The organism is Allobosea sp. P4_E12 (assembly GCF_056401655.1).
In genome coordinates, this window is record NZ_JBFUIY010000031.1 from 1 (window position 1) to 57,315 (window position 57,315).

The window sequence follows — 57,315 nt, forward strand, 5'->3', positions numbered from 1 at the left end:
GACCAACGCCGATCCGAAGCCCTTCTCCTGGACCGCTGACCCCGACAAAATCATCGCCGCCGTCAGGCGTGGGCACCAAGCGTTAGATTCCATCCACTAGGAGAAAAGGCAGGGTCCTCGCTTGGACGCGAACGCGGGGCCTTCTCAAAATCCCTCATGTCATACTCTGCGATTGCATCCGTGAGGACAGTGAGCTCTCGCTCTCCGTCGCTGCCAGGCTCATAGCGAAGCAGCGCCGCGGCCCGCTTTACTGCAAGGCTGCGATCCTCGTCATTCGTGATCTCGAAACCATTCTCACCTTGCAAAGCTGCCCCTCCTGCAAGAACTCGTGATCTGAAACCTAGACCAACTTGCGAATCAGCCTTCACGATCACCATGGATTGCGGTGGCTTTCGGGCAGCGCGATTTACGCGACCGGCCGGCAACTCGTCGTCATACGAACCAAGCCATCATCCAACGGAACTGAGCCTGAAAGGCTTTATTCCTAACCCGAACGGCGGACGACCTTCTCACGCGGGTGCGGTGTGAGACCGCCGCCTAGAAACTCCAGAGGCAGACAGACAGGCAAAACGGGCTCCAGCCTACCCAAGTCGGCGCTGCGTGATACTCAGCTTGTTGGTGTCCGAGTTCGCGAACCCGTGCGGTCGCTCTCCATCCTATCGTGCAGATCGAGCTTGAGAATTTGGCCCTCGCATCCACACATGAGAAAGTTATGGCGCAGCGCCACATGAGGACGGCGGGCACCCGAGTGCTCCAGAGCTACGACCTCGGTCCGATCTGGCTATAGTTTGCCGCAAACGATTGGCGCCGAATAGCAAGACGCCTGCGGCAGCCTCGGGCATCCTGCTGTGATGCGCAACTCGCCCAGGCCCCACGACCTCAACGTCCTCTTTCTGCCGCGATATCGCTGGCGGCCAATTCCGGTCGTGACTGTAATTCCGATGATCGTCATCTGGCTTATGGTCTTGTACTGGACCGTACCGTTATAGTCTTGCTCGAAAGCTGAGGGCCAGAATTCTGGCTTCGCGAGACCTCCACAAACGCATCAGGCTCGCAGGTACAGCTCCACAGGGCTCGCCCGGCCTTGTTTATACACAATGGATTTCGAACAGATTGGCTTTGCTAGAACACTCGCGACAGGACCAATCTTCATCAACAAGCTGGAAGCGCTTCAGTTCTTGGAAACGATTGTTACGAACCATTTATTATTGCGGCTGGGGACGCCCGTCCGGAGCGGAGTAGCCCTTACTTCGCCCGTCGCAGATCCATAGTTTGATCTCATTGCCAAGATCGTCGCCTTCCTTTTCACGACCAGCAGCATACTCCAAGCGCTGTTCCCTCTCCAGCTTCTCTAGGTGCTTCAACCATTCGGGGTAACTGGCTTTCGTCATCTCGTTTCCCCTTCGCGCCCAACAATCGAGACTGCAAACTTCTGATGAGGCCGATATGATTTGGTCCTTCGAGGTTCCCGAACTTCGGTCTTTGCCAAAAATTCACGTTGGTCAGACCGACGAATTCCTCGGCCCAATTCTGGTTATACCGTTGCCAGGCCGCCCCCTACTCTGCCGCACTCAGGAAAGCTGTTGCTCCGGTATGGAACTGCAGTTTGGCCACGCGCGCATACACGCCGCCGTTAGCCACAAGGCTCCGATGAGTGCCTTCCTCAACGATCCGCCCCTCGTGCATGACTAGAATCCGGTCGGCTTTGAGCACGGTCGCCAGGCGGTGGGCGATGACGATGGTCGTGCGGCCTCTTATCGAGCGTTCGACCGCAGTCTGCACTAGCATTTCGCTTTCCGCATCGAGCGCGGAGGTGGCCTCGTCGAGCAACAGGATGGGGGCGTCGTGCAGGATGGCCCGGGCGATCGCGATGCGCTGACGCTGGCCACCGGACAGCATGACGCCGCGCTCGCCTACCTGGGCCTCGAGGCCCGTCTCCAATCTGGCGACGAATTCGTCGGCGACCGCTTCGCGAGCCGCTTGTTCGATCTCTGGGCCAGATGCCTCGGGCCTGCCAAAGGCGATATTCTCCCGCGCCGAGGCCGCGAAGATCGTTATGTCCTGCGGGACCAGGGCGAGGCGGCTACGGACATCCTGCGGACTGGCCTCGCGAATATCGACGCCGTCGATCAGAATTGAGCCTGCCTGGGGATCGTAGAACCGCATCAGTAGGGAGAACACCGTACTCTTGCCTGCGCCGGAGGCACCGACGATTGCAACCGTCTCGCCGCACCCAATGGAAAAGCTCAACCTGTGCACAGCCGGCAGCTCCGGGTGTGCAGGGTAGGAAAACGACACCTCACGAAACTCGACGAGCCCCTGGGCCGGTGCCGGCAGAGGCTTCGGATTGGCAGGTGCCGTAATTGCTGGCTCCTCAGCAAGGATTTCGGTCAGCCGCTCGGCTGCACCGGCCGCCTGGCTGAGTTCACCCCAGACCTCGGAAAGAGCGCCGAGCGCGCCGGCAGCGAATACCGAATAGAGCAGGAACTGGCCAAGGGTGCCAGGCGAGAGCGCTCCCGCAAGTACGTCGCGCGAGCCGAACCAGAGCACGGCGACAACAGAGGAGAAGATGGTAAAGATCGCAAAGAAGGTCAGGAAAGAGCGAGCAAATACCGATGACCGTGCGCCCCTGAACGCGGTTTCGACGGCGCCCGAAAAGCGCTCCGTCACCAAGCTTTCGTTGGTGAATGCCTGCAAAGTCCTGATCGAACCGATTTGCTCGCCGGCATAGGCCATGGCGTTGGCCAGCATGGCCTGAGCCGTCCGCGACTTCCGCCGCACCGATCGCCCGAAGCCGACGAGGGGAACGACGATCAGCGGAATCGCGACGATGACCAGACCCGACAGTTTCGGACTTGTAACGACCATCATCGCGATGGCGCCGATTAGGAGAATAACGTTGCGAAGTGCCACCGATGCCGTTGCGCCGATCGCCGATTTCACTTGCGTGGTGTCGGCGGTAAGTCTGGTAACGATGTCGCCCGATCGAGTCGCGTCGAAATAGGAAGGCGAAAGCCGCGTGACATGGGCGAAGACATCCCGGCGGATGTCGGCGACGACGCGTTCGCCAAGCGTGACAACGAAGTAATAGCGGCACGCCGATGCCAGCGCCAACACTGCGGCGATGGCGCCCAGCACCATGAAATAATTGGCGACCAGGGAGGAATCAAATGCTGAGAAGCCTCGGTCGATCATCCGGCCTACCGCCGGCGGCAATGCCAGCGTCATCGCAGCCGCCAGCATCAGGGAAACAACAGCGCCGGCAACCATCGCGCGATAGCGGGTGACATAGGGCAGTAGATCCCGCAGGGGCTTCAGCGAACGCCCCCGCGCCCCTTTGGCGGTACTACTGGTCGCTCCCATACCGTCCCCCCACCCTGGCATCCCTAGATGTGCCTCGTTATTCTACGAACCGAAGCGCTGTGTTCATCCGACCTATGTCTGAAAGAGTGTGGGACCTTTGTGTCCCGATAGCGCGGCTTCGTCTCGTCACGCCATTCGCCTTGAAGAAATCCGGCGCGGTTTCACGCAGGCCGTGGGGACGATCACTACAGCCTTTCGTCCCTTGCAGCCTGCCTTGCGCAGGCGGAGACTTCCGCGCGAACTCCTCAGCGCCTGAAAGTGGCCCGCCATAGTGGCGCTCGGGCATCTATCCCAATGACAGATCGATCGACGAACTCTTCGTCCGCCTCCGTGCCAAGCGCCGATTTCTCCTGAAGACTTCGGTCAGACGGTTTTTCGGCTTCGGCGGCCTATTCGCCCCAGCGCAAGGAACGCCTTATTCCATCGCCTCGCGCTGTTTCAGCAGCTGGTTCAGCAGCTCTTGTTGATGGTTGATCCTGTTCGCGATTGCTTCTTCCGCAGCAGATCCAGTGGTTGCGGTGGCTCGTTCCATCAGATCGGCTATATTTCTTCGGGCGACCGCAATCTGGTTATCAAGATTCTGCTTGGACACATTATCAGGCATTGGCTCATTCCTCAGTGGGATCTAGCGTCGATTACCAGAGGTGATGCAGCAAAAACGTTTCGGGCTATACTCAACAAATCATTCGGGGAACTTGCCCGAATTAGCGGAAACAATCTGATATAGAATGCGATATCGCGCCAAATATTTGCTGATTTCTGCCAACGGAATTGAACGTCCTGCATCCGGGCAGCAAGCAACCTATGCGATCATCGTGCGAATGATGCCAGCTACCGGCGCCCGTGACTTGCCTAAGCAAGGTCTCGCCGCGGAAGCAGCTGAGCAAGCGGTCGAAGCATAGGAAAACCATAGCCGCTATGCTGCGGATCGCCAGGATCTCTACCTAGAGTGCGCAGATAACGCGGACGGCAGGCCCCCGGGGCGGCGTACGTGCAGTGGGCCGCGACCAGCGACGCCGCGATGCTGCATGGTGATTGAACCTAGACTGCGCCAGCCGCTCGCCTACCAGTGCAAGCACGGGTTCTGTAGATGGCACGGGCGCTCAGTCGTCGGCGTCGTGCCCGTGTTCGTGACGGTGGGCGTAGCGCTCGGCCGGGTCTTCCTCGTCCTCGTCCGGGATGTCGTCTTTGTTCAATAGCCGCTCAAGCCAGAGCAGCGCGGCGGCCTTGGCCTCCTCGACGCTGTCCTCGGCGCAGACCGCCCGACGGTTTTCCTGATCGGTGCCGATAAAGCTCCCCTCGGAAAACCGGCTCGGCCTGATTACAAACCAAGCCTTGTCCGGCTGGTCATTCGGGTCGGTGTGCCAAAGGCTGACGCCATCGACGCTGGTCTCGTACCAGGCCACCTTCTTCGGAGTCTCCGGCATATTCCCGTTCCAATGGGCCATGGTCGGATGTCCTCAAGTCGAGAGGTAGATGACAATGCCGGATTCCTTCGGAATTGCCCCACTGGTCATGCCATCGCCCAGCGACCCATGGCGATTGGCGGTTCAAGGCGCGACGCTAGTCAACGACAATAGTCGTCGTCGTCTTCCTCGTCGTCATCCAACTTGTGGTCGCCGTCCCGTGCAGTGAAGTCAGCCTCAAGTGCCGCTTCCGCGCATGCTGTTTATCGGCACAGCGCAGTAAACAACTCCTCGCACATATCGGGCGTCACGACCATTAACAGAAGCAGCATCGTGAGTGCGCCGACAGGCCGTTCCGGGTTGTGTCGACGATCAGCAGAGTCGGATGCCGCCCCACATCATCAGGATGAGCGCAGGCGCCAATTCGCCTTCGCGCGAGAAAGCCCGCTTGCGCGATCTCGCGCTGCTCACCCTGACTGTCGTCGCGATCAGGCCCCATGGAAGCTAGTGGGCCAAGGTGCCGAGGCGTGACGCGATGCGTCGCGTGCAACAAGCTGCGATACCTCAGCGAACAGGTCCATCGGCGCTCTCAGCGCCAAATCCGACAGGGAGAGGATACCGATCATCCGTTTCTCTCTGTTCATCACCGGAACATGATGGATCTGCTCCTCCGCCATGCGGCGCGTCGCATCCCTGACGTCATCGTCCTCGAAGCACCAGGTGATGCCCGCCGTCATGACCTTTCTCGCCTTTGTAGTGTTGGGATCGGCCCCTTCGGCGCAGCCACGGCAGGCAAGGTCTCTGTCCGTGATCATTCCGATAAGGCGATCATTTTCTCCCACCGGAAGGCACCCGATTTTCGCGTCGCGCATCTTGCGCGCGACCTCGGTCAGCGAGATGTCCGGAGAGATCCATTCTGCATGTGCGGTCATAGCGTCACGAACGAGCATGATAACCTCCTGCTCTGCGCGGCTTCGAGTCTGAGGCATGTCGCTCTCTGGAAGGGATTGCCTGGTGGTCTCCACGCTGCGCCGGAATGCGCTGCGCCAGCCGAGCGCGCTATTCAGAAAACTGCCTTGGGCGCCGAAAGCGTGGTCCGGGAAAGGACTCTGGCGAAGGCCTGCCCCAGGGAGTGGCATGCTCGTGGATGATAACGGATCATCACGGGGCGAGCCAGCATAGTGTGCGGTGACCAGGCAATTCGGCGCAGCCAGGGCCGACAGCAGGGCCAGCGGACCAGTCCTTACTCGGGGCCGCCGATCCAGTCGACCAGCAGAGCTGCGAGGCCGAATACAGCGCYGGCGGAGCAGACAGCTGGCCAACCATTCCAGGCCCAAGCGATGCCGGCCAGCATCGATCCGGTGGCGCCACCGATGAAGAAAATGCCCACGAACAGCCCATTTAAGCGTCCGCGCGCCTTGGGCTGTAGTAGGTTGATGGCGCGGCGGCCGAGCGTTTGGTCGCCGGTTACGCCGATGTCGAGCAGCACGGCGCTGACGACCATTAGTCCCAACGGAACCCATCCGGTTGCGGTCGCGGCTGCGGCGGAGCCTGCCCACGCCGACAGCGCCATCGCGCCGATCAGCACGAGGTGGCAGGCGAGAGTGGCGGAGCGCGTCAAACCACGATCTCCAGCGCGGCCGAACAGCGGCGTGACTGCAGCACCTCCGACGCCCGCCAACGCAAACAGCGCAATGCCGCGCTGGCCGAGGTCGAAGGGCGACTGTGCAAGGCGCAATGCCACCGCCGTCCAGAACAAGCTGAACGCCGCCATTACCAGCGCCGCTGTCAGGGCGCGCCGTCGAAGCATCGGTTCGTCGCGCAAAAGGCCGAGCAGCGAGGCGATCAGCGCGCCATAGGATGTTCTCGCTACCGGGAGCCGTCGCGGCAAGCTGAAAGCGAGGACGCAGGCGAGCAGAATCAGAGAAGCAGCGCTGAGGCCATAGAAGGCTCGCCAGCCCCAAGCATCGGCGACCAGGCTGGCCAGCGGACGCGCCAGCAGAATGCCGACCATCAACCCGCTCATGACGTCGCCGATAACGCGACCATCCTGTCCAGGTGGGGCCATGGATGCGGCGATCGGCACAAGGATCTGAATCGCGGAACAGGCGGCGCCCAGGACGAACAGCACTATCAGCAGCGCGCTTGCCGTAGGCGCCAGTGTGGCAATACCAGCGGCCATTGCTGCCGCGATTAACATACGCAGGATTAGGGCGCGATTCTCGGCGAGATCGGCGAGCGGCACGAGGAAGAATAGGCCGGCGGCATAGCCAAGCAGGGTGGCCATGGCGACGAGGCCGAAGTCTGCGGCATCGGCGCCGAACGATGGCCCGATTAGGCCAACTAATGTCTGCGGCGCGAACAGATTGGTGACGATGATGCCGACAGCGGTGGCAAATAGCACAGTCTGCGGGCCGGTAATTGTGGCGGCCGGCAAATGCGTTGACATTTGTCCGTCTTTCGTTCCTCGCATGGTCGATCCTCAACATTCCGCATATCGTTTTTTGCTTTTATGCGAAACCGTCACCATGCTACAATTCAATAAATTCGATAATGATTATGCGGGTCTATTATGAACATTCATGACCTCGAAGCCTTTATCGCCGTGGTGGAAACCGGTTCGATCGTCGGTGCGTCAGCGAGACTTAACCTTACCCAGCCGGGTGTAACCCGCCGCATCCAGAACCTTGAGGACGCGCTGGCAACGGCGTTGCTCGACCGCCAGTCGAAGCCGCTGAAGCCGACAGCCTCCGGCCGTGAAGCCTATGAACATGGCCGGCGCGTGCTACGTTCGCTTGAGGATTTGAAGGCCGGCGTGTCGCCAGAGGGCGAGATCAGGGGCGAGTTCCGGCTGGGCATTATGCCCTATCTCTCCGATGCCGCGCTGGCGATGCCGCTCGATGGCCTGCGCGCCGCGTTCCCGCAACTGACTTTACGCATCACCTCCGGCTGGTCGCCAAGGCTGGTCGAGCAGGTGGCGCGCAGCGAGCTCGACGCAGTGGCGGTGTGTCTCGCGGAGGGTTTGGCGCCGCCGCAGGAACTGATTTGCGACGATCTCGGCGCGCAAACAGTGCTGCTGGTTGCGTCATCCGACCTTGGTGTACCGCGGGAAGCCGACCTTGCCACGCTGTCGCAATTTCCCTGGGTGATGAACGAAAATGGCTGTGGCTTTCGTGCCTATATCCGCCAGAGCTTCGAGGCGGCGCGGCTGCCTTTCCAAGTTGGGGTGGAGGCTCTCAGTGTCGATCTCAGAATGTCGCTGGTGGCGCGCGGCCACGGCATCGGCATAGTCACCCCGGCCGCCTTCGCCGACGGCCGCTGGCGCGAGGGAGTTGAGGTCATCGACTGCCCAAACTTCAAGCCGCAAGTGCGCGCTTGGTTGCTGCACCGCCCCCCGGCAGGCAGGCTCGCGCGGCCGATTGAAGTGTTCCGCAATGCCTTGATCGAAGGGCTTCAGCTTCCGATGCCGCTGTTATCGTAACACGGTGCTCAGAGCAGTGCTTCACGAGGCCTTATCAGTCCCCGATTCGCGCCTTGTGATCGAAGCCGTATAAGTATACTTGCCGGCTCCAAACTTCAGTTTATTTTCCATCGCGGCTCTATCGATGCGGTCATTTCCGCTTGGCAGTGGGTTTGACTCGCGAGATCATTGCTCCGCGGCTTATGTTGCTTTGGGTCTGGGGAAATGAGCGTCATCGCCATGCTTTATGCCCTTATCGGGCTTACGGCCCTGTTTGTCGTGGCTGTCTTCGCACACGCGGGGGACAAGAGCCCGCTTCAACGCCGGCTTTACGATCAGCGGCACCGCAGCACCGAGCAGGCGTTTAGACGGAGGAGCCGTATTTGACATAATTAGTGCCAGTTGTCGGCTCGCGCTGGTGGACGTCCTAGGCAACGATAGGCGGCTGTTCCTTCGGCCAAAGCCGCCAGATATTCGTAAGATGAGTTGACGATCTTCGTCTCAAACGCGCGAACCCTCGACTCGGGGATCTCAGAGCGGACGGATCATGGTCCCCGATAGCGATCCAGGATGGACACTGAACCTTCGACCGATTGTCACCCAAACAATTGGTGCCCGTATCATCGGTTCCGATCACGCCGCGGCATCAGTAGTTCACCTAGCCTCGCTCCCCCGCCAAAAATTCTTGGGAGGCGAGCGATGTCGGAAAGGCTCTCCACCTTGCCTCAAATGAACGGTTTCACGGGCGAACTGGTCGAGCCATTGACCAGCAAGGCGGTGTTCCAGTCTAGCTTGGCACACCGATATGCACGGCGCGCTCGAACCAAGAAGATCCTGCGCTCGCTGAGCGATGAGCAACTCCGGGACGATGCGCCGCTGCCCCGGCGGGACGGTCCGGGACATGTGAGCACCGTGTTGTGGCCGGAGCTGACGGGTAGTCGAACTGGAACGCCAAGAGACTACAAGTGCAAGCGCGCTGTCGACGGATAATGATCGCCCACTTAAAGCGCGGGCCAGCCCAATCTAGCAACTGGGGCTCCAGCACGTTCCCCATTAGTTGCCTCCCCCTCAAGCACCGAGCCTCTCCCGAGGTGAAGCTGCCAGGCGAGAGATCGCCCTCAGCGGAAGTCAGTGCTGATTAGAATGAAGAATCTGGCCGAGAAATTGTCGCGTGCGTTCATTTCGAGGTGTTGAGAAAAATTCTGCAGGCGGCGCGACCTCGACGATCTCGCCTGCATCCATGAAGATTATCCGGTCAGCAACCTTGCGGGCGAAACCCATCTCATGAGTGACGCAGATCATGGTCATGCCGCTTTCGGCGAGTTCTACCATGACGTCGAGGACCTCGCTGACCATCTCCGGATCGAGCGCCGAAGTAGGCTCGTCGAACAACATGATCCTCGGGTTCATGCATAACGACCGCGCGATTGCAACGCGTTGTTGCTGGCCACCCGAGAGCTGGATCGGGTATTTCGCGGCCTGCTCGGGGATATGGACGCGCTCCAAGATGATGCGAGCGTTCGCCTCGGCCTCCGGCCTCCTGATCCCGCGCACCTTCATTGGCGCTAGCGTGCAATTTTCCAACACCGTCAGATGCCCGAACAGGTTGAAGCTCTGGAACACCATGCCGATCTCGCGGCGGATGTTCTCGATGCCGCGCAGATGCGCGTGTACGCTCGTGCCATCAATGATAATCTCGCCGCTCTGGTGTTCCTCGAGCTGGTTGAGACAGCGGATCAGGGTCGACTTGCCAGAGCCCGAGGGTCCACAAATGACGATGCGCTCGCCGCGGTTGACCGTCAGGTCGATGTTCCGCAGAACCTGGAAGTCGCCATAGAATTTGTCGACCTTGCGCATCTCGATCATAACGTCGCCCGGGGTGCGGGACGCGCCGGTCTTCTCTGTTGCGGGCATCGTCATGAGCTTCATCTCGTTTTGACCAGAGAATTTGGCGCGCCCGACCCGAGACCGGACGCGCCATGTCACGCGTTTGGGCAGGTTCTCAGAAGGTCGGCATCGGCGGAAGCTTGTTCAACGGAATGCCGAACCAGCGCTGGTTGATGGCGCTGAGTTCGCCGTTCTTCTCGATATCGGCGATGAATTTGTTGGCGAACTCGGCGAGCGCAGTGTCGGCCTTGCGAAAGGCCATGCCATTGGCCTGCTCGCGCAGGGTCAGCTTCGGCTCCATGTTGAGCTGTGGATAGTCCTTGTTGAGTTGCGCGAGGATGGTGTTACTCGCGCCCATGGCCTGGACCTGACCCGAGATCAGGGCCTGCAGCGCCGTGGCATCGTCGTCGAAGCGCTTGAGTGGCGTGCCCTGCGGCGCGATCGCGCTGATGGCCGTGTCCTGCGTCGAGGCGCGCGCGACACTGATCGTCACCGGCTTCAGGTCCTCCGGAGTCTTGATGTTCAGGCTCTTGGGACCCAGCACGTAAATGGTGAGCGTGCTGTAGGGATTGGAGAATAGCACCTGCTTTGAGCGCTCGGCGGTGATGCCGAACGTGGCAATCAGCACGTCAATTTTGTTGGTCAGCAGATAGGGTATGCGGTTTGGCCCGGTGACCGGGACGAGTTCGAGCTGCACGCCAAGCGCCTTGGCCATCAGCTTGGCGACGTCGGCGTCGTATCCGGCCGGCTGCTGCTGGGCGTCGGTGCCGCCGAAAGGCGGATAGTCGGTCAGTACGCCAACCAGCAGCTTGCCGCGCGCCTTGATCTCCTCGGGCGTGGCTGCGCTCGCCGGGGCGGCGCCGAGAGTTGCGGCGGCGACGCCGGCGAGAAGCAGCGCGCCGAGGCTGCGGCGCAGGATGGACTTGAACAGTGACATGGGACGTTTCTCCTCGGGTGGACTTGGTAGGCCTTGCGTCGCCGCGCTTAGCGCGCGGCGACCAGGAGCTTTTGCTCCATTCGCTTGCTGTAGGCCGATAGCGGCCGGCAGATCAGGTAGTAGATCAACGCGACGAGCGCGAAGATGGTAAAGGGCCGGAAGGTGGCGTTGTTAATCACCTGCGCCGCCCGCGTCAGTTCGACGAAGCCGATGATCGAGGCGAGCGAAGTGCCCTTAATCAGCTGAACGAGGAAGCCGATCGTTGGCGGAATGGAGATTCTGACCGCTTGTGGCACGACGACCAGCGCCATCTTCGGCCAGTAGCGCAGACCGAGTGAGGTCGCCGCCTCCCATTGCCCGCGCGGCACGACCTCAATAGCGCCGCGCCAAATCTCGCCCAGGAAGGCGCTGGCATGCAGCGACAAGCCGATCGCGGCTGCGGTCCAGGGATCGACTGACCAGCCAAACAGACCGGGCACGAAGAACGCGAGGAAGAGCTGCATCAACAGCGGCGTGCCCTGGAAGACCTTGATATAGCCGTTCGCGACCAGCCTGAGCCATTTGAACTCACTAGTTCGAGCGAGCGCGACAAGGGCGCCGCCAATCGCGCCGCCGACAAAGGCAACGACCGAGAGCAGCAGCGTCCAGCGCACCGCGGCGATGATGTAGAGGATCTCGTTAGGTCCGAGTGTGCGCATCGTCTGAAACCTACCGGGTTGGCTTGCGCAGGAGGGTGCGCTCGATTCCGGCGAAGGCGCTCCAGAAGAACAGCGACAGGCCGAAATAGATGCAGGTCACAACGAAATAGACCTCGAAGCTGCGGAAGGTGCGCGACTGGATATCGCCCGCGACCGCCGTGAGCTCGCTCGCCGCGATCGCGGAGCAGACGCTCGAATTTAGCATCAGCAGGATGAACTGGCTGGTCAGCGAGGGATAGACCGCCTGGATCGCCGGCTTGAGGACGATGTAGCGAAAGATTTGCAGCGGCCGCATGCCGAGCGACTTGCCGGCCTCGACCTGGCCCTTGTGAATGCTCTCGATGCCAGCGCGGATAATCTCGATGCCGTAGGCGCCGACATTGACGACGAGCGCGATGAGCGCCGCCTCGTTCGATGAGAGTTTGATGCCGAGCGTAGGCAGACCGAAATAGATCATGAAGATCTGAATCAGGAACGGCGTATTCCGGATCAGCTCGATATATTCGTCGATGAGCCAGCGTAGCCATCGCGGACCCGAAGTCTTGCCGAGCGCCCCCGCGACCGAAACGACCATGCCGATCGCCATTGCAAGTGCCGAGAGCACGAGCGTGTTGATCAGTCCCTGCAGTAACTCTGGCCACGCCGCGAAGACGTCGGCGAAATCGAATTCATAGCTCATGCAAAACACCCGATGCGGCGGGTGACCAAGCGTCCAGCCATCCGTCTCCTCCTATGCCCTCACCGGCCGGTTCGATATCGGCTCTTTGTCTTACAACCATTGCGCCAATTACAGACGCGGGATCATCAATCCACCATCAGCATTGATCACTGTGCCCGTCGCGTAGGCGAAATTGCCGCTCGCCAGACCGACCACGCAACGCGCCACGTCCTCGCCCTCGCCCCAGCGCCCGGCTGGTATCATGCCGTCCGCGATACGGGCATCGTATTTGGCCGCGACCTTCGCGGTCATGTCGGTGCGGATCACGCCCGGTCGGACCTCGAAGACCGGGATGCCTTCGGGCGCGAGCCTGACCGCGAGCGCCTTCGCCCACATCGAGAGACCGAGCTTCGAGACGCAATATTGCGCCCGGTCGATCGAAACCAGCTCCGTGCTGGCCGACGTGATGAAGACGATCACCGGCCGCTCTGCCTTGTCCGCGAGCATCGCCTTGGCGACTTCCTGGCTCAAGAAGGCGGCGCCGCGCAGGTTGACATCCATGACGACGTCGAAGCTTTCCGGCGTAATCTCCAGCATGTCACCGCGAACCGGCGCGCCGATCCCGGCATTCGAGACAAAGAGATCGAGCCGGCCGAAAGCCCGCTTCACATCCGCGTTTAGGGCAGCATGGCTTTCGACTGCGGCGACGTCATGCTTGAAGAACCGCGCCGCGGCGCCGGCCTCCTCGAAGAGCTTCAGCGCCACGGCGACCGCCTCGTCCTCGACAACGTCGGTGAAGGCGATGTCATGGCCTACCCTGGCGAGCGCGACACCGATCGCGCAGCCGATGCCGCGCCTTGCGCCGGTAATTAGTGCGACGGGGCGGGTCATCTTATTCCCCTCGGTAGAGCGGTGTGCGCTTTTCCTGGAAGGCGGCGACACCTTCCTTGACGTCATCAGTATAGGAGACGAGCGAGCTCGCCAGCGTCTCCATGATCGCTGCCCGGTCCTCGTCTTCCGCGGCGTTGATCAACTGCTTGACGATGATGTTCGCGACCGGACCACGGGCGGCGACGCGCTCGGCCATCGCTGTCGCGGCCGCGAGCGCCCCACCCTTCTCCACGACCTGATCGACGATGCCGAGAGCAAGCGCTGTCTCGGCGGTGACGACCTCGCCCGTCAGGGCAAGGCGACGCGCGACACGCCCGCCCAGGCGCTTGACCAGGCGTTGGGTGCCTGACCAGCCCGGAATCATACCGAGGCCGCTCTCGGGCAGGCCAATCTTGGCCTGAGCTTCACAGATGCGGATATCAGCGGTAACGGCGAGCTCCAGCCCGCCGCCGAGCGCGTGGCCGTTCATGGCGGCGATAACCGGCGGTTTCATCCGCGCGAGCTTGTCGAAGACACGGTGGCCAGAACGCACCCAGCCCTGCCCCATCTCCAGTGCCGAAAGCTCGCCCCAGGCGACAATGTCGCCGCCGGCGCAGAAGGCCTTGCCTTCACCCGTAAGGATCACCGCGCGCACCGTTCGATTGGCATCGATCCTATCGGCGAAGCTGCCGAGCAGCCCAACCATGACGTCGTCGAGCGCATTGAGCTTTTCTGGCCTGGCGAGCGTGATCGTCGCGATGCCGGAGGCGATGTCGAGGCGGACGGAGTCGCTCATGCTGCCCTCATTGGAACTTCAAGGCCGATCAACGCCTCGTCGAACAAGGCCGCATCCATCAGCTTTGGCGGCCGCGGCACCAGAAGCGGAAACTCGCTCTGGGCGAGGATGTCACGCTCCAGATCCACGCCGGGCGCGATCTCCGTGATGACGATCCCCTCCGGAGTCAGCCTCATCACACAGCGTTCCGTGATGTAGGTCACCTCCTGCCCCTGTGCGACTGCGCGCGGCCCTGAGAAGGAGATGTGTTCGACGGCCTCGACGAGCTTCTTCACCCTCCCCTCCTTCTCGATAACCAGCTTGCCATCGGCGATCGCGAGCTTGGCCGCGGCGCTAAAATAGCCGGAGAAGACGATGCGCTTGGCCCGGGCGGTAATGTCGATGAAGCCGCCTGCGCCGGCCGTGACATGCGGCCTGACCCCGAGCTTGGAGACGTTGACACAGCCCTGCCGGTCGATCTGCAGGAAGGAGAGCAGCGACATGTCGAAGCCCGCCCCCTGGAAGTAGGTGAACTGGTAGGGCGACGGCACGATCGCCTCCGCATTGGAAGCGCAGCCAAACTGGAACTCGAGCAACGGCACGCCGCCGACGGCGCCCTGCTCGATCACCCAAGTCACCGCGCCGTGCTGCCCCTCCTCGATCAGGATGCGCGGGACGTTTGCTGAGATGCCGAAGCCGATATTGACCGCATCGCCATGGCGCAGTTCCTGCGCCACGCGCCGCGCGATGACCTTGGCGACGTCGAAGGCCGGCGTCTCGAAGCTCGACAGGGGCCGCGACACCTCGCCCGAGATCGCCGGATCATAGGCCGTCTGCGTCGTCTGCATCTGCTCGGGCGCGACAACGATTGCGTCGACCAAAATGCCGGGCACGAAGACGGCTTGCGTCTTAAGGCTGCCGGCGGCGACCACGCGCTTCACTTGTGCAATGACAATGCCGCCATTGTTGCGAACCGCCAGCGCTTGATCGAGCGGGCCGAGCAGGCCTCCCTCATGCTCGTAGGAGAGGTTGCCGCGTTCGTCGGCGGTCGTGGCGCGGATGATCGCGACCTGAGGTACGATGCTCCGGAAATAAAGCCAGTCGTCGCCATCGAAATCGACGCGGCTGACGATCGGCTCAGCCGCGGCGCGCGCATTCATGGCACAGCCCTGATGCCTGGGATCGACGAAAGTGTCCATGCCGATCTTGGTCAGCACGCCCGGCCGCTTGGCGGCGGCCTCGCGATGCATGTCGAACAGTATGCCGCTCGGGATGTTGTAGGCCGGTATCTGGTCGCCTGTGACCATCTTCCAGATTTCCGGTGGCTCGGCCGAGGACGGGCCGGACGGATAGGAGCCACCCATAATCCGCGCCAGTAGGCCCGACTTCGCCAGATGGTCGATGCCCTTGATGCCCCACATGTCGCCGGCTGCGATCGGATGCAGGGTCGTGAGATTGCGCGGATGGCCGCAGGCGTCGAAGCGTCGGCCGATTGCCGCCAGCACGGCGTCGGGACAACCCAGACCGGACGACGAGGAGACAGTGACAATCGCCTCGTCCGGGATTAGGGCCGCGGCTTCGTCAGCGGAGAGAATGCGAGGAAAGGCCATGGTTTTGTCTCTGGATGTGAATTGTCAGCCGGCGGCGGCCAGTGCGCGCTGATAGGCGCCACAGGATTCTCGGATGACGAGGTTGGCGGGGCCTATGTAGCTCTCCGATTCCGCGGCTGAATCGGCGATCTGCTTCAGCAGCAGCGCGGCGGCGCGCTCGCCGAGCCCGACGGGATCAACAGCGACGGTGGTCAGTGCTGGCGAGACATGACGCGCCTCGCTGGTGTCGTCGAAACCGACGATCGCGATGTCGCGCCCGACAACGAGACCGTGCCGCGCCGCGGCGAGCATCGCGCCGATTGCGACGACATCGTTGTAGCAGACCACCGCTGTAGGCCGATCATTTAGCGATAGTACAGCGCTCATTGCACCGAAGCCCCCGTCGCGTGTCGGCATACTTTCAAGGTTGAGGGTTGGATCAACTTTGCGGCCGGCCGCCTCCATAGCCGCGAGAAAGCCGCCGTGCCGCTCCTGTCGGACGACCATCGAATGCATGCCGCCGAGATAGGCGATGCGCTCATGGTCAAGATTGATGAGATGGCGGGTGATCCGGCTGGCCCCGGCGACGTTTTCCGGCACGACGTGGCTTACCTCGGCGCCCGGAAGGCGCCGGATCGCCACCACGAGCGCAGTATCGGCTGCTTTGACCCAATCGAGATGCTCAGACCGCGTGTCCAGCGCCGGACAAAGGATGATGCCGCCAGCACCATGCTCGCGCATCATCCGCATCACCTGGTCCTGACGCACCACGCTTTCGGCTGTATTGGCCATGAAGGCGACATAACCTGCCATCTGCAGGACCTTTTCGACGCCAATCGCAAATTCGGCGAAGAATGGGTTCGAGAGGTCGTTGAGGACCAGGCCCACGATGCGGGATTGCGCATTTCGGAGGTTGGCAGCGCCGCGGTTGTAGACATAGCCCAGCTGGTCCATCGTCTGCAGAACCTGCTGCCGAGTCTCGCGCTTGACGGTGCCGCGCCCGGTCAGGACGAGCGAGACCGTCGATTTCGAGACGCCGGCGGCGTCCGCGATCTCGATGATCGTCACCTTTCGCTTGCCGCTTTTCGACTTCGGCATCGTTTCATCCCTGAACCGTCTGCGTCACTTCTTATTATGGAACGTTCCATTATCATACTTGCGCGAGTGAGGCAATCACCCTCTTTCAAATGATTTTATGCATCTATATAAGGTTATTGATGCGTTCATGAAATGGAACGTTCCACTACACCACACTCCCGGAGGAAGCGATGGCTGAAATTTCCCTGCCCCGTGCGGACGGCAGCAGCGAGCGCTACCCGTTGGCGGCACCCTCCCCTTATCCCCACACCGCTTCCGCAAACGGGGTTCGCACCGTCTATGCGGCAGCCCATGTCGTGGCCGACCCGCTGAAGCTGCAGGAGCCCTGGCGCGTCGCGGCGGTGGACTGGGACGCCACTCTGGCTTTCCGCCACCATCTTTGGGGCCTCGGCTTCAAAGTTGCGGAGGCGATGGACACATCCCAGCGCGGCATGGGGCTGGATTGGCCAAATGCGGCTGAGCTGATCACCTGCGTTCTCGCTGAAGCCAAGGCGACGCCCGGCGCCGATCTCGCCTGCGGCGCCGGCACCGACCAACTGGATCCGCACGCGGCGCGCAGCCTCGACGACGTGTTACGCGCCTATGAGGAACAGATCGCCCATGTCGAGAAGCACGGTGGCAAGATTATCCTGATGGCGAGCCGCGCGCTCTGCCGCGTCGCGAAAAGCCCAGACGATTACCTCGCGGTCTACAGCCGTCTGATCGGCCAGTGCCGCGGCAAGGTGATCCTGCACTGGCTCGGCGAGATGTTCGACCCCGCGCTCGAAGGCTACTGGGGCAGCCGCGACTTCCGGCAATCCATGGAGACGGTGCTAACCTTGATCCGCGAGCACGCGGCCAAGATCGACGGCATCAAGGTCTCGCTGCTCGACGCCGGCAAGGAGATCGAGATGCGGCGCCTCCTGCCCGAAGGCGTCGTCATGTATACCGGCGACGACTTCAATTATGCCGAGCTGATCGCCGGCGATGAGCAGGGCTTCTCGCACGGGCTGCTTGGCATCTTCGATCCGATTGCGCCGGCTGCGGCAGCCGCCTTCGCCAGGTTGGAAGCTGGTGACAGAGCCGGCTTCCACGCTATCCTCGACCCGACAGTCGCGCTCTCTCGCCGGCTCTTCGAGGCCCCGACACAGCATTACAAATGCGGGGTGGTTTTCCTCGCCTGGCTGAATGGCTTCCAGAAACATTTTCGGATGGTCGGCGGCGCCGAATCCGCCCGCGGCATCCTGCACTATGCGGATCTCTTCCGCCTCGCCGACCAGTCCGGGCTCTTCGTCGAGCCGGAGCTTGCCGCACGCCGCATGGAGCATCTGTGCGCCCTTAACGGCGTCGCCTGAGGAAAGGGCCGTACCATGCACGCTCCATTGCTTGACACCGAGATCTACGAACAAATTCGCGAAACCGCCCGGCGCTTCGCGGAAGATGTCGTCAGGCCCGCCGCTGCCGATCTTGACCGTGACGAAACCTTTCCGGCCGAGATCTACCGCCTGATGGGCGAGATCGGCCTGTTCGGTATCACCGTGTCGGAAGAGCATGGCGGCTCCGGCCTCGACACGTTCGCCTATGCAATAGTGATGGAGGAGTTGTCGCGCGGTTATGCCTCGATCGCTGACCAGTGCGGCGTCGTCGAGCTGATCGGCACTCTGCTCACCCGCTACGGCACGCCCGAGCAGGTGAAGCTCCTGCCGGACATCATTTCCGCGAAGACCCGCATCGCTTACTGCCTGACCGAGGCGGAGGCCGGCTCCGACCTCTCTAATGTCCGCACCACCGCACGCGAGACCGCCGCCGGCTACGTCATCGATGGCAACAAGCTATGGATCCACAACGCGCCGGTCGCAGATCTCGGCTTCGTCCTAGCCTCGACCGACCCTGCCGCGGGCCATCGCGGCATGAGCATCTTCTTAGTCGATCTCCATGCATCGGGTGTCTCGCGCGGGCCGAAGGAGCACAAGATGGGCCAGCGCGCCAGCCAGGTCGGCGCACTCAACTTCGACGGCGTCGTGGTGCCGCGCGAGGCGCTGCTCGGCCCGACGGGGCGCGGCTTCCACATCATGATGAGTGTACTGGAGAAGGGCCGCGTCGGCATCGCTGCGCTCGCGACCGGCATTGCGCAGGCCGGGCTGGAAGCGGCTCTGGGCTACGCGCGAGACCGCCGTCAGTTCGGCAAGCCGATCCTCGACAATCAGGGACTGCAATGGATGCTGGCGGACATGGCCAAAGACATAGCAGCCGCCCGTGCCCTGACAGAGAGAGCCGCATTGCTGATAGACCACGCCAGACCCGCGACCGCTGCCGCGTCAATCGCGAAGTGCTTTGCAAGCGATATGGCAGTGGCGCAGACGGCCAATGCCGTCCAGATTTTCGGGGGCGCCGGGTATATCCGCGGGTTTGAAGTTGAGCGGCTCTATCGCGACGCCAAAATTACCCAGATATACGAAGGTACTAACCAGATTCAACGAACTATTATCGCCAAGGAACTCATTAAGAACGGGGCCGCGGCTTAACTCCTTGCCAACGACTTGCCGAGCTCACTTGGCATGATTGGCTGCAAATCGGCGGCCCCGAACAGAAATAGCATCTCAAGCCGGCGGCCGGCTGCTCCGCTCCTGACCGCGGGAGCCGGGTAGCTGACCTTCGGCGACGCAATTACGGTCGGCGGACGACCCCAGGTCGCAGTGCTCTGGGTTAGGCCGCAAGCAGCAAGCAGAACGGCGGCCTGGTGGCGCGGAGGAAGGGCGCGCCACCGTCCTCCCTGCCTATTTCGTCCGTTTGGCGCCGATTTCCTCGTCCCAACGCCGAAACGCGAGGACCATCTTGTCCGGCGTCAGCGGCACCTCGATCGGGTTGTTGGCGATCAGGTCGGCGTATTCGGGGCGCCCGAATTCCTCGATCGCCTTCTGGCTCTCTGGCGGCGCCATCGAGAGCGGCACATCCTTCACGGCCGGCCCCGGATAGAAGTAGCCTTCATCATAGGTGAACGCCTGCTGCTGCGGCGTCAGTGCGAAGCTGATCAGGTCGAGCAAGACGGCGAGCTTCTCGCTCGAGACGCCTTTCGGGATGTACATATACTGGGCATCCGAGACCCAATGGAAGCCCTTCAGCGCCTGGATCTTCGCTTCCTTCGGCACGATACCGAGGACGCGCGGGTTGATGTCCCATCCGGTGGTGGAGATGATAATGTCGCGCGAGCCGTCGCCGAACTCTTTCATGGTCGCGGCAGTGCCCGTCGGATAGTACTCAATGCCGTTGCCGAGCTCCTTCAGATAGGCCCAGGTCTTGTCCCAGCCATTGGCCGGATCCTTCGGGTCCTTGTCGCCGAGCAGATAGGGCAGGCCCATGATAAAGGTGCGGCCCGGGCCGGAATTGGCCGGTCGAGCATAGAGAAAACGGTTCGGGTTCTGCTTGGTGTAGGCAAGCAGTTCGTCCGCCGTGGTCGGCACGGCCTTGACGCGTGCCGGCATGTACTCAAGCAGCGGACCGGAGGGATAGTAGACCATGCACATGCCCTGGCCGGAACCGAGGTTGTGCATGTCGAGCGCCGGCTTCATCAGAACTTTGGCTGGGTCGGGGAGTGAGGCGGCATGCTCGGGCAGCAACGTCACCCAGAGTTTCTGCTCAATACCCGCGGCGAGTGCGTCGAGGCCGCCGATGACAAGGTCGATATCGACGCGATTGGCCTCCTGCATCGCCTTGATCTTGCCGGGCAGTTCCGGCGCCGGTGCTTTGACGAAGGTCATGCGCGAGACGAGGTTGGGCTTGGCCGCGCGATAGTTCTCCAGCGGCTTCTGTAGCAGGGCGAGGGCGCCGCCGACATCGATGATGTTCAGCGCCACCGGCGACTTCGGCAGCGGCAGGCCCTGCGCCAACGCGCCCGTGGCACCGGTAGCGCCGAGCGTCAGCGAAGCCACGCTACCCTCGACAAATTGTCGGCGCGATGGGCCGGTTTTGTTGGTCTGGTCTGTCATTGGTTCCCCTCCCTGGGATTGCCACAACTTCACTCGATCAACTCGAGTGTAGGTTCCCGCACCACGAGACCGGGCACGAAGATTAGATTCCTTGGACCGGGGCTTAAGCCCTCACTTCTGGCAACAATACCTGCTGAAGCGGTGGGCCGCATCAGGTCGATGATGTCGGATTGGCCTGTCTTGAACTGGCGCGACAACGGAGCTGCGAATAGGGAAGTCTCTGATCGCTTGCTCCCCCTGTGTTGCGTCGCTAAGGCCATCAAAGGCGCTGGTAGAACGTTACACCATACCGGTTGGCAGACAATCTGGATTTAAAGGTGGGGCAAACATATGGTCGGGGTATCGGCAGAAGAGCTTTCGGCTTGGCTTACTGGGAGCCTACTGCCGGCTTGGCTCGCGCGGGCCTATGATCCGAAGCGCCGAGGCTATGCCGAATGGGTTCAGCCTAATGGAAGTATCATTGAAAGTGAGCGGCGCACGACGCTGGTTACGGCGCGAACGCTATACGTCTTCAGCCATGCCCATCTTCTCGGCGTACCCGGGGCGCTCGAAGCGGCGCGCCATGGCCTGTCCTTCCTTCTTAGTGCCTGCCGGGACAGCGATGGCCGGTTCATACATGCCTGCACGACCCAAGGTGAGATCATTGACGGCAAATCCGATTTGTACGATCTCGCCTTCGTCATCTTCGCGCTCGCATGGTGCGCTCGTGCAATCGGAGAATCCGAACCGCTCGACCAAGGGGAAGCGGTGATGCGATTTATCGAGACGGCCCTCGTCTCACCTTCCGGCGGCTTTCGCGAGGATACGCTCGGGACCCTCCCGCGCCGCCAAAACCCGCATATGCACCTGCTCGAAGCCTGCCACGCCATGGCGCAATCGTCCGGCGAAAAGCGCTGGCTTGAGCGCGCCGAGAGGATCGTGTGCCTGATGCAACGGCGCTTCGCCGCGGACGGAACGCTCGGCGAGTTCTTCGACAACGAGTGGAAGCCCTTTGCCGGCGAGCAGGGTCGGATTCGCGAGCCCGGTCATCATTTCGAATGGACCTGGCTGCTCTATCACCACGAGCGCCTGACCGGTTCGGGCACTGCCCGGATGAGCGCACGGCAACTCTTCGCCTTCGGTGAGATGTTCGGCGCTGAAGCCGCCGGCAAGCCGGTGATCAACGAGGTCGATCAAAAAGGCGCGGTGCTCAACGGCGGGGCCCTGCTCTGGCCGCAGACTGAGTATCTCAAGGCGCTGGCGGCACGGCTCGAATTCGAGGACGACAACGAGGCGACAAATCGGCTCAACAGCCATTTGCGCCTGATGTTCGAACGCTTCGTCGACGCGGATACCGGACTGTGGAGCAACCAGATCGATCGCCAAGGCTGGAGGGTGGCCGAGCCGATCCCGGTACGGGTACTCTACCATTTGGTGCTCGCAGTTGCAGATGTCTGCAGGGTGAAGCAGTCGCACAGTGCGAAATCGTGACCACGCGCACTATGTGTCCACCGATGAGAGCCAGCCGGCCCGGGACCGGCACTAAGCCGAGTTTAAGAGTGTTGTATTCGCCGACGGCCCGCAAGCCGAAGAGTAGGCCAAATACATATGAGCGACTTCCACCAGCCGAGAACGCTCGGGCGCAGCCGAGGTGAACGCCAAATATGACGGCGACTTGCCGCTCTCATTTTACAGATTCGTCCTCGAAACCTCGACGGATATCACTTAAGCGCCGGGAACGTGATCAACTTTGCTCTGGCTCGCTGCCTGAGCCGATCCCCCCTTGGGTGGCAACCAGAAGGGGCGCACCTGGCGTCCGCGAGTTTCGGCCGGAAAATCGCATCCATCAGGGCAAAAATGCGAGAACCTGCGGACTGGTGCCGGCTATTCACCGCCATGGCGGGTACCGGCCAGGTCATCGTCGCGACCCATCACCGTCACCTGATTGATATCGCCCGCCGGACGTGTTCCGAGGTCACCGTGCATGAGCTCCCGGGCCAAACTTCGGGCTCCTCACCGCTTACTTAACGAAGTCTCTTCGGATCTCGCCGCCCGTCGCGGGATCAATCACCAGGCGATAGCCGCTCAGGCTAAGCGCCAGAATTCCGGCCTCACTTAGGCTGGTCTCGACAAACGTATCAGGCATGCTCGGTAAAGCTGCCCGCCACAACGCTCGGCCGGTTTTACCTATACAGAGCAAGTTCTCGAAGAGTTTCGTCTTGCTGGAACCGGGCTTTATCAAAATGACGCATGGCGCCCGCCGCGGTTAAGAAGCGGTAAATCGGCATGGGGCGGTAAGGGTGGACGGCGCGGGGATCGGCGCTCCCCGCCTCCCGTAGAGCTCCTGCCTGATCGCTATGGTCGGATGATCTCTGCAATAACCCGCGTGGGCAGTGGGGTTGGACGCGCGATCGCGATGGGCGCACGACGATCCGGCCGCCGCGGGTGCATCATAAGCCTGGTGGACGCGCTCAACCGTCGCCCTGCCATCGTATGCGCCGATGTCGCCGGCCGTTCCGGCCTGATGAGCGCCGACTAGGAGAGGACCTTTACTCGCGTACCGACGCTCATCAGCAAGGTGGTTCAGCCGAAGCTCAGCGGAAACAAGGCGCATCGTCAAGACCATGCGCGACGGGTTCCTGACGGAATTTACCAGCGTCATCAAGGCGGCGGAGTGCGCGGCGGAAGTCCAACAAAAATGCGCTGCGGCTGACCGGGACACGCGTTTCCGGAGGGATCCATGTGGCGACGTCATCGCTCAAGGGGCGACGTCTTCGGTGACGGCGTCAACATCGCGGCGCGTCTTCAGGAAGCTGCCGAACCGGGCGGGATCCCCGTTTCCCGCGCGGTCCGCGGCGCGGATACTGAAGTGGATCGGCGCTGGCCTTGACACAGATCAAAATTGTATGATGCTATTAAAATACGGCGTATTCATATAGAAGACAACATGGCTGTTCGCTCTCTCTCCACCACGCTCAAGACGCTCGCGGTCTGCGATGTCATCGCGGCATCCCCGAAGCCAATGCGACTGCCCGATGTCGTCAAGGCGACAGGCGACCAGCGCGCCGCGGTCTATCAGCGGCTGCGTACTCTGGTGGATGCAGGCTTTCTCGAGCAGACGGTCGAGGGCGCGTTCCGGCTCGCGCTACGCTTTCAGTTCTACGCAGTGCGTGCCCTCGAGCAGGCCAATCTCGGAGAACGGACGACAGAATTGCTTCAGGAGATCGTAGCCGAGAGCGGCGAAACGGCGACGATTTCAGTGCTCGACGGCTATCATGCGGTCATTATCAACCGGGTCGAATCGCATCAGGTACTGCGTGCCGATCTCCGGGTCGGCGCACGCATGGCGCTGGGCGCTAGCGCGTCGGGCTCCGTGCTCGTCGCCTTCGGCTCGCTGGAAATGCGTGAACGGCTGCGCGAGCAGGGCATCGCGCTCCCTGACGACATCGCGCTGGCAGAGGTTCGCGAACGCGGCTTTGCCCTCTTCGCACCGACGGACCCGCAATTCGTCGCCGCGGTTGCTGCACCGGTTTTCGACGCGGCCGGCCAATGCATTGCCGTCATCGCGATCTCCGGCCCGACCACGCGGTTCGATCACGCGAACTGCGCGCCGATTGCGGTCAGCGCGGCGCAACGCTTCAGCGCTCAATTCGGGAATGCATGACATGTCGGCCCTGCCATTCTCCCTCGCCTCCAAGCCCGGTCCCTGGCAGCCGCAGGCGCTGATGCGATCCCCCTCCACGCTCATGCGACCGGAGATATTGGCCGCGATTCAGCCGTCACGGATCAGTGCATCGCGGACCCTGATGGCTCGCGCCTCACATCAGCGCTGGCAGATCACCTGCCAGGATTTCGATATCGACGCGCGCGGTCGAGGCACGGCGCGCTACGGCATCGAGGCCGATGGCTGGCACTTCACCTTCCCAATCTTTTCGTTCGAGCCCTCAGGTCGCGAGCGCACTGGCCGCATCATCGGCCGGTCCTGGGACATGATGGGCGGTTTGATCGAAGGCAAACTTTCGGCCGCTGGCATCGAGCAACTTAGACAGGAACTGCCGAAGCTCTATGAGGGCCGCGCTACCCCGCAGACCTTGACCTGGGCGCGCTCGAACCGCTCGGGACGGCTGTTCGACCTTGCCGTCGACCATCTCGCATCCGGGCAACAGCCGCCCATCGCCGAGCTCGGCCGCACCTGCTACTTCATGCGCAACACCGGCATCGACGGCAACGGCACCTTCGGCACCAAGTCCTTCCTTGCCTTCGCGCCGGACCATCCGCTGCGAGCCTCGCTGCAAGCGCAAATGCTCACCGCCTATATGATGCGCGTCTTTGCCGGCGATCTCGTCCAGCATTTTGCGCGGATGAAGGGCGGCCCGGCGGCAGTGGCGATGCAGCCCGAGTTGCGCCGCTTCCTGGGCGTCGGCAACGGCTCGGCGCTGGGGCTGATGTTCTTCGTCAATAACCATCCTCGCCTGATCGACCGTTGGCTGACGATCCACGAGGAGGCCATCGCCCATGGCCGGTTGCTGCGTGTCGGTCCCGATGCTGCCCCGCTGGTTCAATTGGCGGCGCTGCTCGACAAGGCAATCCTGGCGCGGCGCCAGGATCGGGCCGAATATGAAGCCTTCGCGCCAAGCAGCATCGTCGCTGACGACCTCGCCATCATCCGCCGCGAACTCGGCCAGTTGATCGAGCGCGTGCGCGCCGGCTGCGCCGAGGCGACCCCACTCGTCGACTTCACCGCTTCGCTCGACGGCCGCGTCAATCGCGAGGCCCACGAAACGCTACTGTCTCTCATCATCGAACTCGTGCCCGAAATCGCCGATGGCCTGGCACAAACTCTCGTGATCGATGAGGATCTCGCCGGCCGCCCCGAAATGCCGATCGGACGGCTACAAGAGATCCTGAGGGCCGATTACAGCTGGGCCTTCGATCTCGATCTCGTCTCCGAGCGCTCACAGCGCTACGTCTGGTACAAATCGCGCACGGCCGAGGAGCCGCGTCGTGGACCACGCGAAGAGATCGGCGCGGCTCATAATCTTGGCCTCGATCTGCCGCGCCTCGTCGTTGCACTCGATCGCGATCTCGCTGCCGCCGATCCCCGCCTCAGCGTCGCGCGCTTCCTCATGGCGCACCCATTGCATCGGCAGATCGTGATCCGCATCCAGGCGCTTGCTGGACTGCCCTATCACTCGCCGCATGCCGACATCATGGGCGAGGACTTCGTTCCGGCGCATATCACCCGGCTCTTGAACGTCGGCATCCACGGTATCGACAAGGCCCGCGACTTCCTGAACCGCAATCTGCGCGGCGTGATCTTCCACGGCGCCCCGACCCCCGAAGATCTCGCCTCGGGGAGCGCCGCTTCCCATTGGTTCTATCCCGCGGAGCCTCAGGCATGATGCTATCCGAAACGCTGATCCTGTCCGTGCGCGAACTCCGGCTCATTCTGGAGCGACTGGTTCAGGCCGCCGGCACGCCCGCTGGGCTATTACCCTCCGTGCGCGATTGCGCATTCTATTCCGCCGTGCTGCCGGGGCCAGGTCTGTCTGGCATCGCACAGCAGATAGAGCACGTGCGTGCGAGCGGCGTTGCCCCGCTCGCCGATGTCAGCACTGACGGCGAATTGACGATAGACTGCGGCGGCCAGCATGCCTGGCTGGTGGCCGAGACGCTGCTTGATTTGGCTGTCGAGCGCTTTCGGTTGACCGGCCGGGGGGAGGTTTTGGCGCTCAATCTCACAGAGCCCCCCGAATTGCGCGTCGTATCGGGGCTTGCTGAGCGTTTCGGCCTCGCGGCTATCGTCGAGCCGAAGGGCAACAGTGCCCAAGTGTCATTGATGGACCGCCCCGCGGCGAAGCGCCGTGCCATCGACGTGGTTCGCCATGACGGCCTCTCCGCTGCGGCGTCGAGTTGGTGGCCGCTCTACAAGGCATCGCATGATGCCCTGATGCCCGATTCCTTCGAGAGCCGCCGACATGCTGGCACCGTGCGGGTCGAGGCAGACGGACGCGTCGTTGGTCGCAATGACGAGGACGAGACCGATCTATCGATGCTGACCGCCGATCCGTCCCGGCTTCAGCCCAATCCTGTTTCCTCCGCTTCGTAAAGGCGCGCCCCGATGCTGATAGACGGTTTGCAATGTGGTTTCTTTGACCGCGGCGTATTCGAGGATCTCAAGGCCGGCGGGTTCAGTTGCGTCACACCGACGCTCGGCTTTTGGGAGGGCGCGATCGAGTCCTTTGATTCTGTCGCGAAATGGCGCGATCTCGAGCGCGCCAATGCTGATCTGATGACGATCGTGCGGAAGACGGACGACATTCTCGCGGCCGAGCGCGATGGCAAGGTCGCGATGTTGCTGGGTTACCAGAACACCAATCTGCTCGATGGCCGGATCCGTTATGTCGAGCTCTTCGCCGATCTCGGCGTCAAGGTCTTGCAGCTGACCTACAACAACCAGAACGAGCTCGGCTCTAGCTGCTACGAGACGGTCGATCCTGGCCTTGCACGCTTTGGCCGTGAGGTTGTCCGGGAGATGAACCAGTGCGGCATGCTGATTGATCTCTCACATGTCGGCGACCGGACCACGCTCGATACGATCGAATGGTCGCAGAAGCCGGTCTCGATCACCCATGCCAACCCGGCCTCCGTCTTCCCGCACAAGCGCAACAAGACGGATGCAATCATCAAGGCACTCGCTGAAAAGGGCGGCGTCATCGGCTGCGCAGCCTATCGCAACATAACGCCGGAGCCGGCCTGCGCCAGCGTCGATGCCTGGGCCCAGATGGTGGCGCAGACCGTCGAGATTGCCGGTATCGACCATGTCGGCCTCGGCACCGACTTTAGCCACCATTCCAATCAGGTCTACCTCGACTGGATGCGCTCGGGCCGCTGGACCCGCTCTGTGCAGTACGGCGCCGCCTCGGCGGCCAAGCCCGGCCCCAGTGAGAAGCCGGCCTGGCTCAAAAGGATCAGCGGCCTGTCCGATGTCGGACCGGCGCTGGCGCGGGTCGGTTTCCACGCAGCCGAAGTCGAGAAGATCACCTCCGGCAACTGGCTTCGCCTCTATCGCGCAACGATCGGTTGAGAGGACAGAACCATGGCTAGGACCGTACTGACTCCACCGCGGACCACGCGCCGCGCCCTGCTATCGATGCTTGGGAGCGGCATCGTCGCGATGCCCTTCATCCGGAAAGCCCGCGCCGCCGAGACCCTCTATATCAACACCTGGGGCGGTCCCTGGGAAGAAGCAGCGCGCGCGATACTCTTCAACCCGTTCACGGCGGAGACCGGAATCGAGATCCGCACAATCGCGCCGGTCTCCTTCGCCAAGCTCGCGGCGCAAACGCGGACTGGTATCTATGAATTCGACGTGACGACGCTCGGCGTCGCTGAACTCGGCCGCGCCAATCACGCCAAGCTGATCGACACCTATGACGAGAGCAAGATTCCGGCTTCGTCGCTCTGGCCCGGCGCGGTGACACTGAACGGCATCAACTCCCATGCCTTCGCCAACATCATCGCCTACCGCCGCGATAAAATACCCAATGGCGGCCCAAGGAACTGGGCGGATTTCTGGGACACGACTAAATTTCCGGGTTCGCGCAGCCTGCAGAACTATCCCGCACGCGTGCTTGCCTTCGCATTGATGGCCGATGGCGTCGAGCCTGCGAAACTGTTTCCCTATGATCTCGACCGCGCCTTCAAGTCGCTCGACAGGATCAAGAAAGATGTCCGCGTCTGGTGGAGCCAGAGCCCGCAATCCCAACAATTGCTGCGCGATGGCGAGGTCGAATTGATCGGGATGTGGAACACCAGCGCGCAGACGATGGTCGACCAGAAGCAGCCAATCGAACTCGTCTTCGACCAGGCCGTGATCGATGTCGCGACCTGGGTGGTAGCGCGCGGCTCTCCGAGGGCGAAGAACGCTTGGCGTTTCATCGAGTTTGCCGTGGGGCCAGAGCGGCTCGCGCAGTTCGCGCAGAAGAACAATTACGGCCCGATGAACCCCGCTTCGTTCAAATACCTGTCGCCCGAGGTCATCAGCCATATGCCGACCTCCCCCGAGAACCTGCCGAAATCCGTCATCCTCGATGCCGAGAAGCTACTGCCTCAGCTCGACACAATGGCCAAGCGCTTCGAACAATGGCTCTCGACTTGACCCTATCCTCCCCTGCGCAAGGCCGCGCCTGGAGCGCGGCTGGATGGGGCAAAGCCCTGTTCCGGCCGCCCTTCCTACTCTATGCCCCGGCGACCCTGTTCCTGGCAGTGTTCTTCCTCGCGCCGCTGGGCCTCGTCGTCTGGATGAGCGTGAGCGAACCGACGGTCGGCTTCGACAACTACGCTGAGTTCTTCGCCTCGAAATACGATCTCAACGTCCTCGTGCGCACCTTCCAAACGGCACTGATCGTCACGATCACCAGCCTCGTCTTCGCTTATCCCGTGGCTTACGTCGCGGCCCGAAAGGGTGGCGCAGTCGGCTCCTTCCTACTTGGCATCGTGGCGCTGAGCTTCTGGACGAGTTTTCTTGTGCGAACCTACGCCTGGATGGTGATCCTGGGCGCGCGCGGGCCTGTTGTCGGACTCCTGGTTGCGCTTGGCGTCACCCCGCCGCCGCGTCTGCTCTTCACCACTTTTGCTGCGACCTTCGCCATGGCTCATATGTTGGTACCGTTCATGGTCCTGGCGCTGTACGCCGTCATGAAGCGCATCGACGAGGTCTATATGCGTGCGGCAGCCAGCCTCGGCGCCCGGCCGCTCAAGGCATTCCTGACGGTTTATCTGCCGCAAAGCCTGCCCGGCGTCCTCAATGGTGCGACGCTCGTCTTCATTACCTGCCTCGGCTTCTATGTAACGCCGACGCTGATTGGCAGCCCGCAGGACAAGATGATCGCCGGCCGCATCGGCCAGCAAATCGAGCAGCTTCTCGAATTCGGCGCGGCTTCAGCAACCTCGATGGTCCTGCTCGCTGCGGCGGTGGCGCTCTTCGTGGTCTATGATCGCCTGTTCGGCATCGAAAAGATGTGGAGGTGAGATGTCGCGCTCCACGGTGATCATCGCGGTGGCCGTCGCGATCCTGCTAGCCGGGCCGATGTTCATCGTCGTGCCTATGTCCTTCAGCACCGCGCCATCGCTTGAGTTTCCGCCGCCTGGCTACTGGCTCGGCTACTATCGGCGCTTCTTTTCCGATCCCAACTGGACCGGTCCGGTCTTGAATAGCTTCCTGATCGGGCTCGGCACCATGGTCTTGGCGATGCTGCTCGGCGCTCCCGCTTCCTTCGCGCTAGTGCGCTATCGGTTTCGCCTCCGGGCGCTGTTCCGGCTCATCGTGATGATGCCGTTGATTGTGCCGCATATCGTAATGGCACTGGGCTATTATAGCTATTTCGGTTCGCTCGGGCTGGTCCAGAGCATGACCGGCGTGATCCTCGCCCATGCCTGTCTGTCGATCCCAGTCGTGGTACTGACCTTAACCTCGGCGCTGGTCAATTTCGATCGCCGGCTTGAGAACGCCGCGGCGAATCTTGGCGCCCGGCCGCTGACGACTTTCCGGCTGGTGACCTTTCCGATCTTGCGCCCGGCCTTCTTCGTGGCTGCGCTGTTTGCCTTCATCCATTCCTTCGACGAGGCAGTGATCGCGATCTTTATCTCCGGTCGCGACAGCGCGACCTTGCCTCGCCAGATGTTCAACAGCTTCCAGATGGAAGCCGACCCCGCCATTTCCGCCGCATCCTCGCTGCTGCTGGCTGCCGTTCTGGCCGCGCTCGGTGCGCAGTTCGCCGCCCGGCTCGTGCGTAAGCAACGGCCTGCGCACTCCTGAGACGCTGGAGCCTTCCGATGGAAACCGCCCGTTCGCTGTCGCTGAAATCGGTGACCAAGAGCTATCTGCCAGGGCAAAATGCGGTCGAGGCCATCGACCTCGATGTCGCGCCTGGTGAGTTCATCTCCTTCCTTGGCCCCTCCGGTTCCGGCAAGACGACAACGCTGATGATGATCGCGGGATTTGCGCGTCCGACGCGTGGCGAGATCAGCATCGCCGGGCGCCAGATCGATGCAGTCGAGCCCTACGACCGCAATATCGGGATGGTATTCCAGAATTACGCTCTGTTTCCTCACATGAACGCGGCGCAGAATGTCGGCTTTCCCTTGCGCATGCGTGGCGTCGCCAAGGTGCCGGCGCAAGCCAAGGTTACGGCCGCGCTCGCCATGGTCGGCCTCGCCGAATATGCTGGCCGGGCCCCGGCCGAGCTTTCCGGCGGCCAGCAGCAGCGCGTTGCATTAGCGCGCGCCCTCGTCTTCCAGCCTGACCTCGTTCTGCTCGACGAGCCCCTGGGAGCGCTTGACAAGACTTTGCGGGAACAAATGCAAATGGAGTTGAAGCGCATCCACCGCGAGCTTGGCGTCACGATGGTCTACGTGACCCACGATCAGACCGAGGCAATGGCCATGTCGGACCGCATCGCTGTGTTCAACCGGGGTCGCATTGAGCAGATCGGAACGCCGAGCGAGGTTTACTTCACGCCAAAGACGCGCTTCGTCGCCTCCTTCGTCGGGGATAGCAATCTACTCTCGGGTAAGACACGCGAAAGTGGCCTCGTCGATGTTGCCGGCATCGGCCCGATCGCGACCAGCGCCGAGCACGTCCCGCCTGGCAAAGACGTCAGCATACTCGTCCGCCCTGAAACAATCCGGCTCAGCTCCGAACGTGCGGAACTATCGCCGTTGCGAAATTCAATCACCATCGCGGAGATAGTGAACTATGGCGATAGCGTCCTTGTCCTCGGGCGCAAGGCCGGCCAGGAACTGCGGATCCGGGTCCCCAGCATGGAAATGCCGGACCTGCGCAGGGGCGATGAATGCGACATAGAATGGGCCCCCACCCGCATCCATGTGATCGAGCACTGACGCCCCAACGATCGCTATGTAGCACCGTGTAGCTCGGCTCAGGATCGGATGATCTGCGATCTTTAGGGATGAGAGAGGATGCAGCTGTGCTCATGCCTGTCGTGCGCGAACGAGTTGGCGCGGACACCTCGGCACTGCCTGCTGCCAGAGGGTTTTTGCTGATGGAGAACCGGGATATGAGGCCTTCGTCGTCTGGCATTTGATCTGCCAACAAAGCCAAGATCGAGGGGAGCGCTCGAGGATCGATCGCAGCTTCATTGATTTAGCTACGCGTGTGTCGGGTAAAATACCGCAGGGATCGATCTCCGGCTCCAGGCTGAACTTCGCCTGTACCAATGCATTGGTCCGGATCGCGCTAATTCCGGTCATTGAGAGATCGCCCGGAACATTTATGCGCCATTTGATTTGCGGACTGAAGCCAAAGGGAAAGAGAAGTGACTATTTGTCGCTTCTGACGGAAGCGGATATTCGTTGGATCCTTGGCCGTGCTGCTATGCACGTGAATGCGCTTCGACGAGCGGGATGCTCTTGGTCACGACAAAGGTGTAGTATCGCTCGATCCCGATCGCGGGGTCGAGCAGCCTGTCGATCAGGCGCTGATAGCTGTCAATGTCTGGCACGACCACGCGCATGATGTAGTCGATGCCTCCGCCGGTGGCATCGCAAGCGACGATGGCCGGTTCCCTCGCCACCGCCTCCTCGAAGCGACGGAAATCCGCCTGCTGATGGCTCTTCAGGCTGATCTCGACGATCACCGTGGTGCGTGGCGCCTCCACCCCGAGATCGACGATGGCGGTATAGCCCTTGATCACGCCGGCCTCTTCCATCCGGCGCAACCGTTCCCAGCAGGCCGCCGGCGACAGCGCGACCGTTTCGGCGAGTTTGAGCTTGGTCATGCGGCCGTCACGCTGCAGGGCCGCGACGATCTTGAGATCGATGGGATCGAGCTTCATCTTCGGTGACCGCACGTGCATAATGTCATGAATTCTGCCTCTTAAGAACGAGACAATCCCATGTTCCGTCAAGCCGCGCGGCCTTCCGGCAACAGGCTTTCTCCGGTTGTGGAGAAGGCCGTCGAATGGCACCCGGTCCTGACGAAGCAGAGGGGCGCGACCAAGCATGCCGCGCTGACCGAGCGCATCATCGCCGACATAAGCGCCGGCGTTCTGAAGCCGATGGACCGGATGCCGACCCATCGCGACCTCGCCCGCGAGCTCGGCATCTCCGTCCAGACCGTCAGCCTCAGCTACAAGGAGGCCGAGCGCCTCGGCTATCTCAGCGGCGAGGTCGGGCGCGGGACCTTCGTGAAGAGCCGTGTCACGGAGCAGGCAGGGCGGCTGATGCTCGACCGCAGCCCGACGCAGATCGTCGACCTCTCGATCGTGCGCGGCGTTTATCTCGATGCGCATGAGGCGGCCTCGCGCCAGGTGCTGGCCGCGTTGGCCGAGGGCGACACCAGCGCCTTCATGCGGCCGTGCCGGCCGATCGCGGGCCTCGACCGCCATCGCGAAGCGGCGCGGCTTTGGCTCGGGCCGCTCGGCGTGGAGACATCAGCCGAGCGCATCCTGATCACGAACGGTGCCGCGCACGCGCTCTTCCTGGCGCTCGCCTGCGTGGTCCGCGCCGGCGACCTCGTGCTGACCGAGAACCTGACCGATCATGGCGTCATCGGCCTCGCCAATGTTCTCGGTTTCAGCCTCAGGGGCCTGCCGACCGATGAGGAAGGCGTTCGCCCCGATGCGGTCGAGGCAGCGTGCCGTGCTGGCGGTGTGCGTGCGCTGGTCCTCATCCCGACGCTGAACAATCCGACGAGCCATGTCGCTGGCCCCGAGCGCCGCCGCGCCATTGCCGAGATCGCGCAGCGCCACGGCGTCTTCGTCGTCGAGGACGAGGTCTACAAGCCGCTCATAGCCGAGCCGCTCCCGTCGATCACAGCGATGCTGCCGGATCTCGGTTTTTTCCTCACCAGCTTCACCAAGACGGTGCTGACCGGCCTGCGCGTCGGCTATCTGGTCGTGCCGCCGCAATACTCGATCCGCGCTGCCTCGATCCTGCGCGTGACGAGCTGGAGCGGCACCTATCTGCCAGCCGAGATCGCGACGCGCTGGGTCGAGGACGGTACGGCGGAAAGGCTGCTCGCCGTCCAGCGCGAGGAGGCCAAGGCGCGCCAGCACATCGTGACGGAGACACTCGGGAGCCATGTCGCCTCGAGCCATCCGCTCTCGCTCTGCGCCTGGCTCAAGGTGCCCACGCATTGGACCGAAGACAGCCTGGTGCGCTCGCTCGCCGACCGGCGCGTGGCGGTGACGCCGTCCGATCCCTTCGTGGCCGGCGTCGGCCATGGCGGCGGCATCCGCATCTGCCTTGGTGGGCGGATGAGCCATGAGCTGCTGACCCGGACGCTGACGAGTGTACGCCAGACTTTCGAGCAGCTTCCGCCGGTCTTCGATATCGGCGCGATCGGCTGAGAGCTGCGGCCGCAAACGGCACGGTCTTCTTCGCGTCATTGCCGCGTGCGGGCTGCTCCCGTTATGATTGAATCATTACAATATAATAATTGACATGAAATTTTCTCCCTCGCAGCATGACAAGCGAGAGGGAAATGAAGGTGATCAAACCGCATCTTGCCACTGCCGAAGCAGATCGGCCGGCCGCTCCGCCGGCCTCCCTGGCCTTGCCCGACATCGAAGCCGCAGCGGCGCGTATCGCCGGCCGGGTGGCGCGCACGCCGCTCGTCGCCTCGGCCTTCCTGAGCCGCCTGTGCGGCCAGCCCGTCCATCTAAAGCTCGAAACCCGCCAGCCGATCGGCGCCTTCAAGCTTCGCGGCGCGATGAACGCGGTGCTGGCTTTGGACGAAGATCAGCGCCGGCGCGGGCTCGTGACCGCGTCCACCGGCAATCATGGCCGCGCGGTCGCCTACGCTGCCCGGGAGCTCGGCGTTGCCGCCACGATCTGCATGTCGACGCTGGTGCCGACGAACAAGGTCGAGGCGATCCGCTCGCTCGGCGCCGAGATCCGCATTATCGGCCATTCTCAGGACGATGCGCAGGTCGAAGTCGAGCGTCTGGTCGCCGAGCACGGGTTCACCCCGATCCCGCCCTTCGACGATCCTGACGTCGTTGCCGGCCAGGGCACGATCGGGCTCGAACTGATCGAGGATCTGCCCTCGCTCGCCTGCGCACTGGTCCCGCTCTCGGGCGGCGGGCTCGCGGCCGGCGTCGCGGTGGCAGTCAAGGCACTGCGGCCTTCCGTAAGGATCGTCGGCATCTCGATGGAGCGCGGCGCCGCCATGGCCGCGGCGATCGTKGCGGGCCGGCCGGTCGAGATGGCCGAGGAGGAAACGCTGGCGGATTCACTCGGCGGCGGCATCGGCCTCGCCAATCGGGTCACCTTCGCCCTGTGCCGCGATCTCATCGACGAGGTCGTGCTGCTGAGCGAAGCGGAGATCGCAGCCGGCATCCGTCACGCCGCACGCGAGGAGGGCGAGGTTGTCGAGGGGGCCGGGGCGGTCGGCATCGCCGCCCTGCTCGCCGGCAAGGTCAGCCCGCCAGGCCCGGCGGCGCTCATCGTCTCCGGCCGCAATATCGATGAAGCCGCGCACCGGCGCATCGTCTCGGGAGCCACCGCATGAGCCGTATGCTCGTCCTCACCGAGGCGGAATTGCGCCGCGTCGTCAGGCTCGATGCGAGCGCGGTCGCTTGTGTCGAGGAAGCCTTCGCAGCGCTCGCCACCAAGCCCGTCGCCATGCCGCCGATCCTGCGGCTCGACATTCCCGACTATCGCGGCGAGGTTGACGTGAAGACGGCCTATGTGCCGGGCCTCGACGGTTTCGCGATCAAGGTCAGCCCCGGTTTCTTCGACAATCCCAAGCTCGGCCTGCCCAGCCTCAATGGGCTGATGATCCTGTTCAGCGCCCGCACCGGCCTCGTCGAGGCGCTGCTTCTGGACAATGGCTATCTCACCGATGTGAGGACGGCCGCCGCCGGAGCCGTCGCGGCGCGTCATCTTGCTCGGCCCGATGCTGCGGTCGCCGCGATCTTCGGTGCCGGAATGCAGGCGCGGTTCCAGCTCGAAGCGCTGGCGCTGGTGCGGCCGATCCGCGAGGCGCGGATCTGGGCACGTGATCCGTGCAAAGCCGGTGAGGCCGCGACGGACCTCTCCCGGAAGCTCGGCTTTTCCGTCACCGCCGTGGCTGATCCTCAGGCCGTCGCGCGCGGTGCCGATGTCATCGTCACCACGACGCCGGCGCCACAGCCGATCCTGCTGGCGGACTGGCTCGAGCCCGGCCAGCATATCACCGCGATGGGCTCCGACAGCGAGCACAAGAACGAGATCGATCCGGTCATCTTCGCCCGCGCGACCTATGTTGCCGATCGCCTCAGCCAGACTCGGCGCCTCGGCGAGCTGGCATCTGCGATCCGCGCCGGTCTGGCTACGAGCGACCAGAGCTTCGCCGAGCTCGGCGAGGTCATCGCCGGCAAGCGTCCCGGCCGGTCGCGTACCGACGAGATCACCTTCGCGGACCTGACCGGCACGGGCGTGCAGGACACCGCGATCGCCAATCTTGCCGCCGCCCGCGCCCGCGATGTCGGCGTTGGGCAGACCATCGACACCAGAGCCGAAGCGGGAGACGCCGCGTGACCGTGACCCTGAATTTCACCCGCGAGGAATATGCCGAGCGCCTCGCCAAGGCCCGCGCCGCCATGGAGCGGGCTGGCGTCGAGCTGATGATTGTCACCGACCCGTCCAACATGCATTGGCTCACCGGCTATGACGGCTGGTCGTTCTACGTCCACCAATGCGTGCTCGTGCCGCCGACGGGCGAGCCAATCTGGTATGGCCGCAAGCAGGACGCGAATGGCGCGAAGCGCACCGCCTATCTCGCCCACGACAACATCATCGGCTATCCCGACCACTACGTTCAATCGACCGAGCGCCACCCGATGGATTTGCTCGCGCAGATCATTGCCGAGCGCGGCTGGGACAGGCTTCCGATCGCGGTCGAGATGGACAATTACTACTTCTCCGCGGCGGCCTTCGCCTCGCTGCGGACGCACCTCCCGAACGCCCGTTTCAAGGATGCCGGCGGGTTGGTGAACTGGCAGCGCGCGGTCAAGAGCAAGACCGAGCTCGACTACATGCGCAAGGCCGGCCGCATCGTCGAGCTGATGCACCAGCGCATCGTCGAGGTCGTCGAGCCCGGCATGCGCAAATGCGACCTCGTCGCCGAGATCTACGATGCCGGCATCCGCGGCACGGCCGAGTTCGGCGGCGACTATCCGGCGATCGTGCCGCTGCTGCCTTCGGGCGCCGACGCCTCAGCTCCGCACCTGACTTGGGACGACAAGCCGATGCGATCAGGCGAAGGCACTTTCTTCGAGATCGCCGGCGCCCATAAGCGTTACCACTGCCCACTGTCGCGCACCGTCTTCCTGGGCAAGCCAACCCAGGCTTTCCTCGACGCCGAGAAGGCGACGCTCGAAGGCATGGAAGCCGGCCTCGCCACAGCAAAACCCGGCAACACCTGCGAGGACATCGCCAACGCATTCTTCGCGGTGCTGAAGCGGTACGGCATCATCAAGGACAACCGCACCGGCTACCCGATCGGTCTGTCCTATCCACCCGATTGGGGCGAGCGCACCATGAGCCTCAGGCCCGGCGACCGGACCGAGCTCCAGCCCGGCATGACCTTCCACTTCATGACCGGCCTCTGGCTCGAGGACATGGGGCTCGAGATCACGGAGAGCATCGCGATCACGCAGACCGGCGTCGAGTGCCTGTCGAGCGTGCCACGCCAGCTCTTCGTCAAGGGGTAAGGGCATGTTGATCGCCTCGCCCCGTCCCTCGCCAGTGACGCCTACGATCGATCTATCGGCGAAGGGCGTTCAGCACGGCCATCTGCGTCTGCCCTATAGCCGCGATGACAGCGCCTGGGGCTCGGTGATGATCCCGATCTGCGTCGTTGCGAGCGGGGAGGGGCCGACCGCGCTTTTGACCGGCGCGAACCATGGCGACGAATATGAGGGCCCGGCGGCACTGTTCGAGCTGGCGTGCGCGCTCGACCCGGCGACAATTTCGGGCCGGGTCATCATCCTGCCGGCGCTGAACTACCCCGCCTTCCGCGCGGGGACGCGGACCTCGCCGATCGACAAGGGCAATCTCAACCGCAGTTTTCCGGGCCGCCCGGACGGCAGTGTCACCGAGAAGATCGCCGACTATGTCACGCGCCATCTCGTGCCGCTCGCCGATATCGTGCTCGACTTCCATTCGGGCGGAAAGACGCTCGACTTCCTGCCCTATGCGGCGGCTCATGAGCTGCCGGACAAGGCGCAGGAGGCGCGCTGCTTTGCGGCGGTTGCCGCCTTCTCTGCGCCGTACTCGATGAAGATGCTGGAGATCGACGCCGTCGGCATGCTTGACACCACGGTCGAGGAGATGGGCAAGGTCTTCGTTACGACCGAGCTCGGCGGCGCCGGGACGGCAACTGCCCGCAGCATCGGCATCGCCCGGCGCGGTGCCGGGAACCTGCTCAGGCATGCCGGCATCCTCGCAGGAGCGCCCGAGACGGCGCCGACCCGCTGGCTCGACATGCCCTCCGACGACTGCTTCACCTTCGCGCAGGATGACGGGCTGATCGTCTTCCAGCACGATCTCGGCGAAGCCGTGCGGGCCGGCGAAGTGATCGCCCGGGTTCATCCCGTTGGAAAAACCGGGCTCGCCCCGGCCGAGTACCAGGCTGCCATGGATGGCATCCTCGCCGCCCGTCACATCCCCGGGCTGATCAAGGCGGGCGACTGCCTTTGCGTCCTCGCCGCGCTGCGGGAGGCACCCTGACCCGTTCGGCCGGGCGACCGGCCCAAGCCAAGCCGCCGGCGCGAAGACGCCAGAGAAGCCGAAGCAATCGGCATGCGGAGAAACATCAACCAGAGGAGAATGCAGATGCCGTTTCTGAAGATTGCCGGAATCTCCGCCATGGCTCTCGCCATCGCCCTGTCCGCGGCTGGCGCCACCAGCCTCAAGGACGTCAAGGACCAGGGCTATATCCGCGTCGCGACCGCCAACGAGCTGCCCTATTCCTACATGAAGGATGACGGTACCTCGGCCGGTATCGGCCCCGACGTCGCCAATGCCGTGCTGAAGAAGCTCGGTGTCGCGGAGGCCAACTGGTCCGTCACGCCGTTCGGCACTCTGATCCCCGGCCTCAAGGCCAAGCGCTTCGATTTCGTCGCCGCCGAGCAGAACATCTCGCCGGAGCGGTGCAAGCAGGTCTCCTTCACCGAGCCGAACTCCTCCTATGGCGAGGGTTTGCTGGTGAAGAAGGGCAACCCGAAGAAACTGACGACCTATGCCGATATCGCCAAGGATCCGTCGCTGAAGGTCGCGGTCGTGTCCGGGGCGAACAATATCGACTTCCTGCGCGCCGTCGGCGTCAAGGACAGCCAGGTGATCTTCATCACCGCCAATGCCGACGCGCTCGCCACCGTACAGAGCCGCGCCGACGCCTATGCCGCGACCGAACTCACCGTCGCCTCGCTCGCCAAGGGCCAGGCCAATGTCGAGCAGGTCGCGCCCTTCAGCGACCCTGTGGTCAACGGCAAGCCGGTCCGCAATTTCGGCGGCTTCGCATTCCGGTCCGAAGACAAGGAGCTGCGCGACGCCTTCAACGCCGCCTTGGTCGAGTTCCGCAAGACTGACGATTACAAGAAGATCCTCGGCACTTACGGGCTGTCGGAGGCCAGCATCAAGGCTGCGGCGGAGCGCAAGGTCGAGGACCTCTGCGCCGGCAAGTAAGGCTAGCTGACATCGTTCCGCCCGCCCCGATGGCGGGTGGAGCTCCACACCTGTTAAACGCTTTCGCGGAGCCTACTGGATGGAGTGGCTGTCCTATCTGCCCGCATTGTCGCGCGGCGCCCTCGTCACTGCCGGGATCACCTTGTCGGCGATCGCGATCGGCGCTGTCGCCGCCTTTGCGGCCGGCATCGCCCGCGTCGAGGGCGGGCGCGTGCTGGCGACGATTGCCCTTTGCTACACCGAGCTCTTCCGCGGCACCTCGCTGTTCGTCCAGCTGTTCTGGTTCTACTACGCCCTGCCGCTCTTAGGGATAAGCTTTGAGCCGGTCGCCACCGGTATCCTCGTGCTCTCGCTACATGTCGGCGCCTATGGCTCCGAGATCGTCCGCGGCGCGCTTCAATCGGTCTCCGTCCAGCAGCACGAAGCGGCGCGGGCGCTGAATTTCGGCCGCACCCAGACGCTTCTTCACATCACCTTGCCGCAGGGGCTGGTCGAGATGATGCCGGCCTTCGGCAATCTCGCCATCGAGACCCTGAAACTATCCTCGCTGGTGTCGCTGATCTCGATCGCTGACCTGACCTTCCGGGCGCAATCGATCCGCAACCTCACCCTCGATAGCGCCGGCGTCTACAGCCTGACGCTCGTCGGCTACTTCGCGATGTCGCTGGTGYTGATGTTGATCATGCGGCTGATCGAACGGCTGGTCCGGCGCGGCGCCGCCTTCCCGCGCGCGGCCCATTCGTGAGGCTGATGGCATGATGTACGGCTTCGAATGGGATACGACGACGCCGCTCACCTACGCGTCCTCGATCCTGCCGATTATCCTGATCGGGCTGACGGTGACGTTGCAGGCGGCTGCTGCAGGCTTTGCGATCGCGCTGGTGCTCGGCCTTGTCTTCGCGCTGCTGCGCCGCAGCCGTTTTGCGGCCGTGTCCTGGACGACGGCCATCGTCGTCGAGTTCCTGCGCGACACGCCGCTCTTGGTGCAACTCTTCTTCCTCTACTACGTGCTCCCGGACTATGGCGTCACGCTGCCGGCCTTCCTGACCGGGGCGATCGCGCTCGGGCTGCAGTATTCGGCCTATACCTCCGAGGTCTACCGCGGCGGTATCGAGGCCGTGCCGCGCGGGCAATGGGAGGCGGCGACCGCGTTGAACCTCTCCCGGCTGCAGACCTATCGCGACATCGTCGTGCCGCAGATCGTGCCGCGCATCTTGCCGGCGATGGGCAACTATCTCGTCGCGATGATCAAGGAGACGCCGGTGCTCTCCGTCGTCACCGTGCTTGAGATGATGGGGCTCGCCAACATGATCGGCGAGCGCACCTTCGAATATCTGGTGCCGCTGACCCTGGTCGGCCTGATCTTCCTCCTCCTCACGCTGATCTGCTCAGCCGGCCTGCACCGGCTGCACAAGGCGCTGCCGAAAGCAGGGATCCCGCTGCGATGACCGAGACCTCTCAGGCGCCCATCATTGAGTTCGCCGGCGTCACCAAGCGCTTCGGAGCATTGACCGTGCTCGACGACTTCAACTTCAGCGTCGCCCGTGGGGAGAAGGTCACGCTGATCGGCCCGTCGGGCTCGGGCAAATCGACGGTGCTGCGCATCCTGATGACGCTGGAGCCGTTCCAGGAGGGCCGGCTGACGCTTGCAGGCATGCCCTATCACGAGCCGAAAGCCGGCGGACCATTCAAGGCGTCGGACGGGCATCTGCGCCAGATCCGCAGCCATGTCGGTATGGTCTTCCAGAGCTTCAACCTGTTCCCGCATATGACCGTTCTGCGCAATGTCGTCGAAGCGCCAGTGCGCGTGCTCGGCCTGCCGCGCGGCGAGGCCGAATGCCGGGCCGTCGACCTGCTCGCCATGGTCGGGCTCGCCGACAAGAAGGACCATTATCCTGCACAGCTCTCCGGCGGCCAGCAGCAGCGCGTCGCCATTGCCCGCGCGCTGGCCATGCGTCCCCGTGTGCTGCTCTTCGACGAGCCGACCTCGGCACTCGACCCGCAACTCGTCGGAGAGGTTCTCTCCGTCATCCGCGGCCTCGCCAGCGAACACGACCTCACCATGCTGCTGGTCACTCACGAAATGCGCTTCGCTCGCGAGGTCTCCGATAGGGTCTGCTTCTTCGACAAGGGGCGCATCTGCGAACAGGGGGAGCCGGAGCGCATCTTCAGCGCGCCCGAGCAGCCTCGCACACGCGAATTCCTGGCCTCGGTGCTGGGCTGAGCCGGCGCCGACACTCTATCGGCGCCGGCCTGAACTTCCGAGACTTTCTCGGCGCGAAACCGAGACTTCGAAGACAGTCTCGCCAGTCCTTCACCTAACCTCGTCGTCAACCGAGGGAGGATGGTCATGAACGCAATGACGAGCACGGCAAGGCGGGAAACTGCAATCGCCAAGCCTGCGGAGCATCCCGGACTGTCGCGCCTCGCCGATCGTCGCCTGCTACGGCAGCTCGCCTATATCGACGGGCGCTGGACCGCTGCTCGCGACGGCAAGACCTTCCCGGTGAGCGACCCCGCGACGGGCGCCCTCGTCGCGCAGGTCGCAGCGCTCGGAGCGGCTGAAGCGACGCAGGCAATCGAGGCGGCGCATGCTGCCTTCCCGACCTGGAAAGCGCTGCTGCCGCAGGCGCGCGCAGCACTGCTGCGGCGCTGGCATGCCGCGATGTTTGCGGCTGCCGAGGATCTCGCGCTTCTAATGACGCTTGAACAGGGCAAGCCGCTGGCGGAAGCGCGCGGCGAGATCGCGTACGCCGCCGACTTCATCACCTATTACGCGGAGGAAGCCCTGCGCGTGAATGTCGAGAGCGTGACCAGCCATTTGCCGGGTGCGCAGATGTCCCTGTCGCGCGAGCCGGTTGGTGTTGCAGCCTTGCTCACCCCATGGAACTTCCCGTCCGCCATGCTGACGCGCAAGGCCGCGGCAGCCCTCGCCGCCGGCTGCACCGTCGTCGCTCATCCCTCGTCGCACACGCCACTGTCGGCACTGGCACTGGCGAAGCTCGCCGACCGCGCCGGGCTGCCGGCTGGCGTCTTCAACATCGTTACCGGCGACGCCGCGCCGATCGCAGAAACCTATTGCGCCGATGCTCGCGTGCGTGCCGTCAGCTTCACCGGCTCGACCGAGATCGGCCGGGTCGTCGCCCGCAACGCTGCGGCAACCGTCAAGCGCGTGGTCATGGAGCTCGGCGGCCATGCGCCGCTGATCGTCTTCGACGATGCCGATCTCGACCGGGCTGTTGCGCTCGCCATCGATGCCAAGTTCGCGACGTCCGGCCAGGACTGCCTCGCCGCCAACCGGATCTATGTGCAGCGTGGTCTCTACGAGCGCTTCTGCGCTGCCTTTGCCGACAAGGTCTCGGCGCTGCGGGTCGGGTCCGGCCTGGAGCGCGAGGTCGAGATAGGCCCGCTGATGCACGCGGCTGCCAAACGCAAAGCCGAAGCCCAGATCGCCGACGCTTTGGCGCGCGGCGCGCGGCGGCTGACGCCGGAGCGCGCCATGCCGGGCCCGCTCTTCCTGGCACCGACCGCCCTCGCCGACGTGCCCGACGAGGCGCTGATCATGCGCGAGGAGACCTTTGCCCCAGTGGCGGCCATCGCCCCGTTCGGTAGCGAGGACGAGGTCATCGCCCGTGCCAACGACACGGAATACGGCCTCGTCGCCTATCTCGTGACGCGTGACGGTGCGCGGGCCGCGCGCATGGCCAGGGCGCTCGAATACGGGATGGTGGCGGTCAATCGGGTCAAGATCACCGGCGCGCCGATCCCCTTCGGCGGGATGAAGCAATCCGGCCTTGGTCGCGAAGGCTCGCGCCACGGCCTCGAGGCCTTCACCGACCTCAAATATGTCTGCCTCGATCTGAACTGAGGCGCCGCTTGCCGTTTCCACGAAGGATTCCTGCGATGCTCGACCATCACGCCCGCACCAGCAATGAACTGGACGCCTGGGACCGCGACCACGTCTTCCATCCCTCGACCCATATGGGCCAGCATGCCCGTGGTGAGGCCCCGAACCGCATCATTACCGGTGGCGAGGGCGTCTACATCGTCGACCGCGAGGGCAAAACGAGCCTCGACGCGTTCGCCGGCCTCTACTGCGTCAATGTCGGCTATGGCCGAAAGTCGATCACCGATGCGATCGCCGAGCAGGCGGCGAAGCTGCCCTATTACCATGCGTATGTCGGCCACGGCTCCGAGCCCTCGATCAAGCTCGCCAAGATGGTGATCGAGCGCGCGCCCAAGGGCATGAGCCGCGTTTTCTTCGGGCTGTCTGGCTCGGACGCCAACGAGACCAATCTCAAGCTGGTCTGGTACTATAACAACGTCCTGAAGCGGCCGGAGAAGAAGAAGATAATATCGCGCTGGCGCGGCTATCACGGCTCGGGCGTGATGACCGGGAGCCTCACCGGCCTTGCCGCCTTCCACACTCTCTTCGACCTGCCCAGGGCCCCCATCCTCCACACCGAAGCGCCGTATTACTACCACCGCGAGGACCGCAGCCTCAGCGAGGAGCAGTTCTCGCAGCATTGCGCCGACAAGCTCGAGGAGCTGATCCAGGCCGAGGGACCGGAGACGATCGCCGCCTTCATCGGCGAGCCGGTGCTCGGCACGGGTGGCATCGTGCCGCCGCCCGCCGGCTACTGGGCGAAGATCCAGGCGGTGCTGAAGAAGCACGATGTCCTGCTGATCGCGGACGAGGTCGTCACCGGCTTCGGGCGACTGGGCAGCATGTTCGGCTCGGACCATTACGGCATCGAGCCCGACCTCATCACCATCGCCAAAGGGCTGACCTCGGCCTATGCGCCGCTCTCGGGCGTCATCGTCTCGGAGAAGCTTTGGCGGGTGCTGGAGCAGGGCTCGGATGAATACGGCCCGATCGGCCATGGCTGGACCTATTCCTCGCACCCGCTTTGCACTGCTGCGGGCGTCGCCAATCTCGAACTGGTCGACGAACTCGATCTCGTGCGCAATGCCGGCGAAGTCGGCGCCTATTTCAATGCGACGCTGCAGGATGCCGTTGGCGGCCATCGCCATGTCGGCGAGGTCCGTGGCGAGGGCCTGCTGGCGGCGGTCGAGTTCGTCCGCGACAGGGATGACCGCGTCTTCTTCGCTACCTCTGAAAAGGTCGGCCCGCGCATTGCCGCCGCCCTGCTGGAACAGGGCGTCATCGCCCGCGCCATGCCGCAAGGCGATATCCTGGGCTTCGCACCACCGCTATGCCTCACAAGGCAGGAGGTCGACCAGATCGTCGACGCGACCCGGCGCGCCGTGGCGGCAGTGCTTTAGCGCCAATGATCCCATGAACCTAGTCGCGTTGGCGCTGTTGCGCCAGTTAGGGACGTTGGGCCCTCGCCCGGGAGCGGACATTGATTGCCCGTGAAACGGCGGTCGGTTGCGACCAAGGTTGTGTGCAAAACGGGCTGACCCGCTGGCGCTGGTCAGCAGTGCCTTGTCCGCTCCGCCCGTCACCGATCAGCGCCTGTTCCCGGCGTTCGAGGATCAACGGGCGGCCCCCTCCCCGGCCATGAAGCGCGCTTGCGCGCAGGATCTCCAGCGTGACATGCATGGAGCTGACCACAGGTGGCGAACGGATGTTGCTGGCGCGAGCCGGTTGTCGACGCACTGGCGACGGACACGCAGGAGCTGGATTTTCGCCGCACCTCCGAGGATCGGGAGGGCGAGACCACGGCGCGCGGGCTGCGGCGCGTTCCTGAGAAAGCTGGCTTGTACCGGGCCCGTGCTCTGCCTGGGTGGCCTCATCGTCTTGGGTCGCCCGAGCCGAACCGGGCCGCGAGGGGAAGGCGATGCTGGGCATCGACGAGAACGCCGAGGGCGCGACCCTGATCCGGCGGCTTGGCGACCGTGCCACTTGTAGCTATGGCGATATGCCCCTATATCTAAGGCATATCGCCAGGGAGATCGGCCATGACCACAGTTACCGCACTCGAAGTCGTTGGTGGGCGCGACCTAATCGGCGCCCCCATCAATAGCAGCCGCGATCTCATTAGCGCAGTTCGGCGAGGCTTCCCGGTCCAGACTGTGGAGTACGTCATCAGCAGCGGCCGCATGTCCCTCGCCGAAATTGACCTGGTTGTCATTCCTCGCAAAACCCTCAGCCACCGGCGCAAGATTGGCACCCTGACATCCGAACAATCTGACCGCCTGATCCGGGCTGCGCGCGTCCTTGCCGAAGCTGAGGAAACGTTCGGATCTCAGCAGAAGGCAGCCAAGTGGCTGCGCCGACCAACAACCGCACTCAGCGGCGAAAAACCCATCGACCTCCTCGACACGTCGGAGGGAGCAGACCAGGTCGAGGCGCTGCTCGGCCGCATCGGCCACGGCATCGCCGCCTGATATGAAAGTCTGGCGTGTTTGCCGTTTACCGTTCGCCGATTTGAACGGCGAGGGGGCTCGGATCTACGGCGGACGGTGGAACACTCCCGGACGCCCCCTGCTGTATACGGCCGAAAACCCGGCACTCGCGATTCTTGAGGTAAGAGTACATCTCGACCTCGAGCCTGACCTGATCCCAGACGATTACGTCCTCATGGAAATCGAGTCAGGCTCAGCTGTAATCAAAGAGATTTTGGACCCAATTGAAGCACCGGCAACTGTCGGTGACCGCTGGCTCGCCACAATGGAAACCCCGATCCTTAAGGTTCCATCCTTTGTGGTGCCAAACAGCTTCAACTTGCTGATCAACCCGGCGCACCCCGGAGCCGCGAGCATCAGCATCCAAAGCACAAAACCATTTGATTTCGACAGGCGGCTCTGGCTCCCCCTCACATACATGCCTCCGTGAGGAGAACCTGCCGATCGGCGGGACAGATCACCCATCTGGCTGGTTGAGGCACGGGCTGCTCGATCCACTTCTTCATCTCATTGAAAGACTCATCGGCCGACCCCGCGCGCCTGGTTGAACTCATCGATGAAAGGCCTCTTCGCTGGCTCGGCTCATCATGCTGGCTCAATTCCGCCCGTCACGCCCCGATCATTGGCGACGCCGTCACGTTCCGCGTCGCCCTCCCCGTCGTCGGCGCCGCTCGTCGGGACTCCTCAGCCAGGAGCGTGTCCTTGGTCAGCAGGCCGGCATCCTCGAGCTTTTCGAGATCCGGCAGGTCGCGCAGGCTGGCGAGACCGAACACCGACAGGAATCTGTCGGTCGTGACATAGGTATAGGCCGCCCCCGGCTCCGGCCTGCGCGGTCCGGCCGTAATCACGCCGGCGCGTTTTAGCGCCGCAACGCCGTCGCGGCTCATCTCCTTGCCAAAGACTTTGCCGAGCTCGCTGCGTGTGATCGGCTGCAGATAAGCGATCCCGGACGGAAACAGCATCTCAGTCGGCGACAAGCCGGCGGTTGGTTGCGGCGCTCCGGACAGCGCCCGGATCGCCGGCCCAAAAGCGCCGCGCGACCGGTGCTGCCAGCCCCCGGCGACTGCGACCAGGTCATAGGGGCGGCCGCGCAGCTCCTCGCGGATGTCGGCAATGATCAGATCGATCGCACAGTCGCGACCGACCACCTGCGCCAATTACCGGAGCGCCCGTGGGCGTCGACCTCTCGTTAGGGCGGTCCACTGATCATCTCACCAAACGCATGTTCAGGCGGCGCGAGGCGAGGCTATGGCGTGCTCTTGCGGGCAGCGCGGGCCGCTCGCCCGCGGACGAGCCTCGCGCATCATTGGCGCAACGTCCTTGGGCGGAATCGGCGCGGTACGGGCACCAGCTCCGGGAGATCTCCGCCCGTTACTGCTGCGCCAGGCGCCCTTCGGCAAGGTCGCGCGCCTGCGCCTCCGGATCGCGCTCCGCCGGCGGACCGTAGCCGCCGGCACCCGGCGTGATGATCTCGACGATCTGTCCGGGTTCGAGCGCACCATCGCCCCTTGTAAAAGGCACGACACCGTCGCTGAAGGAGAAGGAGCCGCCCTGTCCTGGCTCGCCGCCGGCGATGCCCCAGGGCCGCGACTTCAGGCGCGAATTATCCACGTTGAGCCGGCAGGGAGCCTCGGCCCGGTAGACGCGGCGAAGGCCCATGCCGCCGCGCTGGCGGCCGCGCCCGCCCGAGCCATCGACCAGTTCATAACGCAGCAGCGTCAGGGGGTACTCGACCTCCAGCGCCTCGACCGGCAGGTTCGAGGTATTGGTCATGTGGACATGAACGCCGTCGAGACCGTCCTTGCCGGCGCGTGCGCCGGAACCGCCCCCGATCGTCTCGAGATAAACCCAGAGATCACCGCTATCCGGCATCGCCCCCATGAAGGTAGCCGATGCCACGGCCCCGGAGCAGGCCGCGATGACACGATCGGGCACCGCCTGGGCGAGCGCCCCATGGATCAGGTCGACGACCCGTTGGCAGGGTGCGATGCGCCCGTTCACCGCCGCCGGATGCAGGCAGTTCAGCACCGTGCCTTCCTTCGCTGCGACGGTGAGTGGTCTTGCGAGGCCGGCATTGGGCGGGATGGTCGGGTCGGCCACTGTCTTGACGGCGTAATAGACGGTCGAGAGCAGCGCGGTATAGACCATGTTGAAACCGGCGCGAGCCTGTGGCGGGCTGTCGAAGGCGAGCGTCATCTCCTCGCCAGCGACCGTGATCGCGACCGAGAATTCCATCTCGTCATCGAGCTCGGGATTGTCGAAGCGGTCGCTGAACCGATAGACGCCATCTGGAATCGAGGCGATGCCGGCGCGCATCTTGCGCTCCGCATAGTCCTGCAGTGCCTTGCCGGCCGCGAGCACGGTGGTGCGGCCATATTTGTCGCAGAGCGCCCTGACGCGCTCGACGCCAAGGCGGTTCGCAGCCATCTGGGCGCGCAAGTCCGAGAGTCGCTCGCGCGGAACCTGGCAGTTGAGCAGGATCAGCTCCTGCACATCCTTCATCAGGGTGCCGCCGTCATAGAGGCGGATCGGCGGGATGCGCAGGCCTTCCTGATAGATATGGGCGTGGCCGCGATCGGCGAAATCGGAATGATGCGCCGTGTTGACGGCCCAGGCGACCATCTTGCCGTCGTGGAAGACCGGCTCGGCCAGCACGATGTCGGGAAGGTGGGTGCCCCCGCCCTCATAGGCGTCGTTGCCGATGAAGACATCGCCCGGCTTCATCTCCGAGACGGCATGGCGCTTCAGGATATGCGGGATGATGCCGATGAAGGAGCCGAGATGCATCGGGATATGCTCGGCCTGGCACAGCGTGTTGCCTTCAATATCGAAGAGCGCAGTCGAGCAGTCGCGGCGTTCCTTGATATTGGTCGAGTAGCTCGCCTTGACCAGCGCCTCGCCCATTTCCTCGGTGATGGAGGCGAAGGCGCTGCCAATGACCTCTACGGTGATCGGATCAACGGTGACGGGTGTAGGCGCGTTCATCACGGCGTCTCCAGGATCAGGTTGAGATAGGGTTCGACACGGGCGGTCATGCCGGGCAGCAGCACCGTGGTCGCATCCATCTGCTCGATGATCGCCGGGCCCTCGATCAGATTACCCGATTTGAGCTTTTCGCGGTCGTAGAGCGCACAATCGACGAAGCCTCCGGTTTCCGTAAACCAGACCTCCCGACGCCCCATGATGGCCGCGGAAGCATCCGGGCCGGCGTCGGGCTCGGGCCGGAACTCGGCCTTGGGCACGAAACCGATGGCCTCGACGCGGTAGGTCACGAGCTGGACCGGTTCGCCTTCGGCCACGAATCCGTAAAGGCGCTTGTGGGCCTCGGCAAAGCCGTCCGCCAAAGCCCTGATGGTTGTAGGCGTGATCGGCCCGTCCGGGACGTCGATGGCGAGCTCGTAGTTCTGGCCGTGATAGCGAAGATCGGCCGTGCGTTTCAGCTCGCGATCGGCAGGCGTGACATTCTCCTCGGCAAACCAGTGCTCGGCCTGGGCTTCAAGGCCTGCGAAAATCTCGGCCATGTCGGGGACGAGCCCATCCCCCAGCGTCGCGAGCCGGGTGGTGGCGAAATTGGCGCGCAGGTCGGTCAGAAGCAGGCCGAGTGCACAGCCGATTCCGGGATTGCGCGGCACGACGATGCGCTTCATCTCCAGCTCGCGCGCCAGCCGCGCGGCATGGAGCGGCCCCGCGCCGCCGAAGGCGACAAGCGCGTAGTCGCGCGGATCATGCCCACGCTGCACGGAGATGACGCGGATCGCCTTGGCCATATTGGCGGTCACCACCGAGATGATGCCCTGCGCCGTCGCCATCAGGTCGAGGCCGAGTTGTTCCGCAAGCCGGCCGATCGCCTGTTTGGAGCGCGCCTGGTCGATCGGCATGCGGCCACCGAGCAGATGGGTCGGGTTCAGCGTCTGGAGCACGACATTGGCGTCGGTGACCGCCGGTTCGGTCGAGCCGCGGGCATAGCAGACTGGCCCGGGGTCGGCGCCGGCACTGCGCGGGCCCACCTTGAGCAGGCCGCCGGAGTCGATCGCCGCAATCGAGCCGCCGCCGGCGCCGACGGTGTGGATGTCGAGCATGGGCGCCTTGATCGGGTAGCCATGGACATTGGCTTCGCTGGCGAGCTTGGCCTCGCCGCCACGAAGCAGCGCGACATCGGAGGAGGTTCCGCCCATGTCGAAGGTGATCAGGTTCTCGATGCCGGTCATGCGGCCGATCGCCTGCGCAGCAACCACGCCGGTCGAGGGGCCCGAAAGCAAGGTCCGCACCGGCAAGCGTGCCGCCATGTCGAACCCAATGACGCCGCCATTGGACTGCGTCAGATGCGGTGTGGTGGTGACTCCGAGTTCTTTGAGCCGTTCGGCGAGCCGTTGGATATAGCCCTGCATCACGGGGCCGAGATAGGCGTTCACCACCGCCGTCGAGATGCGCTCATACTCCCGGAACTCGGGCGCGACCTCATGCGAGGCGCAAATGAAGGCCTCCGGAAATTCCTCTGTGACGATGCGCCTTGCCGTTTCCTCATGCTCGGGCCTGACGAACCCGTAGAGGAAACCAATGGCGACGGCCTTGACGCCGGCCGCTTTCAGCTCTCGCGCGGCCTGGCGCACGCCCTCCTCGTCGAGCGGCGTCTCGACGGAACCGTCATGGCGCAGCCGTTCCGCGACGCCGAAGCGCAGGTCGCGGGTGACCAGCGGCGCCGCCTTGTCGACCTGAAGATCATAGAGATCCGGCCGCTTTTGCCGGCCGATCTCGATCAGATCGCGGAAGCCATCGGTCGTGATCAGCCCGGTCCTGACGCCGCGGTGCTGGATCAGGGCGTTGGTGCCCACCGTCGTGCCGTGGCCGAAATAGGCAACATCTCCGGGTTTGGCGCCGACGCGCTCCGTCCCCTCCTGGGTACCGCGTGCAATGGCGCGGGAGGGATCGTCCGGGGTCGAGGGAACCTTCCAGACGGCGACCTGGCCACTCGCATCATCGAAGAGGCAGACATCGGTGAAGGTGCCGCCGGAGTCGATCCCGATACGCCAGGCCATGAGCTCAAACCCTCTCCATCAACAGGCTGCGATCTCCGCAGCCGCGGACCATGGCGTGCCATGGCCAAAACCACCCTGATAAGCGCAGACCGCCGCCGCGTGGGCCGCGCCCGCAGCCAGGGCTTCCGGAACCTCTCTCCCCTCCAGCACCGCCAGAAGGAATGCGGCGATGAAACCATCTCCCGCACCCAGCGTATCGACGATTTGGGCAGGGGTGATCCCATGGCGATGGAATACCCCACCTGCCAGCGCGAGCGAGCCGCGCTCGCCGCGCGTCACCACCACGAGACCCGGACCGGTCTCGAAGCAGCGACGGGCGAGGTCGCTGCATTCCGCGTCGGAACTTGAGGGGAAGGAGAGGAAGGCGATGTCGAGATGGGGGAGCGTGGCGGCCAGATTGGCCTCAGTCCAGCGCTCGGAGAAATCATAGGAGAAACGGCGTATCGAGGGGCGCAGCGCCGCGAGATCGGCATCCAGTTCGCTGTAGATGCTCGAATGCACCAGGTCGAAGCCGGCGATATAGGTGAGATCCTCGGAAAGGAAACCGCCCCATTCTCCGCGGACACCGCGTTGCGAGCGAAGGAAATGGCGGTCATTGCCGTTATGGCCAATGAAGGCCCGGGCATTGTCGCCGGGGAGCACCCGGCAGCGGCCCGTGTCGACCCCCTCCTCGCGCAAGGCGTTGACGATCAGTGTCCCGGCTTCGTCGGAGCCCAGGCAACCCATGTAACCCGTCTCGGCGCCGAGACGGTGCGCCAGCACGGCGACATTGACAGCATTGCCACCCGGAAACTGCAGCGCGCGATCGACATAGGTGTCGACCGTGTTATCGCCGAGTCCGAGCAGCCTGCAGGTCATGGACGTGTCCCTGGCCGATTTCCCATGCGCCTGATCAGTAGGCGACCTTCCACATGTAGCGCCGGGTCGAGAGCGGCTGGTTGTGCAACACCGAGAGATGCGCCGCCATCCGCTTCAACGCCGACTGCAGGATATAGGGCGCGACGATGGGGCGGATTTCCGGCGCGACACCCGCCATCGCGAAATCGCGGGAATCATATTTCATGACGCGTTCGGCATAGGTGTCGCAGAAGCTGGTGACACGCTCCATCAGTGGCCGGCTCGGGTCCTCTCCGCTGATCAGGATCAGCGGTGTCTGGCGATCGATGATCTCGAACGGGCCGTGGAAGAACTCCGCCGCCTCGATCGGATAGCTGTGCAGCCAGAGCATCTCCATGAGGATGCAGACGCCGAAGACATAGGCCGTGGTGAAGCCCGGCCCCGAAGCGACATGGTAGAAGTTGCGATCCTTGGCATAGAGACGGGCATCGGCTGCGGCCCGCTCCTCGTTCTGCTCAGCCGCATCGCAGATGGCGGCTGGGAGCGCGTCCAGCGAGGCAACGAGCTTGTCGCCGAGCGGCCAACCTTCCTTCGCGCTCATGATGCCGCCGATCAGCGCCTGCATCAGCATGAACATGGCGGCGAAGGATTCGCTGGTATCGCCCACCACGAAGCTCTCGGGGGCCGCGGCAGCGAGCGGCTTGTCGGCATATTGGCTGAAGGCCACGACCTTGCAGGGCTTGCCCATCAGGGTTGCCGCGGCCGCGACGGTCTCGGGTGTCGTGCCGGACTTGGAGGCGAGCAGAACCAGCGTGCGCTCGTCGAGGCGCGGCGGATTGATCGCCATGAACTCGGCCGGGAAGTAGCGTCGCACCTCGATTCCAGGGGAATAGTGCTCGAGCCAGTACTTGATGCCGAGCATGGCGCGGTTCGCCGAACCGCAGGCGACAAGGTAGATCCGGTCGATCTGCGGGGCGAGGCGGCGCCCGAGCGCGTAAGCCTCGGGCACGGCGGCGCGGGTCTGGGCGAAGCCCTCATGAACGCGGGTGCGGTCAAAGGCGATGGACATGGGAGGAACCGATTCCGTAAGCGGAGAATTGCGAGGTTCAAGAAACTGGTATACACCAATCACCTATACCAATTCGTGTCAAGCATAGTCCAACTGACTTATGGCCACCTTCGCCGACAACGGATTCTCGTATTTCAGTGCCTCCGGGGATGTGGAGCCGGCGCAATCCTCGCTATATGCGGGAACGGGAGAGGCCCGAGAGACACCAGCCATGCGCGAACCCGTAAAACGGGCCAAGCCGATCTATGTCGAGGTTCAGGACTACCTGCTCGACCTCATCAGCGGGCCGGATTACGGCCCCGGTGAACGGGTGCCGTCCGAGCGCGCGCTGGCCGACACGCTCGGCATCAACCGGATGACGGTGCGCAAGGCGATCGACAAGCTGGTCGACCGTAATGTGCTCGAGCGCAATGGCACCAGCGGCACGCGCGTCCCCCTGGTCCAGGTGACGCGCCCGATCGAGGTGCAATCGACGCTCGGCATCACCCGGATCATCCGGAACGCTGGCGGCAACCCGGGTAGCAAGCTGCTGCATTTCGGTGAGGAGAAGGCAACCGAGAGCATCGCGCGTCGGCTCGACATCCCGGTCGGCGCCGAGCTGATCATGTTCCGCCGGCTGCGCAGCGTGAATGATGAGCCCTTCTGCATCGAGACCAGCCATCTGCCGGCCTCGCGCTTCGCCGGGCTGCTCGCGGAAGACCTCATTGGTGGGCAATCGCTCTATGAGCTGCTGCGAGAGCGCTATGGCGTCAAGGCCAGCGCCCGCGACCGCGAGATCGGCGTTGGCATTGCAACCGATCTCGAAGCCCGGCTTCTGCAGCTCAAACCCGGCTCGCCCACGCTCGTGTTGCGGCTGATCGCCCGCGACGGTGAAGGCAAGCCGATCGAATACATGAAATCGGTCAACCATCCGCATCACGTCGTCTTCCGCAGCTCAACGCCCGCCTCACAGGACTGACCATGCCGCTGCCCGCCTCCCGTCCCCGGCCGGAGGCCGGTCTGTCCTCTTCGAGCGCGGAGCAGGCCTGATGGGCATCACCATCGAAACCGTCGACCCGGACGCGGCTCTCCCGGCGAGCAGCGATGTCGTCATGATTGGTGGCGGCATTATCGGGATCATGACCGCGCTCTTCCTGGCCAGGGACGGGATTTCCGTCACGGTCTGCGAAAAGGGCGAGGTCGGCCATGAGCAGTCCGGCCGAAATTGGGGCTGGGTCCGGATCATGGGCCGCGACCCCGGCGAGATCCCGCTCGGGCTGGAAAGCATGCGGCTCTGGTCGGAGATGGACAAGCTCGTCGGCGGCGATACCGGCTTCACCCGCTCAGGCATCGCCTATGTCGCCGATACGCCCGCTGCACTCGCCCAGCATGAGGCCTGGCTCGACCATGCCAGGCAATATCAGCTTGACTCCCGGCTCCTCAGTTCGCGCGAGATCGAGAGCGTTCTGCCCGGCTGCAAGCGCGCCTTTACCGGTGCCCTGTTCACGCCGAGCGATGCGCGGGCCGAGCCGCAGAAAGCTGTGCCTGCCATGGCGCGTGCGCTGCGCCGGCGTGGTGGCACCGTCCTGACACGGTGTGCGGTGCGCGGCATCGAGACCAAGGCCGGCCGGGTCAGTGCTGTGGTGACGGAGCGCGGCACGATCGCCTGCTCACAGGTCGTGCTGGCCGGCGGCGCGTGGTCGCGGCTCTTCCTCGGCAATCTCGGTATCGATTTTCCGCAGCTCAAGGTGCTCGGTTCGGTGCTGCGCACCCAACCGCTGGACGGTCCTCCGCCCTATGCCGTCGGCGCCTCGGATTTCGCCTTCCGCAAGCGCCAGGACGGCGGCTACACCGTCGCCCATCGTGGCGCCAGCACAGCCGAGATCGTGCCGGACTCCTTCCGCCTTTTTGCCGATTTCCTGCCCTCGCTGGTGAAGCAGCGGCAGGAACTTCGATTGCGCCTGAGCCGGCGCTTCCTGGACGAAGCGCGGACGCCGCGACGCTGGGGGCTCGACGAAGTGACGCCTTTCGAGCGCATGCGCGTGCTTGATCCGCCCCCCTCGACGGCGATCCTGGACGAGGCGAAAGCCAACCTGATCAAGGCGTTTCCGGCCTTTGGGGGAATGAAGGTCGCGCAGGCATGGGGCGGCTTCATCGATGCGACGCCCGATGCCGTCCCGGTGATCGGCGAAGTGCCGCGCCTGCCCGGCTTCTTCATCGCCAGCGGCTTCTCCGGCCATGGTTTCGGCATCGGCCCCGGTGCGGGGCGGCTCGTCGCCGACCTCATCAGGGGGGCGACGCCGATGATCGACACCAAACCCTTCCGGCTCGAGCGTTTCGCCCGACTGGAGCGCACGACGCGCGTGGCGTGAACCCATCGTCAGGCGTCAATCCGGCCCTATGCCCGGACTGACAGAACCCGGCTGGGGGAATCCGAGGCCCCCAGCCGTTGCAGTAACCTTTTGTATTTGCCCCGGTTTTCCAAAAAATCGCAATCCATTTTTCGGGCCGATGCCTTAGCCCAGTGCCGTCTCTTCCATCGAATAGGCCGAGAAGAAGTTCGTGCCGCCGGGCAGGCCCTTGAAGCCGGTGACATCCTTGACCATGCCATAGCCCTGCGAGCGCCAGGCCAGGCCGACCAGCGGCGCCTGCTCCAGCGCAAGCCTTTCGAGTTCGGCATAGATCGCTTTGCGCTTGGCGATATCGAACTCGGCGCGGCCCTTGGCAAAGAGCGCGTGAATCTCCGGTGTCGGCAGGCCGAAGCTGCGCGAGATATTGGCCGGCAATTCGCCGTCGAGCAGCGGGGCGAGCCCGTCGGGGTCATTATTGTCGGCGGTCGTACCCTGGACGCAGAATTCGTAGCGCCCCTTGCCGCCGAGATCGACACGCTGTGCCCAGTCCGGCAGGTTGAGCTTCACATCGATGCCGATCTCGCCGAGCTGAGCCTGCACCACCTCGGCAGTCGATTTGTGCATGCCATATTGCGCCGTCGAGAGCAGCGTGCAGGAAAAGCCCTTCGGCACGCCGGCTTCCGCCATCAGCTTCTTCGCCCGGTCGGGATCATAGCTCCAGAACTTCGCGCGGCCGGCATCATAGTAAGGGCTCGTCTCCGGAATCGGGATCCCTTGCAGGGGTGTGCCGCGCCCGTAGAAGGCGGCCTGGACGATCTCCTCACGGCGGATCGCGAAACCCACGGCCTGACGCAGCCGCGCATCCTTGAAGGGGCCGGTCGTGCCGTTGAAATTCAGGCCCATGAAGGGGCCATTGGCGGCGTCGAGCTTGAGGCGCGGATCCTTCTCGATCGCAGCCATATGTTGCCAGGGCACATATTCGATCAGGTCGATATCGCCGGCCTGCAGCCCCGCCACCCGGAGATTCTCGTCGGCATAGGCAGTCAGCTTGATGCCCGCGAGCTTAGGCAAGCCGGGCTTGTAGTATTTGTCGAAGGCCGCGACCTCGATCGAGACACCCCGTTCCTGATCCTTGATCATGAAAGGGCCGGCCCCGATCCCAAGCCCGCGACCCTCGATCGAGTCCTTGGCGATGATCGGGGCATGGGGGCTGGCGAGCCAGATCGGCAGGGTCACCGTCGGCTGCTTCATCACGATGCGGACGGTGCGTGGATCGGGCGTCTCGATCTTCTCGATGCCGCCGAACTCGGATTTCAGGAATGCTGTCGAATTCGGCAGGGCAATCTGTTCGAGCGTCCATTTCACATCGTCGGCCGTGACCGGCTTGCCGTTGTGAAAGCTCGCCTGCCTGAGCTTGAAGACCCATCCGGTCTCGCCGTCCTGCGTCCAGGATTCCGCCAGTTCGGGTCGAACCTCGCCCCTTTCGTCAAAGCCAGTGAGGCCTCGGAAGATCAGCAGCTTGACCGTCAGCGCGGCGGTGCCGGTGTGGACCCAGGGCTGCAGGCTCGGCGGAAAGCTCGACAGCCCGAAGCGCAGGATCTTCTTTGGTGATGCTTGCGCGAAGGCGGAGCCTTTGAGCAGCGGCAGGCTCGCTCCAGCGGCAAGAAGGGCACGGCGCGAAATCATCGTCATCGGAGATCCCCTTATCATCGGCCTTCGAGGCAGCATGGATTGGTGTATACCAATCTGTCAATTCATCATTTGGCTCACGGTTGGCGCATCGTCTCCAGCCTGTTTTCTGTGGTGCTACGCCGATGGATGGAGGCCCGGCGATGGTGTTGCTCACCAAAAACCGCTCGGCGAAAAGATTGCTTCGGCAATCAACGGACTGGGGCAAGATTAGTGCTCCACTCACCTCGACGAGGACGGGGCGTGGCCGGCCGAGCGCAAGGGCCCTGCGCTCGCGTCGCACCACACGTTCCGCCTCTCGCGACGCCCTTGACAGCCTCATATCGCTTCGATGGTATATACCAATCTTGCCTGCCTTGAGCCGGCGAGGCGATTGACCGAGCTGCGCCTTAAGGGAGAAGCCCCGTGAGTGAGATCATCAAAGTCAAATCCGGGAGCAAATACGAGGAGCTGAACAGCTATTCGCGGGTGGTGGTCGCCGGCGACTTGATTTTCGTCTCCAATACGGCGGGGCGGAATTACAAGACCCGCGCCATCGCAAGCGATGCCCGCGGCCAGGCTGAGCAGGCCTTCAGCAATATCGAGGGTGCGCTAGCGGCGG

General features: G+C 63.5%; 51 protein-coding genes (1 of these 51 only partly in view). 29 read left to right on the plus strand and 22 right to left on the minus strand.

Annotation, left to right across the window (positions count from 1 at the left end; genetic code table 11):
- Positions 1 to 1,557: 1,557 nt before the first annotated feature.
- Positions 1,558 to 3,363: an ABC transporter transmembrane domain-containing protein gene (locus tag AC1DW9_RS28365; protein ID WP_476776781.1), complete on the minus strand. Its 1,806-nt coding sequence runs from the start codon at positions 3,361 to 3,363 to the stop codon at positions 1,558 to 1,560.
- A 415-nt stretch (positions 3,364 to 3,778) separates the two neighbouring features.
- Complete coding sequence (locus AC1DW9_RS28370) at positions 3,779 to 3,967, minus strand: hypothetical protein (RefSeq protein WP_441509194.1); 189 nt, start codon at positions 3,965 to 3,967, stop codon at positions 3,779 to 3,781.
- A 124-nt stretch (positions 3,968 to 4,091) separates the two neighbouring features.
- Here AC1DW9_RS28370 and AC1DW9_RS28375 point away from each other — a divergent pair, with 124 nt between their 5' ends.
- Positions 4,092 to 4,265 carry a hypothetical protein gene (locus AC1DW9_RS28375; protein WP_441509193.1) on the plus strand — a complete coding sequence of 58 codons (174 nt, stop codon included), beginning with the start codon at positions 4,092 to 4,094 and terminating at the stop codon, positions 4,263 to 4,265.
- Positions 4,266 to 4,466: 201 nt separating this feature from the next.
- Here AC1DW9_RS28375 and AC1DW9_RS28380 read toward each other — a convergent pair whose 3' ends face one another.
- The 3 genes from AC1DW9_RS28380 to AC1DW9_RS28390 form a co-directional block, all read right to left on the minus strand.
- Positions 4,467 to 4,811, minus strand: a complete 345-nt coding sequence (locus AC1DW9_RS28380; RefSeq protein ID WP_441492619.1) for a hypothetical protein — start codon at positions 4,809 to 4,811, stop codon at positions 4,467 to 4,469.
- 446 nt (positions 4,812 to 5,257) lie between these two features.
- A complete protein-coding gene (locus tag AC1DW9_RS28385; RefSeq protein WP_476776765.1) occupies positions 5,258 to 5,719 on the minus strand; it encodes a CBS domain-containing protein in 462 nt (153 codons plus the stop codon).
- A gap of 293 nt (positions 5,720 to 6,012) precedes the next feature.
- Positions 6,013 to 7,242 (minus strand): MFS transporter, encoded by a 1,230-nt coding sequence (locus tag AC1DW9_RS28390; RefSeq protein ID WP_476855244.1) that lies wholly within the window; start codon positions 7,240 to 7,242, stop codon positions 6,013 to 6,015.
- Positions 7,243 to 7,341: 99 nt separating this feature from the next.
- Here AC1DW9_RS28390 and AC1DW9_RS28395 point away from each other — a divergent pair, with 99 nt between their 5' ends.
- On the plus strand, positions 7,342 to 8,250 hold the full coding sequence (locus tag AC1DW9_RS28395) for a LysR family transcriptional regulator (RefSeq protein WP_476776766.1): 909 nt from the start codon (positions 7,342 to 7,344) through the stop codon (positions 8,248 to 8,250).
- Between the two features lie 1,107 nt (positions 8,251 to 9,357).
- On the opposite strand, the gene AC1DW9_RS28400 is transcribed toward AC1DW9_RS28395, so the two are convergent.
- The 8 genes from AC1DW9_RS28400 to AC1DW9_RS28435 all read right to left on the minus strand — a co-directional run bounded on the left by AC1DW9_RS28400 (position 9,358) and on the right by AC1DW9_RS28435 (position 16,741).
- Complete coding sequence (locus tag AC1DW9_RS28400; RefSeq protein ID WP_476776782.1) at positions 9,358 to 10,143, minus strand: amino acid ABC transporter ATP-binding protein; 786 nt, start codon at positions 10,141 to 10,143, stop codon at positions 9,358 to 9,360.
- 88 nt (positions 10,144 to 10,231) lie between these two features.
- Complete coding sequence (locus AC1DW9_RS28405; protein ID WP_441492614.1) at positions 10,232 to 11,053, minus strand: transporter substrate-binding domain-containing protein; 822 nt, start codon at positions 11,051 to 11,053, stop codon at positions 10,232 to 10,234.
- Positions 11,054 to 11,100: 47 nt separating this feature from the next.
- The gene (locus AC1DW9_RS28410) at positions 11,101 to 11,751 is read right to left on the minus strand and encodes an amino acid ABC transporter permease (protein WP_441492613.1); all 651 of its coding nucleotides are present in this window, start codon (positions 11,749 to 11,751) and stop codon (positions 11,101 to 11,103) included.
- A gap of 10 nt (positions 11,752 to 11,761) precedes the next feature.
- Positions 11,762 to 12,430, minus strand: a complete 669-nt coding sequence (locus AC1DW9_RS28415) for an amino acid ABC transporter permease (RefSeq protein ID WP_441492612.1) — start codon at positions 12,428 to 12,430, stop codon at positions 11,762 to 11,764.
- A gap of 108 nt (positions 12,431 to 12,538) precedes the next feature.
- Entirely contained in the window at positions 12,539 to 13,300 is a 762-nt protein-coding gene (locus AC1DW9_RS28420; RefSeq protein ID WP_441508105.1) for a 3-ketoacyl-ACP reductase, read from the minus strand.
- 1 nt (position 13,301) lies between these two features.
- Positions 13,302 to 14,075 (minus strand): enoyl-CoA hydratase/isomerase family protein, encoded by a 774-nt coding sequence (locus AC1DW9_RS28425; RefSeq protein ID WP_441492610.1) that lies wholly within the window; start codon positions 14,073 to 14,075, stop codon positions 13,302 to 13,304.
- The gene (locus AC1DW9_RS28430; protein ID WP_441492609.1) at positions 14,072 to 15,664 is read right to left on the minus strand and encodes an acyl CoA:acetate/3-ketoacid CoA transferase; all 1,593 of its coding nucleotides are present in this window, start codon (positions 15,662 to 15,664) and stop codon (positions 14,072 to 14,074) included. The genes AC1DW9_RS28425 and AC1DW9_RS28430 overlap by 4 nt, the downstream gene beginning before the upstream one ends.
- Positions 15,665 to 15,688: 24 nt before the next feature.
- Entirely contained in the window at positions 15,689 to 16,741 is a 1,053-nt protein-coding gene (locus AC1DW9_RS28435) for a LacI family DNA-binding transcriptional regulator (protein WP_441508103.1), read from the minus strand.
- A gap of 170 nt (positions 16,742 to 16,911) precedes the next feature.
- Between AC1DW9_RS28435 and AC1DW9_RS28440 the strand changes: the two genes are divergently transcribed.
- Positions 16,912 to 18,075 (plus strand): dihydrodipicolinate synthase family protein, encoded by a 1,164-nt coding sequence (locus AC1DW9_RS28440; protein ID WP_476776768.1) that lies wholly within the window; start codon positions 16,912 to 16,914, stop codon positions 18,073 to 18,075.
- Positions 18,076 to 18,090: 15 nt separating this feature from the next.
- Positions 18,091 to 19,245 (plus strand): acyl-CoA dehydrogenase family protein, encoded by a 1,155-nt coding sequence (locus tag AC1DW9_RS28445; protein WP_441492606.1) that lies wholly within the window; start codon positions 18,091 to 18,093, stop codon positions 19,243 to 19,245.
- A 252-nt stretch (positions 19,246 to 19,497) separates the two neighbouring features.
- Here AC1DW9_RS28445 and AC1DW9_RS28450 read toward each other — a convergent pair whose 3' ends face one another.
- Positions 19,498 to 20,706, minus strand: coding sequence for an extracellular solute-binding protein (locus AC1DW9_RS28450; protein ID WP_441508101.1), 1,209 nt, complete (start codon positions 20,704 to 20,706; stop codon positions 19,498 to 19,500).
- 330 nt (positions 20,707 to 21,036) lie between these two features.
- Between AC1DW9_RS28450 and AC1DW9_RS28455 the strand changes: the two genes are divergently transcribed.
- Positions 21,037 to 22,176, plus strand: coding sequence for an AGE family epimerase/isomerase (locus AC1DW9_RS28455; protein WP_476855245.1), 1,140 nt, complete (start codon positions 21,037 to 21,039; stop codon positions 22,174 to 22,176).
- 529 nt (positions 22,177 to 22,705) lie between these two features.
- On the opposite strand, the gene AC1DW9_RS28460 is transcribed toward AC1DW9_RS28455, so the two are convergent.
- On the minus strand, positions 22,706 to 22,927 hold the full coding sequence (locus tag AC1DW9_RS28460) for a hypothetical protein (protein WP_473965329.1): 222 nt from the start codon (positions 22,925 to 22,927) through the stop codon (positions 22,706 to 22,708).
- Between the two features lie 705 nt (positions 22,928 to 23,632).
- On the opposite strand from AC1DW9_RS28460, the gene AC1DW9_RS28465 reads away from it, so the two are divergent.
- The 8 genes from AC1DW9_RS28465 (at position 23,633) to AC1DW9_RS28500 (ending at position 31,590) form a co-directional block, all read left to right on the plus strand.
- Positions 23,633 to 24,349, plus strand: a complete 717-nt coding sequence (locus tag AC1DW9_RS28465; RefSeq protein WP_441480493.1) for an IclR family transcriptional regulator — start codon at positions 23,633 to 23,635, stop codon at positions 24,347 to 24,349.
- Positions 24,350 to 24,491: 142 nt separating this feature from the next.
- The gene (locus AC1DW9_RS28470) at positions 24,492 to 26,087 is read left to right on the plus strand and encodes a hypothetical protein (protein ID WP_441492600.1); all 1,596 of its coding nucleotides are present in this window, start codon (positions 24,492 to 24,494) and stop codon (positions 26,085 to 26,087) included.
- Entirely contained in the window at positions 26,084 to 26,794 is a 711-nt protein-coding gene (locus AC1DW9_RS28475; RefSeq protein ID WP_441508099.1) for a hypothetical protein, read from the plus strand. The genes AC1DW9_RS28470 and AC1DW9_RS28475 overlap by 4 nt, the downstream gene beginning before the upstream one ends.
- Positions 26,795 to 26,806: 12 nt before the next feature.
- The gene (locus AC1DW9_RS28480; protein ID WP_441508098.1) at positions 26,807 to 27,772 is read left to right on the plus strand and encodes a dipeptidase; all 966 of its coding nucleotides are present in this window, start codon (positions 26,807 to 26,809) and stop codon (positions 27,770 to 27,772) included.
- 12 nt (positions 27,773 to 27,784) lie between these two features.
- On the plus strand, positions 27,785 to 28,846 hold the full coding sequence (locus tag AC1DW9_RS28485) for an ABC transporter substrate-binding protein (protein ID WP_441508097.1): 1,062 nt from the start codon (positions 27,785 to 27,787) through the stop codon (positions 28,844 to 28,846).
- Positions 28,843 to 29,718: an ABC transporter permease gene (locus AC1DW9_RS28490; RefSeq protein ID WP_441508096.1), complete on the plus strand. Its 876-nt coding sequence runs from the start codon at positions 28,843 to 28,845 to the stop codon at positions 29,716 to 29,718. The genes AC1DW9_RS28485 and AC1DW9_RS28490 overlap by 4 nt, the downstream gene beginning before the upstream one ends.
- Before the next feature lies 1 nt (position 29,719).
- A complete protein-coding gene (locus AC1DW9_RS28495; protein ID WP_441508095.1) occupies positions 29,720 to 30,505 on the plus strand; it encodes an ABC transporter permease in 786 nt (261 codons plus the stop codon).
- Between the two features lie 17 nt (positions 30,506 to 30,522).
- The gene (locus AC1DW9_RS28500; protein ID WP_441492594.1) at positions 30,523 to 31,590 is read left to right on the plus strand and encodes an ABC transporter ATP-binding protein; all 1,068 of its coding nucleotides are present in this window, start codon (positions 30,523 to 30,525) and stop codon (positions 31,588 to 31,590) included.
- 491 nt (positions 31,591 to 32,081) lie between these two features.
- Here AC1DW9_RS28500 and AC1DW9_RS28505 read toward each other — a convergent pair whose 3' ends face one another.
- Positions 32,082 to 32,543 carry an Lrp/AsnC family transcriptional regulator gene (locus AC1DW9_RS28505; protein WP_441480485.1) on the minus strand — a complete coding sequence of 154 codons (462 nt, stop codon included), beginning with the start codon at positions 32,541 to 32,543 and terminating at the stop codon, positions 32,082 to 32,084.
- 60 nt (positions 32,544 to 32,603) lie between these two features.
- On the opposite strand from AC1DW9_RS28505, the gene ehuR reads away from it, so the two are divergent.
- The 13 genes from ehuR (at position 32,604) to AC1DW9_RS28570 (ending at position 46,183) form a co-directional block, all read left to right on the plus strand.
- Entirely contained in the window at positions 32,604 to 34,058 is a 1,455-nt protein-coding gene (ehuR, locus tag AC1DW9_RS28510) for a MocR-like ectoine utilization transcription factor EhuR (RefSeq protein ID WP_476776770.1), read from the plus strand.
- A gap of 134 nt (positions 34,059 to 34,192) precedes the next feature.
- On the plus strand, positions 34,193 to 35,221 hold the full coding sequence (eutB, locus tag AC1DW9_RS28515; RefSeq protein WP_441508093.1) for a hydroxyectoine utilization dehydratase EutB: 1,029 nt from the start codon (positions 34,193 to 34,195) through the stop codon (positions 35,219 to 35,221).
- The gene (eutC, locus tag AC1DW9_RS28520) at positions 35,218 to 36,231 is read left to right on the plus strand and encodes an ectoine utilization protein EutC (protein ID WP_441508092.1); all 1,014 of its coding nucleotides are present in this window, start codon (positions 35,218 to 35,220) and stop codon (positions 36,229 to 36,231) included. Before eutB ends, eutC begins: the two co-directional genes overlap by 4 nt.
- Positions 36,228 to 37,406: an ectoine hydrolase DoeA gene (gene doeA / locus AC1DW9_RS28525; RefSeq protein WP_441508091.1), complete on the plus strand. Its 1,179-nt coding sequence runs from the start codon at positions 36,228 to 36,230 to the stop codon at positions 37,404 to 37,406. Before eutC ends, doeA begins: the two co-directional genes overlap by 4 nt.
- 4 nt (positions 37,407 to 37,410) lie before the next feature.
- The gene (gene doeB, locus AC1DW9_RS28530; protein ID WP_441508090.1) at positions 37,411 to 38,424 is read left to right on the plus strand and encodes a N(2)-acetyl-L-2,4-diaminobutanoate deacetylase DoeB; all 1,014 of its coding nucleotides are present in this window, start codon (positions 37,411 to 37,413) and stop codon (positions 38,422 to 38,424) included.
- Positions 38,425 to 38,529: 105 nt separating this feature from the next.
- A complete protein-coding gene (gene ehuB, locus AC1DW9_RS28535) occupies positions 38,530 to 39,381 on the plus strand; it encodes an ectoine/hydroxyectoine ABC transporter substrate-binding protein EhuB (RefSeq protein ID WP_441480479.1) in 852 nt (283 codons plus the stop codon).
- A 79-nt stretch (positions 39,382 to 39,460) separates the two neighbouring features.
- Positions 39,461 to 40,126, plus strand: coding sequence for an ectoine/hydroxyectoine ABC transporter permease subunit EhuC (gene ehuC / locus AC1DW9_RS28540; protein ID WP_441480478.1), 666 nt, complete (start codon positions 39,461 to 39,463; stop codon positions 40,124 to 40,126).
- Positions 40,127 to 40,136: 10 nt separating this feature from the next.
- Positions 40,137 to 40,829, plus strand: a complete 693-nt coding sequence (ehuD, locus tag AC1DW9_RS28545) for an ectoine/hydroxyectoine ABC transporter permease subunit EhuD (protein ID WP_476776771.1) — start codon at positions 40,137 to 40,139, stop codon at positions 40,827 to 40,829.
- The gene (gene ehuA, locus AC1DW9_RS28550) at positions 40,826 to 41,605 is read left to right on the plus strand and encodes an ectoine/hydroxyectoine ABC transporter ATP-binding protein EhuA (protein ID WP_441480476.1); all 780 of its coding nucleotides are present in this window, start codon (positions 40,826 to 40,828) and stop codon (positions 41,603 to 41,605) included. Before ehuD ends, ehuA begins: the two co-directional genes overlap by 4 nt.
- A 135-nt stretch (positions 41,606 to 41,740) precedes the next feature.
- Entirely contained in the window at positions 41,741 to 43,249 is a 1,509-nt protein-coding gene (locus tag AC1DW9_RS28555) for an NAD-dependent succinate-semialdehyde dehydrogenase (RefSeq protein WP_441508109.1), read from the plus strand.
- Between the two features lie 35 nt (positions 43,250 to 43,284).
- Positions 43,285 to 44,667 carry an aminotransferase gene (locus tag AC1DW9_RS28560; protein WP_476855246.1) on the plus strand — a complete coding sequence of 461 codons (1,383 nt, stop codon included), beginning with the start codon at positions 43,285 to 43,287 and terminating at the stop codon, positions 44,665 to 44,667.
- Positions 44,668 to 45,306: 639 nt separating this feature from the next.
- Positions 45,307 to 45,735: a type II RES/Xre toxin-antitoxin system antitoxin gene (gene parS, locus AC1DW9_RS28565; RefSeq protein ID WP_441480474.1), complete on the plus strand. Its 429-nt coding sequence runs from the start codon at positions 45,307 to 45,309 to the stop codon at positions 45,733 to 45,735.
- 1 nt (position 45,736) lies between these two features.
- Positions 45,737 to 46,183, plus strand: coding sequence for an RES family NAD+ phosphorylase (locus AC1DW9_RS28570; RefSeq protein WP_441508087.1), 447 nt, complete (start codon positions 45,737 to 45,739; stop codon positions 46,181 to 46,183).
- A 178-nt stretch (positions 46,184 to 46,361) separates the two neighbouring features.
- Here AC1DW9_RS28570 and scpB read toward each other — a convergent pair whose 3' ends face one another.
- The 5 genes from scpB to AC1DW9_RS28595 form a co-directional block, all read right to left on the minus strand.
- Entirely contained in the window at positions 46,362 to 46,901 is a 540-nt protein-coding gene (scpB, locus tag AC1DW9_RS28575) for an SMC-Scp complex subunit ScpB (RefSeq protein WP_441508108.1), read from the minus strand.
- A gap of 223 nt (positions 46,902 to 47,124) precedes the next feature.
- On the minus strand, positions 47,125 to 48,738 hold the full coding sequence (locus AC1DW9_RS28580; RefSeq protein ID WP_441508086.1) for a hydantoinase B/oxoprolinase family protein: 1,614 nt from the start codon (positions 48,736 to 48,738) through the stop codon (positions 47,125 to 47,127).
- Complete coding sequence (locus AC1DW9_RS28585; protein WP_441508085.1) at positions 48,738 to 50,789, minus strand: hydantoinase/oxoprolinase family protein; 2,052 nt, start codon at positions 50,787 to 50,789, stop codon at positions 48,738 to 48,740. The genes AC1DW9_RS28580 and AC1DW9_RS28585 overlap by 1 nt, the downstream gene beginning before the upstream one ends.
- Positions 50,790 to 50,807: 18 nt before the next feature.
- Positions 50,808 to 51,647 carry a PfkB family carbohydrate kinase gene (locus AC1DW9_RS28590; protein WP_441508084.1) on the minus strand — a complete coding sequence of 280 codons (840 nt, stop codon included), beginning with the start codon at positions 51,645 to 51,647 and terminating at the stop codon, positions 50,808 to 50,810.
- Positions 51,648 to 51,681: 34 nt separating this feature from the next.
- A complete protein-coding gene (locus AC1DW9_RS28595; RefSeq protein ID WP_441508083.1) occupies positions 51,682 to 52,695 on the minus strand; it encodes an SIS domain-containing protein in 1,014 nt (337 codons plus the stop codon).
- Between the two features lie 211 nt (positions 52,696 to 52,906).
- Here AC1DW9_RS28595 and AC1DW9_RS28600 point away from each other — a divergent pair, with 211 nt between their 5' ends.
- A complete protein-coding gene (locus tag AC1DW9_RS28600; protein WP_441508082.1) occupies positions 52,907 to 53,653 on the plus strand; it encodes a GntR family transcriptional regulator in 747 nt (248 codons plus the stop codon).
- Between the two features lie 67 nt (positions 53,654 to 53,720).
- A complete protein-coding gene (locus AC1DW9_RS28605; RefSeq protein ID WP_441508107.1) occupies positions 53,721 to 55,046 on the plus strand; it encodes an NAD(P)/FAD-dependent oxidoreductase in 1,326 nt (441 codons plus the stop codon).
- Positions 55,047 to 55,190: 144 nt separating this feature from the next.
- On the opposite strand, the gene AC1DW9_RS28610 is transcribed toward AC1DW9_RS28605, so the two are convergent.
- Positions 55,191 to 56,717, minus strand: coding sequence for an ABC transporter substrate-binding protein (locus AC1DW9_RS28610; protein ID WP_441508081.1), 1,527 nt, complete (start codon positions 56,715 to 56,717; stop codon positions 55,191 to 55,193).
- 402 nt (positions 56,718 to 57,119) lie between these two features.
- On the opposite strand from AC1DW9_RS28610, the gene AC1DW9_RS28615 reads away from it, so the two are divergent.
- Positions 57,120 to 57,315 carry the beginning of a RidA family protein gene (locus AC1DW9_RS28615; RefSeq protein WP_476776773.1) on the plus strand. 233 nt of this gene lie beyond the right edge of the window, so 196 of the gene's 429 nt are visible here — the first part of the coding sequence; its start codon is at positions 57,120 to 57,122; the stop codon falls past the right edge of the window.

Bases quoted from the DNA above. Each gene is read 5' to 3' on its own strand.
- AC1DW9_RS28600 (WP_441508082.1), top strand. From the start codon at position 52,907: ATGCGCGAACCCGTAAAACGGGCCAAGCCGATCTATGTCGAGGTTCAG.
- AC1DW9_RS28610 (WP_441508081.1), bottom strand. From the start codon at position 56,717: ATGACGATGATTTCGCGCCGTGCCCTTCTTGCCGCTGGAGCGAGCCTG.
- AC1DW9_RS28440 (WP_476776768.1), top strand. From the start codon at position 16,912: ATGGCTGAAATTTCCCTGCCCCGTGCGGACGGCAGCAGCGAGCGCTAC.
- AC1DW9_RS28465 (WP_441480493.1), top strand. From the start codon at position 23,633: ATGGCTGTTCGCTCTCTCTCCACCACGCTCAAGACGCTCGCGGTCTGC.
- ehuB (WP_441480479.1), top strand. From the start codon at position 38,530: ATGCCGTTTCTGAAGATTGCCGGAATCTCCGCCATGGCTCTCGCCATC.
- AC1DW9_RS28560 (WP_476855246.1), top strand. From the start codon at position 43,285: ATGCTCGACCATCACGCCCGCACCAGCAATGAACTGGACGCCTGGGAC.
- AC1DW9_RS28590 (WP_441508084.1), bottom strand. From the start codon at position 51,647: ATGACCTGCAGGCTGCTCGGACTCGGCGATAACACGGTCGACACCTAT.
- ehuD (WP_476776771.1), top strand. From the start codon at position 40,137: ATGATGTACGGCTTCGAATGGGATACGACGACGCCGCTCACCTACGCG.
- AC1DW9_RS28455 (WP_476855245.1), top strand. From the start codon at position 21,037: ATGGTCGGGGTATCGGCAGAAGAGCTTTCGGCTTGGCTTACTGGGAGC.
- AC1DW9_RS28410 (WP_441492613.1), bottom strand. From the start codon at position 11,751: ATGCGCACACTCGGACCTAACGAGATCCTCTACATCATCGCCGCGGTG.
- AC1DW9_RS28570 (WP_441508087.1), top strand. From the start codon at position 45,737: ATGAAAGTCTGGCGTGTTTGCCGTTTACCGTTCGCCGATTTGAACGGC.
- ehuR (WP_476776770.1), top strand. From the start codon at position 32,604: ATGTTCCGTCAAGCCGCGCGGCCTTCCGGCAACAGGCTTTCTCCGGTT.
- AC1DW9_RS28430 (WP_441492609.1), bottom strand. From the start codon at position 15,664: ATGGCCTTTCCTCGCATTCTCTCCGCTGACGAAGCCGCGGCCCTAATC.
- AC1DW9_RS28555 (WP_441508109.1), top strand. From the start codon at position 41,741: ATGACGAGCACGGCAAGGCGGGAAACTGCAATCGCCAAGCCTGCGGAG.
- AC1DW9_RS28425 (WP_441492610.1), bottom strand. From the start codon at position 14,075: ATGAGCGACTCCGTCCGCCTCGACATCGCCTCCGGCATCGCGACGATC.
- AC1DW9_RS28400 (WP_476776782.1), bottom strand. From the start codon at position 10,143: ATGCCCGCAACAGAGAAGACCGGCGCGTCCCGCACCCCGGGCGACGTT.
- AC1DW9_RS28580 (WP_441508086.1), bottom strand. From the start codon at position 48,738: ATGAACGCGCCTACACCCGTCACCGTTGATCCGATCACCGTAGAGGTC.
- AC1DW9_RS28415 (WP_441492612.1), bottom strand. From the start codon at position 12,430: ATGAGCTATGAATTCGATTTCGCCGACGTCTTCGCGGCGTGGCCAGAG.
- AC1DW9_RS28395 (WP_476776766.1), top strand. From the start codon at position 7,342: ATGAACATTCATGACCTCGAAGCCTTTATCGCCGTGGTGGAAACCGGT.
- ehuA (WP_441480476.1), top strand. From the start codon at position 40,826: ATGACCGAGACCTCTCAGGCGCCCATCATTGAGTTCGCCGGCGTCACC.
- AC1DW9_RS28595 (WP_441508083.1), bottom strand. From the start codon at position 52,695: ATGTCCATCGCCTTTGACCGCACCCGCGTTCATGAGGGCTTCGCCCAG.
- AC1DW9_RS28405 (WP_441492614.1), bottom strand. From the start codon at position 11,053: ATGTCACTGTTCAAGTCCATCCTGCGCCGCAGCCTCGGCGCGCTGCTT.
- AC1DW9_RS28480 (WP_441508098.1), top strand. From the start codon at position 26,807: ATGCTGATAGACGGTTTGCAATGTGGTTTCTTTGACCGCGGCGTATTC.
- AC1DW9_RS28370 (WP_441509194.1), bottom strand. From the start codon at position 3,967: ATGCCTGATAATGTGTCCAAGCAGAATCTTGATAACCAGATTGCGGTC.
- AC1DW9_RS28375 (WP_441509193.1), top strand. From the start codon at position 4,092: ATGCGATATCGCGCCAAATATTTGCTGATTTCTGCCAACGGAATTGAA.
- AC1DW9_RS28475 (WP_441508099.1), top strand. From the start codon at position 26,084: ATGATGCTATCCGAAACGCTGATCCTGTCCGTGCGCGAACTCCGGCTC.
- AC1DW9_RS28505 (WP_441480485.1), bottom strand. From the start codon at position 32,543: ATGAAGCTCGATCCCATCGATCTCAAGATCGTCGCGGCCCTGCAGCGT.
- AC1DW9_RS28485 (WP_441508097.1), top strand. From the start codon at position 27,785: ATGGCTAGGACCGTACTGACTCCACCGCGGACCACGCGCCGCGCCCTG.
- AC1DW9_RS28450 (WP_441508101.1), bottom strand. From the start codon at position 20,706: ATGACAGACCAGACCAACAAAACCGGCCCATCGCGCCGACAATTTGTC.
- AC1DW9_RS28500 (WP_441492594.1), top strand. From the start codon at position 30,523: ATGGAAACCGCCCGTTCGCTGTCGCTGAAATCGGTGACCAAGAGCTAT.
- AC1DW9_RS28420 (WP_441508105.1), bottom strand. From the start codon at position 13,300: ATGACCCGCCCCGTCGCACTAATTACCGGCGCAAGGCGCGGCATCGGC.
- AC1DW9_RS28380 (WP_441492619.1), bottom strand. From the start codon at position 4,811: ATGGCCCATTGGAACGGGAATATGCCGGAGACTCCGAAGAAGGTGGCC.
- eutC (WP_441508092.1), top strand. From the start codon at position 35,218: ATGAGCCGTATGCTCGTCCTCACCGAGGCGGAATTGCGCCGCGTCGTC.
- AC1DW9_RS28445 (WP_441492606.1), top strand. From the start codon at position 18,091: ATGCACGCTCCATTGCTTGACACCGAGATCTACGAACAAATTCGCGAA.
- parS (WP_441480474.1), top strand. From the start codon at position 45,307: ATGACCACAGTTACCGCACTCGAAGTCGTTGGTGGGCGCGACCTAATC.
- AC1DW9_RS28385 (WP_476776765.1), bottom strand. From the start codon at position 5,719: ATGCTCGTTCGTGACGCTATGACCGCACATGCAGAATGGATCTCTCCG.
- AC1DW9_RS28585 (WP_441508085.1), bottom strand. From the start codon at position 50,789: ATGGCCTGGCGTATCGGGATCGACTCCGGCGGCACCTTCACCGATGTC.
- AC1DW9_RS28365 (WP_476776781.1), bottom strand. From the start codon at position 3,363: ATGGGAGCGACCAGTAGTACCGCCAAAGGGGCGCGGGGGCGTTCGCTG.
- AC1DW9_RS28470 (WP_441492600.1), top strand. From the start codon at position 24,492: ATGGCTCGCGCCTCACATCAGCGCTGGCAGATCACCTGCCAGGATTTC.
- doeB (WP_441508090.1), top strand. From the start codon at position 37,411: ATGTTGATCGCCTCGCCCCGTCCCTCGCCAGTGACGCCTACGATCGAT.
- AC1DW9_RS28435 (WP_441508103.1), bottom strand. From the start codon at position 16,741: ATGCCGAAGTCGAAAAGCGGCAAGCGAAAGGTGACGATCATCGAGATC.
- AC1DW9_RS28495 (WP_441508095.1), top strand. From the start codon at position 29,720: ATGTCGCGCTCCACGGTGATCATCGCGGTGGCCGTCGCGATCCTGCTA.